The 55288-nt window shown below is 65.4% G+C and carries 55 protein-coding genes and 1 tRNA gene (2 of these 56 running past the window's edge); 12 read left to right on the forward strand and 44 right to left on the reverse strand.

The genetic code is table 11. From position 1 onward, the window contains the following. The 20 genes from gltB to LGT36_RS05545 all read right to left on the reverse strand — a co-directional run. Positions 1-1166, reverse strand: the 5' portion of a protein-coding gene (gltB, locus tag LGT36_RS05450) for a glutamate synthase large subunit (RefSeq protein WP_226095736.1). It extends 3367 nt beyond the left edge of the window; the window shows 1166 of its 4533 coding nt (coding positions 1-1166); the start codon lies at positions 1164-1166; its stop codon lies off the left edge, out of view. Positions 1167-1284: 118 nt separating this feature from the next. Then, positions 1285-2151 carry a prolipoprotein diacylglyceryl transferase gene (lgt, locus tag LGT36_RS05455; RefSeq protein WP_226095737.1) on the reverse strand — a complete coding sequence of 289 codons (867 nt, stop codon included), beginning with the start codon at positions 2149-2151 and terminating at the stop codon, positions 1285-1287. Beyond that, on the reverse strand, positions 2148-2948 hold the full coding sequence (gene trpA, locus LGT36_RS05460) for a tryptophan synthase subunit alpha (RefSeq protein ID WP_226095738.1): 801 nt from the start codon (positions 2946-2948) through the stop codon (positions 2148-2150). Before trpA ends, lgt begins: the two co-directional genes overlap by 4 nt. Beyond that, entirely contained in the window at positions 2945-4156 is a 1212-nt protein-coding gene (trpB, locus tag LGT36_RS05465) for a tryptophan synthase subunit beta (RefSeq protein WP_226095739.1), read from the reverse strand. The genes trpA and trpB overlap by 4 nt, the downstream gene beginning before the upstream one ends. Then, positions 4153-4962, reverse strand: a complete 810-nt coding sequence (trpC, locus tag LGT36_RS05470) for an indole-3-glycerol phosphate synthase TrpC (protein ID WP_226095740.1) — start codon at positions 4960-4962, stop codon at positions 4153-4155. The genes trpB and trpC overlap by 4 nt, the downstream gene beginning before the upstream one ends. A 78-nt stretch (positions 4963-5040) precedes the next feature. Next, positions 5041-5490 carry a DUF2752 domain-containing protein gene (locus LGT36_RS05475; RefSeq protein ID WP_248642178.1) on the reverse strand — a complete coding sequence of 150 codons (450 nt, stop codon included), beginning with the start codon at positions 5488-5490 and terminating at the stop codon, positions 5041-5043. 8 nt (positions 5491-5498) lie between these two features. Beyond that, on the reverse strand, positions 5499-5843 hold the full coding sequence (locus LGT36_RS05480) for a DUF4190 domain-containing protein (RefSeq protein WP_226094523.1): 345 nt from the start codon (positions 5841-5843) through the stop codon (positions 5499-5501). A 44-nt stretch (positions 5844-5887) separates the two neighbouring features. Next, the gene (locus LGT36_RS05485) at positions 5888-6121 is read right to left on the reverse strand and encodes an HGxxPAAW family protein (RefSeq protein ID WP_226094522.1); all 234 of its coding nucleotides are present in this window, start codon (positions 6119-6121) and stop codon (positions 5888-5890) included. 34 nt (positions 6122-6155) lie between these two features. Further along, positions 6156-7703 (reverse strand): anthranilate synthase component I, encoded by a 1548-nt coding sequence (locus LGT36_RS05490; protein WP_226264706.1) that lies wholly within the window; start codon positions 7701-7703, stop codon positions 6156-6158. Positions 7704-7711: 8 nt separating this feature from the next. Next, positions 7712-8071 carry a phosphoribosyl-AMP cyclohydrolase gene (hisI, locus tag LGT36_RS05495; RefSeq protein ID WP_226095392.1) on the reverse strand — a complete coding sequence of 120 codons (360 nt, stop codon included), beginning with the start codon at positions 8069-8071 and terminating at the stop codon, positions 7712-7714. Positions 8072-8107: 36 nt separating this feature from the next. Further along, complete coding sequence (locus tag LGT36_RS05500; protein WP_226095393.1) at positions 8108-9919, reverse strand: ABC transporter ATP-binding protein; 1812 nt, start codon at positions 9917-9919, stop codon at positions 8108-8110. Beyond that, positions 9916-11778, reverse strand: a complete 1863-nt coding sequence (locus LGT36_RS05505; protein ID WP_226095394.1) for an ABC transporter ATP-binding protein — start codon at positions 11776-11778, stop codon at positions 9916-9918. The genes LGT36_RS05500 and LGT36_RS05505 overlap by 4 nt, the downstream gene beginning before the upstream one ends. After that, positions 11775-12545 carry an imidazole glycerol phosphate synthase subunit HisF gene (gene hisF, locus LGT36_RS05510; RefSeq protein WP_226095395.1) on the reverse strand — a complete coding sequence of 257 codons (771 nt, stop codon included), beginning with the start codon at positions 12543-12545 and terminating at the stop codon, positions 11775-11777. Before hisF ends, LGT36_RS05505 begins: the two co-directional genes overlap by 4 nt. Further along, positions 12545-13459: an FKBP-type peptidyl-prolyl cis-trans isomerase gene (locus LGT36_RS05515; protein WP_226095396.1), complete on the reverse strand. Its 915-nt coding sequence runs from the start codon at positions 13457-13459 to the stop codon at positions 12545-12547. The genes hisF and LGT36_RS05515 overlap by 1 nt, the downstream gene beginning before the upstream one ends. Before the next feature lie 40 nt (positions 13460-13499). Beyond that, positions 13500-14906: a Pup--protein ligase gene (pafA, locus tag LGT36_RS05520; RefSeq protein ID WP_226095397.1), complete on the reverse strand. Its 1407-nt coding sequence runs from the start codon at positions 14904-14906 to the stop codon at positions 13500-13502. Between the two features lie 6 nt (positions 14907-14912). Further along, positions 14913-15098, reverse strand: a complete 186-nt coding sequence (locus LGT36_RS05525; RefSeq protein ID WP_226095398.1) for a ubiquitin-like protein Pup — start codon at positions 15096-15098, stop codon at positions 14913-14915. Between the two features lie 9 nt (positions 15099-15107). Continuing rightward, a complete protein-coding gene (gene dop / locus LGT36_RS05530) occupies positions 15108-16658 on the reverse strand; it encodes a depupylase/deamidase Dop (protein ID WP_226264704.1) in 1551 nt (516 codons plus the stop codon). Further along, complete coding sequence (gene arc, locus LGT36_RS05535) at positions 16658-18070, reverse strand: proteasome ATPase (RefSeq protein ID WP_226096555.1); 1413 nt, start codon at positions 18068-18070, stop codon at positions 16658-16660. The genes dop and arc overlap by 1 nt, the downstream gene beginning before the upstream one ends. Continuing rightward, positions 18067-19065 (reverse strand): tRNA (adenine-N1)-methyltransferase, encoded by a 999-nt coding sequence (locus LGT36_RS05540; protein WP_226096554.1) that lies wholly within the window; start codon positions 19063-19065, stop codon positions 18067-18069. Before LGT36_RS05540 ends, arc begins: the two co-directional genes overlap by 4 nt. Before the next feature lie 18 nt (positions 19066-19083). Further along, positions 19084-20187 carry a site-2 protease family protein gene (locus LGT36_RS05545; RefSeq protein WP_226096553.1) on the reverse strand — a complete coding sequence of 368 codons (1104 nt, stop codon included), beginning with the start codon at positions 20185-20187 and terminating at the stop codon, positions 19084-19086. Positions 20188-20241: 54 nt separating this feature from the next. Between LGT36_RS05545 and LGT36_RS05550 the strand changes: the two genes are divergently transcribed. Further along, positions 20242-21087: a PD-(D/E)XK nuclease family protein gene (locus LGT36_RS05550; RefSeq protein WP_226096552.1), complete on the forward strand. Its 846-nt coding sequence runs from the start codon at positions 20242-20244 to the stop codon at positions 21085-21087. Here LGT36_RS05550 and LGT36_RS05555 read toward each other — a convergent pair. Both LGT36_RS05555 and LGT36_RS05560 read right to left on the reverse strand, forming a co-directional pair. Further along, entirely contained in the window at positions 21084-22658 is a 1575-nt protein-coding gene (locus LGT36_RS05555) for a methyl-accepting chemotaxis protein (protein WP_226096551.1), read from the reverse strand. The genes LGT36_RS05550 and LGT36_RS05555 overlap by 4 nt on opposite strands. A gap of 79 nt (positions 22659-22737) precedes the next feature. Beyond that, complete coding sequence (locus tag LGT36_RS05560; protein ID WP_226096550.1) at positions 22738-23421, reverse strand: HAD family phosphatase; 684 nt, start codon at positions 23419-23421, stop codon at positions 22738-22740. Positions 23422-23445: 24 nt separating this feature from the next. Here LGT36_RS05560 and LGT36_RS05565 point away from each other — a divergent pair, with 24 nt between their 5' ends. Then, on the forward strand, positions 23446-24312 hold the full coding sequence (locus LGT36_RS05565; protein ID WP_226096549.1) for a PAC2 family protein: 867 nt from the start codon (positions 23446-23448) through the stop codon (positions 24310-24312). Positions 24313-24344: 32 nt separating this feature from the next. Here the strand turns inward: LGT36_RS05565 and LGT36_RS05570 are convergent, their stop codons facing one another. Beyond that, positions 24345-25205: an undecaprenyl-diphosphate phosphatase gene (locus LGT36_RS05570; protein WP_226096548.1), complete on the reverse strand. Its 861-nt coding sequence runs from the start codon at positions 25203-25205 to the stop codon at positions 24345-24347. A gap of 65 nt (positions 25206-25270) precedes the next feature. On the opposite strand from LGT36_RS05570, the gene LGT36_RS05575 reads away from it, so the two are divergent. Next, positions 25271-26233 (forward strand): aldo/keto reductase, encoded by a 963-nt coding sequence (locus LGT36_RS05575; RefSeq protein ID WP_226096547.1) that lies wholly within the window; start codon positions 25271-25273, stop codon positions 26231-26233. A gap of 32 nt (positions 26234-26265) precedes the next feature. Here LGT36_RS05575 and LGT36_RS05580 read toward each other — a convergent pair whose 3' ends face one another. Further along, positions 26266-26622 carry a primosomal protein gene (locus tag LGT36_RS05580; RefSeq protein ID WP_226096546.1) on the reverse strand — a complete coding sequence of 119 codons (357 nt, stop codon included), beginning with the start codon at positions 26620-26622 and terminating at the stop codon, positions 26266-26268. Positions 26623-26665: 43 nt separating this feature from the next. Between LGT36_RS05580 and LGT36_RS05585 the strand changes: the two genes are divergently transcribed. After that, positions 26666-26923, forward strand: coding sequence for a DUF5703 family protein (locus LGT36_RS05585; RefSeq protein ID WP_226096545.1), 258 nt, complete (start codon positions 26666-26668; stop codon positions 26921-26923). Between the two features lie 18 nt (positions 26924-26941). On the opposite strand, the gene LGT36_RS05590 is transcribed toward LGT36_RS05585, so the two are convergent. The 4 genes from LGT36_RS05590 to LGT36_RS05605 all read right to left on the reverse strand — a co-directional run bounded on the left by LGT36_RS05590 (position 26942) and on the right by LGT36_RS05605 (position 30116). Next, positions 26942-28240, reverse strand: a complete 1299-nt coding sequence (locus tag LGT36_RS05590) for a M20/M25/M40 family metallo-hydrolase (RefSeq protein ID WP_226096544.1) — start codon at positions 28238-28240, stop codon at positions 26942-26944. Positions 28241-28290: 50 nt separating this feature from the next. Beyond that, positions 28291-29700 (reverse strand): glycosyltransferase family 39 protein, encoded by a 1410-nt coding sequence (locus LGT36_RS05595; protein WP_226096543.1) that lies wholly within the window; start codon positions 29698-29700, stop codon positions 28291-28293. Between the two features lie 68 nt (positions 29701-29768). Further along, positions 29769-29855, reverse strand: a tRNA-Leu gene (locus LGT36_RS05600). A gap of 114 nt (positions 29856-29969) precedes the next feature. Continuing rightward, positions 29970-30116 carry a GPGG-motif small membrane protein gene (locus LGT36_RS05605; RefSeq protein ID WP_226096542.1) on the reverse strand — a complete coding sequence of 49 codons (147 nt, stop codon included), beginning with the start codon at positions 30114-30116 and terminating at the stop codon, positions 29970-29972. Between the two features lie 187 nt (positions 30117-30303). On the opposite strand from LGT36_RS05605, the gene LGT36_RS05610 reads away from it, so the two are divergent. Next, positions 30304-31083, forward strand: a complete 780-nt coding sequence (locus LGT36_RS05610) for a hypothetical protein (protein ID WP_226096541.1) — start codon at positions 30304-30306, stop codon at positions 31081-31083. Between the two features lie 28 nt (positions 31084-31111). Further along, positions 31112-33331: a sodium-translocating pyrophosphatase gene (locus LGT36_RS05615; protein ID WP_226096540.1), complete on the forward strand. Its 2220-nt coding sequence runs from the start codon at positions 31112-31114 to the stop codon at positions 33329-33331. A 40-nt stretch (positions 33332-33371) separates the two neighbouring features. On the opposite strand, the gene ligD is transcribed toward LGT36_RS05615, so the two are convergent. The 9 genes from ligD to glgA all read right to left on the reverse strand — a co-directional run bounded on the left by ligD (position 33372) and on the right by glgA (position 45163). Further along, positions 33372-34256 carry a non-homologous end-joining DNA ligase gene (ligD, locus tag LGT36_RS05620; RefSeq protein ID WP_226096539.1) on the reverse strand — a complete coding sequence of 295 codons (885 nt, stop codon included), beginning with the start codon at positions 34254-34256 and terminating at the stop codon, positions 33372-33374. A gap of 82 nt (positions 34257-34338) precedes the next feature. Continuing rightward, on the reverse strand, positions 34339-37836 hold the full coding sequence (locus LGT36_RS05625; protein ID WP_226264703.1) for an error-prone DNA polymerase: 3498 nt from the start codon (positions 37834-37836) through the stop codon (positions 34339-34341). Between the two features lie 26 nt (positions 37837-37862). After that, a complete protein-coding gene (locus LGT36_RS05630; RefSeq protein WP_226097012.1) occupies positions 37863-39566 on the reverse strand; it encodes a DNA polymerase Y family protein in 1704 nt (567 codons plus the stop codon). Continuing rightward, on the reverse strand, positions 39563-40294 hold the full coding sequence (locus LGT36_RS05635) for a hypothetical protein (protein WP_226097011.1): 732 nt from the start codon (positions 40292-40294) through the stop codon (positions 39563-39565). Before LGT36_RS05635 ends, LGT36_RS05630 begins: the two co-directional genes overlap by 4 nt. Before the next feature lie 137 nt (positions 40295-40431). Next, the gene (locus LGT36_RS05640) at positions 40432-41229 is read right to left on the reverse strand and encodes an RNA methyltransferase (RefSeq protein WP_226097010.1); all 798 of its coding nucleotides are present in this window, start codon (positions 41227-41229) and stop codon (positions 40432-40434) included. 282 nt (positions 41230-41511) lie between these two features. After that, on the reverse strand, positions 41512-42579 hold the full coding sequence (locus tag LGT36_RS05645; RefSeq protein WP_226097009.1) for an SPFH domain-containing protein: 1068 nt from the start codon (positions 42577-42579) through the stop codon (positions 41512-41514). After that, positions 42576-43022 (reverse strand): NfeD family protein, encoded by a 447-nt coding sequence (locus LGT36_RS05650; RefSeq protein WP_226097008.1) that lies wholly within the window; start codon positions 43020-43022, stop codon positions 42576-42578. Before LGT36_RS05650 ends, LGT36_RS05645 begins: the two co-directional genes overlap by 4 nt. Positions 43023-43163: 141 nt before the next feature. Further along, positions 43164-43949 (reverse strand): ABC transporter ATP-binding protein, encoded by a 786-nt coding sequence (locus LGT36_RS05655; RefSeq protein WP_226097007.1) that lies wholly within the window; start codon positions 43947-43949, stop codon positions 43164-43166. Between the two features lie 11 nt (positions 43950-43960). Further along, the gene (gene glgA, locus LGT36_RS05660) at positions 43961-45163 is read right to left on the reverse strand and encodes a glycogen synthase (protein WP_226097006.1); all 1203 of its coding nucleotides are present in this window, start codon (positions 45161-45163) and stop codon (positions 43961-43963) included. 70 nt (positions 45164-45233) lie between these two features. Here glgA and glgC point away from each other — a divergent pair, with 70 nt between their 5' ends. Together glgC and serB are read left to right on the forward strand one after the other, a co-directional pair. Continuing rightward, positions 45234-46475, forward strand: a complete 1242-nt coding sequence (glgC, locus tag LGT36_RS05665; protein WP_226097005.1) for a glucose-1-phosphate adenylyltransferase — start codon at positions 45234-45236, stop codon at positions 46473-46475. After that, entirely contained in the window at positions 46472-47107 is a 636-nt protein-coding gene (gene serB, locus LGT36_RS05670; protein WP_226097004.1) for a phosphoserine phosphatase SerB, read from the forward strand. The genes glgC and serB overlap by 4 nt, the downstream gene beginning before the upstream one ends. Positions 47108-47123: 16 nt before the next feature. Here the strand turns inward: serB and LGT36_RS05675 are convergent, their stop codons facing one another. The 4 genes from LGT36_RS05675 to fabG are packed head-to-tail and all read right to left on the reverse strand — an operon-like array spanning position 47124 to position 50110. Continuing rightward, positions 47124-48083, reverse strand: coding sequence for a glycoside hydrolase family 88 protein (locus LGT36_RS05675; RefSeq protein ID WP_226264702.1), 960 nt, complete (start codon positions 48081-48083; stop codon positions 47124-47126). Between the two features lie 9 nt (positions 48084-48092). Then, positions 48093-48599 carry a histidine phosphatase family protein gene (locus LGT36_RS05680; protein ID WP_226097002.1) on the reverse strand — a complete coding sequence of 169 codons (507 nt, stop codon included), beginning with the start codon at positions 48597-48599 and terminating at the stop codon, positions 48093-48095. Between the two features lie 2 nt (positions 48600-48601). After that, positions 48602-49369, reverse strand: coding sequence for an enoyl-ACP reductase FabI (fabI, locus tag LGT36_RS05685; protein ID WP_226097001.1), 768 nt, complete (start codon positions 49367-49369; stop codon positions 48602-48604). A 36-nt stretch (positions 49370-49405) separates the two neighbouring features. After that, on the reverse strand, positions 49406-50110 hold the full coding sequence (gene fabG / locus LGT36_RS05690; protein WP_226097000.1) for a 3-oxoacyl-ACP reductase FabG: 705 nt from the start codon (positions 50108-50110) through the stop codon (positions 49406-49408). A 64-nt stretch (positions 50111-50174) separates the two neighbouring features. Between fabG and LGT36_RS05695 the strand changes: the two genes are divergently transcribed. Continuing rightward, complete coding sequence (locus tag LGT36_RS05695; protein ID WP_226096999.1) at positions 50175-50993, forward strand: SURF1 family protein; 819 nt, start codon at positions 50175-50177, stop codon at positions 50991-50993. Between the two features lie 16 nt (positions 50994-51009). On the opposite strand, the gene LGT36_RS05700 is transcribed toward LGT36_RS05695, so the two are convergent. Next, positions 51010-52608, reverse strand: a complete 1599-nt coding sequence (locus LGT36_RS05700) for an ABC-F family ATP-binding cassette domain-containing protein (RefSeq protein WP_226096998.1) — start codon at positions 52606-52608, stop codon at positions 51010-51012. Between the two features lie 112 nt (positions 52609-52720). Between LGT36_RS05700 and LGT36_RS05705 the strand changes: the two genes are divergently transcribed. From LGT36_RS05705 to LGT36_RS05715, 3 genes are read left to right on the forward strand one after another with little or no spacing between them, the layout of a single operon-like run. Next, positions 52721-53365 carry a biotin transporter BioY gene (locus tag LGT36_RS05705; RefSeq protein ID WP_226096997.1) on the forward strand — a complete coding sequence of 215 codons (645 nt, stop codon included), beginning with the start codon at positions 52721-52723 and terminating at the stop codon, positions 53363-53365. A gap of 16 nt (positions 53366-53381) precedes the next feature. Next, entirely contained in the window at positions 53382-54086 is a 705-nt protein-coding gene (locus LGT36_RS05710; RefSeq protein ID WP_226096996.1) for an energy-coupling factor ABC transporter ATP-binding protein, read from the forward strand. Beyond that, the gene (locus tag LGT36_RS05715; protein ID WP_226096995.1) at positions 54083-54748 is read left to right on the forward strand and encodes a CbiQ family ECF transporter T component; all 666 of its coding nucleotides are present in this window, start codon (positions 54083-54085) and stop codon (positions 54746-54748) included. The genes LGT36_RS05710 and LGT36_RS05715 overlap by 4 nt, the downstream gene beginning before the upstream one ends. A gap of 66 nt (positions 54749-54814) precedes the next feature. Here LGT36_RS05715 and LGT36_RS05720 read toward each other — a convergent pair whose 3' ends face one another. After that, on the reverse strand, positions 54815-55141 hold the full coding sequence (locus LGT36_RS05720; RefSeq protein WP_226096994.1) for a metal-sulfur cluster assembly factor: 327 nt from the start codon (positions 55139-55141) through the stop codon (positions 54815-54817). Next, positions 55138-55288: the final stretch of a Fe-S cluster assembly sulfur transfer protein SufU gene (gene sufU, locus LGT36_RS05725; RefSeq protein ID WP_226096993.1), read on the reverse strand. Its footprint extends 323 nt past the window's final position; only the last 151 of its 474 coding nucleotides appear in the window; its start codon lies off the right edge, out of view — the gene reads right to left on this strand; its stop codon occupies positions 55138-55140. The genes LGT36_RS05720 and sufU overlap by 4 nt, the downstream gene beginning before the upstream one ends.

The raw sequence follows: 55288 nt of genomic DNA on the forward strand, positions 1-55288 counted from the left end.
ACGATCCGGGCGGGGTCGATATCGAGCAGGCCCGCCTCTGAGCCACACACCACCAAGCCATCGTCGGTCACCCAGAAACGCCCTGGACGCAGTCCGTTGCGGTCGAGAGTGGCGCCAATCAGGGTGCCGTCCGTGAAGTGGAGGGCTGCTGGGCCGTCCCACGGCTCAATCAGTGCCGAGTGATACTCGTAGAAGGCGCGGCGAGCGGGGTCCATCTCTGTGTTGTTCTGCCACGCCTCCGGCATCATCATCAGCACCGCGTGAGGAAGTGGGCGGCCAGCCAGATGGAGAAGTTCCAGAACCTCGTCGAAAGAGGCTGTGTCGGACGCCGACGGCGTGCACACCGGCATCAAGTCCTTCAGCTCACCCAAGAGGTCGGACTTCAAACGGCCCTCGCGGGCGGCGATCCAGTTGCGGTTTCCCCTCACCGTGTTGATCTCGCCGTTGTGCGCGATCAGGCGCAAAGGCTGCGCAAGCGGCCATGACGGGAAGGTGTTGGTGGAGAACCGAGAGTGAACGAGGGCAAGTTCGGAGGCATACAGCGGGTCGAGCAGGTCAGGGAACACCTGTTCCAGCTGATAGGTAGTGAGCATGCCCTTGTAGGTCAGCGTGCGTGCCGACAGCGAGGCGAAGAAAGGCCCTCCTGCGTTCTCCGCGCGCTTGCGTACCCGGTACAACTTGCGGTCAAGATCGACCCCTGACAGCTGCTCGGCCGCAACAAAGACCTGCCGGAAGGTGGGTGCTGCTGCTCGGGCCGACGGTCCCAGCGAGTCAAGCGCCACGGGCACGTCGCGCCAGCCCAGCACGGTCGCGTGCTCGTGGCGCGCCGCCGCCTCGAACGCTGCAATCTCTTCCGACTCCTTGCCGGGGGTCAGAAAGGCGAGGCCGACGCCATAGAAGCCGTTGTCTGGCACCTCAAAGTCCGTGTTTTCCACGAAGAATGCATGTGGGATCTGCGTGAGGATGCCTGCGCCGTCTCCCGTTTCCGTCTCTGCGCCAACGGCGCCGCGGTGTTCGAGATTCTTCAGAGCGGTCAGACCGAGATCGATAATGTCGCGCCCCGCGTGACCTCGCAGCGTCGCCACAAAGGCCACTCCGCACGCGTCGTGCTCGTAAGCCGGGTCGTACAGTCCCGACGTGGGCTCGTCACCACCAAGCGTGGCCATCACACCGTCCTTTGCCGTCCCGGCCTGTGGCCGTGAACTTCGTCGTCTCGGGGCGCCATCGACCCGGTGTTTGCACGGGTAGTCACCCTACCGCGTTCACCGGAGGCCACCAGAACCGTTAGTCCGTCTCCTGAGTGTCTTCACGAGCGGCAGCCAGGCGCTCTCGCGGCAATTGCGGAGTCCCTGATTGTCGCCGTCCCCACATCACGAACATCGCGATGGCCAGCAGTAGTACACCGATGGACACCCAGACGTTGACGCGCAGACCCCCCACCTGAACGGCAGTGTCGATCCGCACCAACTCGATCCACAAGCGGCCGGACACGTACACCATGACGTAGAGCCAGAACACCCTGCCACCCCGCAAGTTCAGCCGTCGATCAAGGTAGATGATCAACGCCGCGCCGGCGAGATTCCACAACATCTCGTAGAGGAACGTCGGGTGGAAGGTGGCGAACTGCTCAAAACCATCGGGGCGGAATGCGGGATCAATCCGCACGGCCCACGGCAGGTCTGTCGGCCTGCCGAACAACTCTTGGTTGAAGTAGTTGCCCATTCGGCCGATTGCTTGTGCCACGAGGATACCGGGCGCAGCGGCGTCCATGAACGCGGTGAACGTGACGCCGTGGCGTCGGCAACCGATGTAGGCACCAAGCGCGCCCAGCGCGACTGCGCCCCAAATACCGAGGCCGCCTTCCCAGATCTTGAAGGCATCGATGGGATCGCCCCCGTCGCCAAAATAGGGTCCAGGGGTGGAGATGACGTGGTAGATCCTGCCGCCGATGATGCCGAAGGGAATCGCCCAGAAGCCGACATCGCCGACGACCTCGGCTTTGCCCCCACGCTCGACCCAGCGTCGGGTGGTGAGCCACAGCGCAAAGAAGATTCCCGCCAGAATCCACAACGAGTAGGCCCGCACGGTGAGTGGTCCAAGGTGATACACGGCCCACTCAGGCGGCGGGCTGGGAAAGGACAGGTGGATCACGCCTCGCCCCTGACTCCGCGAGCAAGCTCGACGGTCTTGGCGCGCAGCGCATCAAGGGCTGCGCGTTCGTCTTCGTGGTCAAGGAGGCAACGCACCAAAGCGGAGCCAACGATCACGCCGTCGGCGAATCTGGCCACGTCGGCTGCCTGGGCACCTGTGGACACGCCGAGCCCGACGCACACACGCTCGGCACCTGCGGCGCGCGTCGCCGCGACAAGGCTCTCCGCACCCGACCCCACCGATGCGCGCTCCCCCGTGACGCCCATGAGCGAAGCGGCGTACACAAAGCCTGTGGTCTCGGCGACGGTCATGTGCAAGCGCTCGTTGGTGGAACTCGGCGCCACCAGGAAGATCGTGTCGAGATTGCGCTCCCGCGCGGCCCCGAGCCACATGCCCGCGGCGTCAGGAGTGAGGTCGGGCGTGATCGCACCGCTTCCGCCCGCCGCCACGAGGTCGTCAGCAAAGCGCTCCAAGCCGTATTGCAGCATCGGGTTGTAGTACGACATCACCACGGCAGGAGCGCCCGCTGCCGTAACCGCCCGCACCGCCGTGAAGGCGTCGGCGATGTGCGTGCCACCCTGGAGGGCGCGCTCTGCAGCCACCTGGATGGTCGGGCCGTCCATGACGGGGTCTGAATATGGCAGCCCCACTTCGACGATGTCGACACCTGCGTCAATCATGGTCTCCATGGCGCGCACCGACCGTTCAACCGTAGGGAACCCGACCGGCAGGTAGCCGATCAGCGCGGAACGGCCCTCTGCGCGGATGTCGTCAAGCTTCTCCGTCAGGGCGCTCACCGCTGAGACTCCTCATCGAGCAAGTTGAAGTAGGTCGCGGCCGTCTCAACGTCCTTGTCGCCGCGACCAGAGAGGTTGACGAGCAATGTAGCGTCAGCACCAAGTTCGCGACCCAGCCTGATGGCTCCCGCGAGTGCGTGGGCCGATTCGATCGCAGGCAGTATCCCCTCTGTGCGGGACAACAACCGGAACGCCTCCATCGCCTCCGCGTCGGTGACCGGCCAGTACTCCGCCCGCCCCATATCGGCGAGCCACGCGTGCTGGGGGCCAACGCCTGGGTAGTCGAGTCCTGCAGAAATGGAGTGCGACGGTTGCGTCTGGCCGTCGCCGTCCTGCAGCACGTACGACATTGCGCCGTGCAGGACGCCTGGCCTTCCCCCAGTAATGGAAGACGCGTGCTTGCCAGTGTCGACACCGTCGCCCGCTGCCTCGCAGCCAATAAGACGCACGCCGTCGTCGTCAAGGAAGGCGTCAAACATGCCGATGGCGTTCGAGCCGCCGCCGACGCAAGCGAGCACGGCGTCCGGCAAGCCGCCGAGCGCCGCCATCTGCTCGCGCGCCTCACGCCCGATCACGCGTTGGAAATCGCGCACCATCTCGGGGAACGGATGCGGGCCAGCGGCTGTGCCGAAGATGTAGTTGGTTGTTTCGACGTTGGCCACCCAGTCGCGGTATGCCTCGTTAATGGCGTCGCGTAGAGTGCGCGAGCCAGTCGTCACGGGCACCACCGTGGCGCCAAGCAGCCGCATGCGTGCCACGTTGAGGGCCTGCCTCTCGGTGTCCTCCTCGCCCATGTACACAGTGCACTCAAGATCCATCAGCGCCGCGGCCGTGGCGGTAGCGACGCCGTGTTGCCCAGCGCCCGTCTCGGCGATCACGCGGGTCTTGCCGATGCGCTTGGTGAGGAGCGCCTGTCCAAGCACGTTGTTGATCTTGTGCGAGCCGGTGTGGTTCAGGTCCTCTCGCTTGAGGAACACGCGTGCCCCGCCGCAATGGGCGGCGAAACGCGGCACCTCGGTGACGATCGAGGGGCGCCCCGTGTAATCCCTTGCAAGCCGCTCTAGTTCTTCACCAAAGGCGGGATCATGCTTAGCCTTGTCGTAGGCGTCGGTGAGTTCGTCAAGCGCAGCCACGAGCGCCTCGGGGACGAACCTTCCTCCGAACACGCCAAAGAAGGGTCCGGTCGCCCCGGAAAGCGCAGAAGTCACGGACGCACCGATCTCAAAGCGGGATGCGCACCTGCGGCAACCATCTCTGCCACGGCAGTGCGCGGGTCCTTGTCCTTGACGAGCGCCTCGCCCACCAGCACGGCATCTGCGCCCATACGCGCGTACTCCACCACGTCGTGGCTTCCTCTGATCCCCGACTCGGCCACCTTGACGATTCCATCAGGAATCGTGGGCGCGACGCGGGAGAAGGTGCCCCTGTCGACTTCGAGGGTCTTGAGGTTGCGGGCGTTCACACCGACGACGCGAGCACCAGCGTCGACGGCGCGCTTCACTTCTTCTTGGTCGTGCACCTCAACGAGCGCGCACATGCCGAGCGAGTGAACGCGCTCGACAAGGCTCTCAAGTGCGATCTGCTCGAGTGCGGCCACAATCAGGAGCACCATGTCGGCGCCGTGAGCTCTCGCCTCCCACACCTGGTACGGGGTCACGATGAAGTCTTTGCGCAGAATGGGCACGTCGACCTTGGAACGCACGTTATCGAGGTCCTCAAGGGATCCGCCGAATCGCCGCCGTTCCGTCAACACGGAGATGACGCTCGCGCCGCCGGCCTCATACTCGGTGGCGAGCGCCGCCGGGTCCGTGATCTGCGCGATCTCGCCCTTCGAAGGGCTCGAGCGCTTGACCTCGGCAATCACCGAGACCTCTGCCGTCTTCAGCTTTTGGAGCGCGTCAACAGCGCTCGGGCGCCTTGCGGCGCGGGCCTTCAACTCGTCCATGGACGTGGCGAGTTCGCGCACTTCCAAATCGCTGCGGACACCTGCGACGATGCCGTCGAGAACGCTCATGCGTTGCCACCTCCCCGGGTGCAATGGTACCGCCGTCTACGGTCCGTCAGGACCGTCGGGGCGCTCAGCGGAGGGGGCCTAAGGGGATAGCAGCGACGCGAAAGGGCCCACATTGCGCAAGACGAGGAACGCGAGGATGACGGCCGGAAGGGCGATCCCCGCCCACGTGGGGAAGGGCCATTCGCGCAACACGAAGCCTCTCAAACGCATCACCCAACGCACCCAAAGCACGCCAAGTAGCGGAACTGCCAGGGTGAACAGCGGATTCATGGCGAGGGCGCCTGCAACGTTCCCATGAGCGAGGTCATACACGGCGCGCGTGCCCCCGCAACCGGGGCAGTACAGCCCAGTCGTGGCGAAGAGGGGGCACACGAAGGTGCCTCCAGAAACATGGGGATTATGGGTCACGATGTATGCCGTCCCGCCTGCGGCAACAAGCGCGACGAGCGCTGGCCAGGCCAACTGGCCCTTCGGTGGCGAGGTTCGTGTCGCCCGCTCCACTGGAGCGGGCGACACGTCGGTGGTCACGACCACTGTTAGGCCTGCTGTTCGCAATACGGGTTGTCGGGGTTGTCATCGCAGAAGTCATCGAGGAATCCGCCGCCCGCGAAGGCGAGGATCGCCAAGATGAGGCCGAGCACGGCGCCGATGGCACCCGTGATGATTCCGGCGAGCGCCATGCCGGCGCCGACTCCGCGCTTGCGGGCCATCACGCCAAGCACGATGGCCACGATGCCAGCGGGGATAGCGATGAACCAGTAGAGGCACAACGCCAACGACACGATTCCGAGAACCAGCGCGGCGATTGCCATTCCCTTGCCCTGCGGCTGGGGCGCACCCATTGGCGTTCCCATCGGCGGGGGCGGAGGAACTTGCGTCATGTCATATCTCCTTTGGTAAGACGGCGCTGCACATCATGTAGCACCTACTTGAGCGGTTGCCCGTGTCCGAGCGCCCGTAGCACCGCACCCACTGCCAGTGCGGCGACAACTATGCCCGCGCCAACCCACGCGAGAGCCACCATGGGGATCATGAGCCCGACCGCAGCAACGAGGGCTCCCAACACAATGAGACCGTTGGTCGCCCATGCCGCCAGTGTTCTGCCGTGATTATTCGGTGCCGCGGCAGGCAGGTGTTCCGGGTCGATCTGGTGGGACATCGTGATCACTCCTTCTGGGGACTTGCGCAAGAGTCTAGCCAGAACAGGACGCAACGAGCCTGTTAGCGCGCGCCACCGCCCGCAACATCGCTGCCGCCTTGTCTCTTGTCTCTTGTGCCTCGGTAGCAGGGACGGAATCCGCAACGACGCCAGCGCCCGCCTGCACGTGCGCCACGCCCGACTGAATCACCGCGGTGCGGATGGCGATAGCGAGGTCCATATTGCCGGCGAAGTCGAAGTATCCGACTGCACCCCCGTAGAAGCCTCGTCTGACCGGTTCCAGTTCGTCAATCAGCGCGATCGCGCGCGGCTTTGGCGCCCCTGACAACGTGCCTGCGGGAAATGTGGCGACAAAGGCGTCCAGTGCGCTCGCGTGCTCCTCAAGCACCCCCACCACCGTGGAACAGATGTGCATGATGTGGCTGTACCGGTTGACCGCCATGAACTCGACGACCTCAACCGACGTCGGCACGCACACCTTCACGAGGTCATTGCGCGAGAGGTCGACGAGCATCACGTGCTCGGCAACCTCCTTGGGATCGGCCAGGAGTTCGGCCTCAAGGGCTTTGTCCGCCTCTGGGGTGGCGCCACGAGGGCGCGATCCGGCAATCGGGTAGGTCAGTACCGAGCGATCCTTGACCGTCACGAGCGATTCGGGGCTCGCGCCGACGATGGCGAAGGACCTTCCGTCAGCGTCCTCGCACTCCACGTAGTACATGTAGGGACTGGGGTTGAGCGTGCGTAGCACGCGATAGACATCCAGCGCCGACGCCCCACACTCGGCGTCGAAGCGCTGCGACGGCACCACCTGAAAAACCTCGCCGTCACGGATCGCTTCCTTGGCGTACTTCACCATCTTCTCGTACTCGCCGACCTGTGACCTGGGGCTCACGGCGCCCTCTGGCGTCTCGGCGTCGATCGCCATGGCAGGCAGCCTTGGCGCTACAGCAAGAGCACGTTCCATCGTGTCTACCCTCGCCACAGCCGCCGCATAGGCGGCGTCGATGCCGGTGGGCTGAGCGTCGGTGTTGACGGCATTGGCTACGAGCCACACGGAGCCGTCGACGTGATCGAGTACGGCGAGGTCGGTGGCAAGGAGCAGATGCGCATCTGGCAGGTCGAGCTCGCGGGTCGCGTCGGCGGGAAGGGTTGGCTCCCACTGGCGAACCAAGTCCCAACCCAGTGCGCCGACGAGCCCTCCAGTGAGTGGCGGAAGGCCGGCGATGTGTTCGGAGGCGAGCACCTCGAGCGCTTGAGCGATCGCCTCCAAGGGCGCTCCATCCTCGAGCCCGTCAGGCACTTCCCCTGCCCAGCGCGCCGTGTCGCCAACGACGGTCAAAGCCGCTTGTGAGCGCACGCCAACGAACGAGTAACGCGAACGCGTGCCGTCTGGCTGAGCCGACTCGAGAATGAAGGTGCCCGGCCGCGACTGGGCCAGTGCCGCGTACACCGCCACAGGCGTCCAGCCGTCGCCAAGGAGTTTGCGGGCGACGGGTACGACCCGGTGCGTTCGGCCGAGTTCCACAAACTCAGCGTTCGTCGGCCATGTGTCGCCCCAATCGAGCGTCAGGGCGGATGCCATGGGCGTCGTCACGAGGCAGCCACCGCTCCGAGCGAGAGGGACCCACCCTCGTCAAAACACGAGTCCTTGCCTGTGTGACACGCTCCCCCTACCTGGGCGACCCTCAGCAGGATGGCATCGCCATCGCAGTCAAGTTCCGCACTGATGACGTGTTGGACGTTCCCGGATGTCTCGCCTTTGCGCCAGATTTCGTTGCGACTGCGGCTGAAGTACACACCTCGCCTCGTCCGCAAGGTCTCTTCCAGTGCGTCGTCGTTCATCCACGCCACCATCAGCACCCGACCGGTAGTCGCGTCCTGTACGACGGCGCACACGAGGCCAGCCTCGTTGCGCTTGAGTCGTTCGGCAATCCCCAGGTCCAAAGGCATGTCGCCTATCCTTCCACGCCACGCACGACGCGCGGGTCAGTCGCGCGTCTGGGCCACCCAGGCACGGTGCAGGCTCGCGTAGGGCCCGCCTGCGACGACGAGGTCGTCGTGGGATCCGTATTCGACGAGTTCGCCCCTGTCCATGACCGCGACGATGTCGGCTCGCTCGGCCGTCGACAAGCGATGGGCAATCACGACGCTGGTACGGCCCGTCATGAGCCGCTCGAGCGCGCGCGAGATACGAAGCTCTGTGGCTGGGTCGACGGCGGAGGTTGCCTCGTCGAGGATGAGTACGTCGGGGTCCCGAAGGTACGCCCTGGCAATGCTCACCAGTTGACGCTCTCCCGCACTCAAGAGCTCCCCACGTGCGCCCACTTGCGTATCGAGCCCGTGCGCCGTTGAGGCGAGCCACAACTCGAGACCAAGGTCAGCAAACGCCGCCTCAGCCGAGCCGCGAAGCGTCTCCACGTCGGTGTCAGGCCTTGCGTAGAGCAGATTGTCGAGCACCGTGCCCTCAAAGAGGAACCCTTCTTGAGGAACAACCGCCAGGCGCGACCGCAAGTGAGCGAAGCTGACGTCACGTACGTCGACGCCACCGAGCCTGATATGGCCAGAGGTCGGATCGAAGAACCGTGCCATCAGTCGAGCAAGAGAGGTCTTTCCCGAGCCGGTCTGGCCCACGACCGCGAGCCGCTTGCCTGCAGGAACTGTCAACGAGATGCCCTTGAGCACTTCCTCGTCATCGTCGTAGGTCAGGCGCACGGAGTCGACACTCAGATCGACCTCCCCTGGCGGAATGTCCACGGGAGACTCGGGCTCATGGACCGTCGTCGGCGCGTCCACCAGTTCGATGACACGCTGCCAGCCGACCATCGCCCTTTGCATCTCGGCCAACATCTCGATGATCCACATCAACGGACCAGAGAACATGTAGACGAGCAGCGCGAAGGCAGCGACCGTCCCCACCGATAGATCGCCCCTGACGCCGAGCGCAGTGCCCACCACGAGCGCCGCGCCTGTCGCGAACGACTGGCCGAAGGCCGTCATGGAGAAGCTCGCCGACGAGATCCACGAGGCACGACGCTCCCGTCGCGCAATGCCGTCGATCTCGGTGCGCAAGTGAGTACGCATCCGTTCTTGAACGCCATAGGACCGAATGGTCGCGACGCCCACCAACTGCTCAGACGTGCGACCAAGCAAATCGGCCATGCGCGCCCTGATGTCAGAGAACGCGCGCCGAATGACCGGCTGGATCCGCATCGTCACGACCAGCAATGGGACGTAGCAGACAAGGACCACCAGGGCGAGTTGCCATGAGTAGAGCAACATGACGACGAAGACGACGGTGGACTCGAGCGCGGAGACGATCATGCCTGCTCCCGTCCACTGCATCAGGTCTCGCATCGTGTCAACGTCGCCTGTCACTCTCGACACGTAGCGCCCGCGCTGCTCAGAGTTCTGGGTCAGCACCGAGAGCCTGTGAACGTTGTGGAACGCGCGCTTGCGCAACGTTGCAAGGCCCGCCTCTGCGGCAATCATCATGCGCCGTCGGACGCGCCACTCCACAAGCATCGAGATGAGGACGACGACAGCGCCGCCTGCCACCAGCCAGTGCACGAGGTTCACGTTGACCCCTGCCTCGGCAAGCAGGCCTTCATCGGTGACGCGTTGAGTGAGGTAGGGAATCGTCGCGCGGGCCGATGCCGCGACGAGGGCGAGCAGCAGCGTGACACCCAGGCCCTTGCGGATCTCGGGAGAGATGGCGAAGCCTCGCGAGAACGTCTGGCGAACGCCCATGCGCGACTCGTCATCGCTGCGACCAGCAGCGTCAGGAATCGTCGTGCTCACGCGCCATCACCTGCCTCGTCTTGCCGTCGCTTCGAATCGACCTCGTATGCAGTCACCAGGTCTCGGTAGCCGGAATCGCGCGAGAGCAATTCGTGGTGAGAGCCCGCGTCAACAACCGTCCCGTCGTCCACGTGGATCACACGATCTGCCAGCATGATTGATGCGAGCCGGTACGCGATCAAGAGCACTGTGGGGCCCTGTCCGTCGGCGCGCAGCGCGGCCAGAATCTGCTGCTCTACTCCTGGATCAACAGCGGAGGTGGCGTCGTCAAGCACCATCACTCGAGGCTCGCGCACGAGGGCCCTCGCGATCGCGATGCGTTGACGCTGACCACCTGACAGGTTCATGCCGCGCTCCTCGAGGGTCGCGTCGAGTCCCTTGCCGCGGTGGTTGAGGCCCCTGACAAGATCGTCGATAGCGGCCCGTCGTAGCGCGGTCCACACTTGCTCGTCGGAATAGTCCTCACCAAGCGTGATGTTCTCGCGCACCGTTCCCGCAAAGACGAAAGCCGTCTGGGGTACGAGAGCGACGTGGCTGCCAAGTGCCTGAACCACCTGGATGTCAGTGTGGTCGATGAGCACTTCGCCCTCGACGGCGCGAGACAGCCGTGCGGCCGCAAGCGCCACCGTCGTCTTGCCAGCGCCCGTCGAGCCGACGAGCGCCGTGACCGTCCCTGGATGCAATTCAAGAGAGACATCACGGACGATGATCACGGGTTCACCATCACCGTCGTCAGCGGCAACATGGGCTGACTTGAAGGCGATATGCCCTGCACCTTCGCGCGACACCGTCACGTGACCGGGCTCGTCGACCTCGGTAGCAGCCGCCGAAATGCGCGCGATGCGCTGAAAGGAGACGAGGGCAGAGGGCATCTGGCCCAACACCCAGCCCACTCCGCGGATCGGCACAGCCATCAATGCCAAGAGGTAGATGGCCGTCACGACATCGCCTACCGAGACGGCGCCTGCGGCCGCCCGATGCGCTCCGACCACCATGATGGCGAGCGAGCTGAGAGGGACCATCGCGTCCATGAGCGGCTCGAACCAACTCGAGACGGCGCCCACGCGCGTGTCGGCGTCGCGCAAGCCGTCCACCTTGGTGGAGAAACGGGCCGACTCGCGAGCCTCTGCGCCGAGAGCCTTCACCACCGTTCCGCCCTCAAACGACTCGTGAGCGATGCTCGAGACTTCAGCGCGCAGGCTCTGGCCTGCGTCCCACAGAGGGCTAATCACCTTCTCGTAGAAGTAGTTGACGATCAAGATTGCGGGGATCACCATCATGGCGGTGACCGCCACCCACTTGTCCATGATGATGAGCCGGTATCCGGCGGCGATCATCATGGTGAAAGAACCGACAGTGAACGCCAGCGGGTGCAGGGGATTTGTCGCGGTCTCCGAGTCGGAGGACATCGCGGACAGCATCCTGCCGGCAGGGTTCGCGCGATGCCAGCCAAGTGGTAGCGACGCGATCGCATCGGCCACGACCGTGCGGTGCCTCGCACCGACGGTGGCCACCGCCCCTCCTTGCACTCCGCGCCTGATCACGATGAGCCCCGCATTGAGCAAGCCGATGCCGACGAATACGGCGCCAGCGATGAGCACCGCTGTTCCCGCATCCTGGGTGCGCTCGCCCCACCAACCCTGAATGGGGGTGCCGTCGATGGCGGGGATCACCACCTGGTCAACGATGAGACCCAGCATCGACCCGAAGACGACCGTGAGCACGCCAAAGATGCCAGCGGCGCCGATGGACACGCCGAAGCGCCCGGGAGAGGTTCGCAGGGCGTGGCCGAGAAGTTGCAGGGTCTTACGACCGTAAGACCCGCTCAGTTCGTACTCGGCCCGCCCGGCTGCCCTCACCTGACCGCGATGCCGGCGGAGCGCATCGCTTGTTTCACGTCGCCAATCGACAGCGTCCCAAAGTGGAACACGCTCGCGGCGAGCACGGCGTCGGCGCCCGCATGTGCGGCCGCGACAAAGTCTTCCTCGCGGCCTGCGCCGCCTGAGGCAATCAGTGGTACCGAAACCACGTCACGCACTTCCTTCATCATCGCAATGTCGAATCCGCCTGTGGTCCCGTCGGCGTCCATCGAGTTGAGCAGGATTTCTCCCGCGCCCAACTCGGCGCCTCGTCGTGCCCACTCGATCGCATCGATGCCAGTGCCTCGGCGTCCACCATGTGTAGTGACCTCATACCCTGAGGCCGTCACGGTGTCGCCTTGACATCGACGCGCGTCGACGGAGAGAACCAAAACTTGGTTACCAAACCTGCGCGCGATCTCGGAGATCAACTCCGGCCGCGCGATAGCCGCTGTGTTAATGCCTACCTTGTCCGCGCCCGCACGCAACAGATTATCAACGTCGTCAGTGGTCCTGACACCACCGCCGACGGTGAGGGGCACGAAAACTTGCTCCGCAGTTCTTTTCACCACGTCGTACATCGTCTCGCGACCCCCTGACGAGGCGGTCACGTCGAGAAACGTCAGCTCATCGGCGCCCTCGCGCCCGTAGCGGGCGGCGAGTTCGACGGGGTCTCCTGCATCGCGCAGGTCGGCGAAATTCACGCCTTTGACCACGCGCCCGGCGTCTACGTCGAGACACGGGATGACTCGGACCGCGACCCCCATTAGGGTTCCTGGTTCCACACGTCAAGGATGTCGATCACGATGACGAGCGGCCCTTCGCCTGGGTACGCCCACTCCTCCGGCGCGACGAGCAACACTTGCGAGCCGGCAGTCTGATCGATCAGTCCCTCGTCGAGGGCCCTCAAGAGCTTTCCGACGCCCACTTGGCCCTCGAAGGGGGCTTGCTCCGGGAGCCATGACGTCTGGCGTACGTCGCCTGCCTTCCAGGACTTCGTGTCCTTTTCGCCGTCAGTCCCGTAGACGACCTTGATCTGGGCAACGATGAACGAGCCAGGGACGACCTGGGGGCCGTCGCCCTGGACGAGGGTGGCGATCTCAAGATCGGGCGAGTAGACCTGCTCAGGGTCGATCACGACCTCCGGTTCGCCCGTTGGCAACACACTGACCTTGGGCAGCGTCTCGTCCACCGGCAGCCGCTCGCCCACCGCGTGGTCGGAAAGCACGTCGATCACGATGACAATCGCTGGCTCGTCCTCGAACTCGCCGACGGGAGGCGCAACCGAGAGGACTCTCGTGCCGACGCTCGCGCCCAGCAAGACCGTGTAGAGGTCGTCACCCAGGAGCTCGGGTGCAAGCAGGAAGGACCGGGGCAAACCGTCGTAGGTGTTCTCGATGACTTGACCGGTGGCAAGAGACTGGACGTACATGTCGAGAAGGAGCGGCTGCCCGTCCACCAACATCTCGCCTTCGCCTTGCCACATGACTTTGGATTGGGTCGACGTGAAGTCGACGCCAGCCGGCCAGGCAAGCGAAGGAGCCAAAGTCTCGGACTGCTCGACGGTGATCATCGAGATGTCGCCAACGGTTGGCGAAGCGGAGGCGTCCGAGTCGCTGCTGCCAGAACAGGCGGTCAGCGCGAGCGCGGCGGCAGCGGCCACCGCTAGTAGACGACTCATGAATCCTCCCGACACAGAACCCTCAGCATAGTGACGGGTCTTATCCGTTCAACGACGCCAAAAGAACGTCGACGCGTTCGTCGAGGTTCCTGAAAGGGTCCTTCAGCAGCACTGTTCGCGGTTCAGGTCCTGACAACTTGAGGTGGACCCAGTCGACGGTGTAATCGCTGCCCGCGGCCAGCGCCTCCCGCACAAAGCGCCCGCGCAGCGCTGCCCTGGTGGTGGCGGGCGGCTGCGTCGTGGCGTGCACGATGTCTGCCTCGTCTACGATTCGCGACACCAGGCCATCGGCCTGAAGACGATTAAAGAGCCCGCGCGTAGGTGACACGTCGTGAAAAGCCATCTCGAGCCGGGCGAGGCGGGGATCGTCGAGCGCGCAGCCAAGCCGCTCCCGATACCGCTCGAGCAACCTGAACTTCACCGCCCATTCCAGTTCGGTCTCGACTCCTGACGTGTCCCGCGAGCGCACCGCTGCGATTCCCCGCTCCCACAGATCAAGCACCTGCTCGGTCTCTTCCGTGCGTTCAATCACATCGTCGAGCCGCTCCCTCACGGCGACCAGGCACGCCTCTTGGAGGTCGGCCCCCGTCATGTGGCGACCGTCGGCAAGCTCGACGGTTGCGGCGCCAGTGACATCGTGGGCGATCGTGCGAATCGCCTGCATCTCGTTCGCCAGCGCGAGTTCCGGCAAGGCGAGCCGCGCCTCGAGGATGCGCAAGAGCAGGTCGGTCGATCCCATCTTGAGGCGCGTCGTCGGCTCAGCCATGGTGGAGTCGCCCACGATCACATGCATGCGCCGGTACAAGTCGGCGTGGGCATGCGGCTCGTCGCGAGTGTTGATCATGGGGCGGGAGCGCGTCGTCGCAGAACTCATGCCCTCCCACATGTGATCCGCCCTGGGAGAGAAGCTGTAGTGGGCTCCTTGCGGCGTCCTGGTGATACAGCCGGAGCCCGTCACGATCTGCCGTGACACAAAGAAGGGCAAGAGCACAGAGGCGAAGGCCTTGAAATCCGCGCGCCTTCTGACCAAGTAGTTCTCGTGGCAGCCGTAGCTGTTGCCTGCCGAGTCGGTGTTGTTCTTGTAGAGATAGATCGAGCCCTCGAGACCTGCCGCAGCGAGCCTGGACTCGCCCTTTGCCACCAGATCGTGGACGATCCGCTCCCCCGCCTTGTCGTAAGCCACGATGTCGCGCAGCGAGTCGCACTCGGCCGTCGCGTACTCGGGATGGGCTCCCACATCGATGTAGAGCCGCGAACCGTTCGTGAGAAACACGTTGGACGACCTGCCCCACTCGACCACCGAGTGAAACAGGTGCCCTGCCACCTCTTCTGGCGTCACCGAACGCGACTGCGGTGCATCAAAATGCAGGCCAAACTCGGTCTCAAGCCCCATGATTCTGCGTGCCGAGTCGACCTCTTGGGCCGGCGGCACCTCACCCAACATCATGTGCTGTTACTGCCCACCCTTTTGCACGAACGACCTCACGAACTGCGAAGCGTTCGTCTGGATCGTGTCGTCGATCTCATCCAACAGGGAGTCGAGGGCGTCAGTGCTCGCCTGGGCAGCAGGGGCTGCGGGGGCGTCTGGTTCTGGTGCGTCGTCCTCAAAAGGAGACGACGATGAGGTGGTCTGAGGCATGCGTCTAGCCTAGCCGCGAGTATCCGTCGCTGGTGGCGGTTCCTCGGCGAGCAAGGCATCCACCAGTTCGTGTCTGGTCACCAGCGGGTCAGGAAGCGTCAGCACCTCAAGGTGTCCGTGCTCTGCTTCCCTGTCGAGCACGATCGTCGACCAGCTCGCTGCGTCGACAAGGTCACTTCTGCGGCTCACCATTCTTCCCCTGAGCCAGGCTCTCGTGGTGGAGGGCGGGGTCGTCATGGCGTGATCGACGTCGGAGTCGCTCACCACGCGCTCGACCGCCCCTGCGGCGCTCAAGCGCGCCGCAAGCCCTGTGCCCAATTCGCTCCATTGGACGTCGGCGGCACGCAGGCGGTCGTCGTCCCAAGCAGGCATGACGCGGTCGCCAGCCCCGTCAGTCGTGGCATAGCGCTCACGCATGCGCCCGAACAGGTGCAACTTCGCCACCCACTCGACCTCGCGCTGCGCCGAAAGCGGGTCACGGCCGAGAGCATCGAGCACGTTTTCCCACCGTTCGATCACGCGCGCGTCCTCGACATCTGTGACGTAATCTCGTGCGACCGTGATGAGCGCCCTTTGGACCTCGAGGGCTGTCGCCTCCTCGCCGGAAGCGAGGCGAAGCTTGTGGCGCAGCGTGAGATCCCTCGACACCGCGCTGACCTCGGCCACGGGGTCGGCCAGCGTGAGGAGCTCGAGCCTCTCATCGCGCGCCTCGATTGCCGACAGCACGAGCGACGTCGCTCCCACCTTCAGGTAGGTCGGCAGCTCCATCGAGTTCGCGTCGCCGATGATGATGTGCAGCCGCCGCCACTTGCGGCGGTCGGCGTGTGGCTCGTCCCTGGTATTCACGATGGGACGGCGCAGCGTCGTCTCCAGACCGGCTTCCGCCTCGATGTAGTCGGCACGCTGAGACATCTGGAAGCCGGGGATCTCGCCATACACGCCAAGCCCCACCCTGCCTGCTCCGACGACGATCTGCCTGCTCACGAGGTGGGGCATGAGCAGCCTTGCCAAGTCATCGAAGGCAAGGTCCCTGGTGACAAGATAGTTCTCATGGGTGCCATACGAGGCGCCCTTGCCGTCGACGTTGTTCTTGTACAAAGCGACGTCGTCACCTTCGGAGCGCATCTGGGCAGCTGCCGCCGCGGCGATGCGGTCTCCTGCGACGTCCCACACCACGGCTTCGCGGGCGTTCGTGACTTCTGGACCCGAGTACTCAGGATGAGCGTGATCGACGTAGAAGCGCGCGCCATTGGCGAGCACGGCGTTCAGGTGAGCGGGGTCTTCCCATGAGCCCCGCCTTCTGCGCAAGGTCACTCCCCTATTCGCCTCGGAGTATTCCGGGCTATCCGTGAGCAGATCGGCCGTCGCATAACGCCGGTCCCTGCGCATTCCGCGCAAGTCCATGAGCGGATCCTCGCCGCCGTAGTCCCAGCGCGTCGAAGAGTTCCCCGACCATACGCGGCAGGCCTGGACCAGTTGCGACGACAGCAGAATGGGATTGGCCGTGGCGTTGCGTGGGTCGGTGATGCCGTATTCAGTCTCGATCCCGACAACTCGCATTAGTACTCGCCGAAGTCCCGTGCCGCGACCGCGCGGGCCTCGCGCAGCTCCTGATCGGAAGCACCAAGCAGATGTTCTGTCGCCAAGCCTTTGCCGCCACCCCCGATGTGGTGCTTGATGGCGCGCGTCTTGGCCCTGTCGACCACGTTGCGCAGGAGGGCGCCCGACATGTACTTGGCAGCGTCCGGCTCCTGGAACAGCCTGTCGACAGCCGCGGCAATCATCGCCGCTGCGGCCGCGTCACGGTCGCCTCCGTGCGCCGCGACCTCGGCAGCCTCGAGTGGCAGGGCGGACGTGAGGTATTTGCTGAGGATGTCGATGGAAGCTGCGGCGTCCGGCCGCGAGATCTCGATCTTGACGTCCAGCCTGCCCGGCCGCAGGATCGCCGGATCGATCATGTCTTCCCTGTTCGAGGCGCCAATCACGATGACGTTGCCCAGATCCTCGACCCCGTCGAGCTCTGTGAGCAATTGCGGCACGATCGTGGTCTCCATGTCAGAACTGACTCCTGAACCGCGAGCCCGGAACAGCGCGTCCATCTCGTCAAAGAACACCACGACGGGCGCTCCCGAGTGTGCCTTGGCACGCGCCCTTTCGAAGATGGTGCGGATGTAGCGCTCCGTCTCGCCCACGTACTTGTTGAGCAACTCGGGGCCCTTGACGGACAGGAAGTAGCTTCTGTCGGCACCTGTCGCCTCGCCGAGCGAGTGCGCGACGGCCTTCGCGATGAGAGTCTTGCCGCAGCCAGGAGGGCCGTACAGGAGCATTCCCTTCGGCGGCTGTAGCGAGTGTTCGCGGTAGAGCTCAGGGTGGCGCAGCGGCAACTCGATCGCATCGCGGATGCGTTCGATCTGCCCGCCGAGACCGCCGATGACGGAGTAATCGACGTCGGGGACCTCTTCGAGCAGCAGCGCCTCGACGCCCGTCCGCTCGACCTTTTCTGAAGCGAATCCCGTACGAGGATCAATGATGACGGTGTCGCCTTCGTGAACGCGCACGGCCGCATCGCCGCCAATGAGCACGACGACGCGCTCGTCTTCGCCACGGGAGACCACGAGCACCCTGTCGTCGTCGATAACTTCGCGCACGATCGCGGCCTGTCCAGCCCGCTCAGGCTCGGCAGCGCCCACCACTACGCTCATCGCGTTGAGGAGCACCTCGTCGCCAGGCTTGAGACCGTCGGCGGCGGCGGGAAGCACTGCCACCCGCATCCGCCTACCGTTCGCGACGATGTCGGCGTGCTTGTCCGCCCATTGGACGAAGGTGGCGAAGGTCTGCGGCGGCGCCGACGCTTCGGCCAGCTTGGTGCGCATCTCGCCCAATTGGTCGCGCGCCACTTCCAGGAGCCGCTGCAATTCGCCATTGCGCTTCTCCAGCGCGGCGATCGTGTCCTGTGCGTCAACCACCGTCATCCCTCTCCCTGTCCGTCTGCGCGTTGATCCTCGAGGTGCTTGGTCACGTCGCGCCTCACCTTGCGCACCTTCTTGTCCGACACGGGACGTTCGCCCAAGTCTTCCGGCGACCAGTCGTCGGTTGGCGCTGGGGTGCCCTGCGGTCGGCGATGCCTGATCGGAGCCTCCACGCCAGGCGCCATGCGTCGCGACGTGAGCAGGAACCCCGTGTGTCCCACCATCCTGTGGTCAGGCCGCACGGCCAGACCCTCCAGATGCCACGTCCTCGCCATCGTCTCCCAAGCGCGCGGCTCGGTGAAATCGCCCGTGCGCTTCAGATCCTCCGCGAGTCGGGACAGTTGGGTGGTGGTCGCGACGTACGCGAGGAACACTCCTCCTGGCGCGAGCGCGTGGGCCGCAGCCTCGAGATTCTCCCAAGGAGCCAGCATGTCCAGTACGACGCGGTCAACGCTGCCTTGCTCAAGGGCGCGCGCGTGCTCGTCAAAGTCGCCGATGCGCACCTGCCACGCGGGGTGCTCTGATCCAAAAAAGGACTCGACGTTGGCCTTGGCAATTGCCGCGAAGTCCTCGCGGCGCTCGATCGAAATGAGCGACCCCTGATCGCCAACGGCACGCAACAGCGACATGCTGAGCGCTCCTGAACCGACTCCGGCCTCAAGAACCCTCGCACCCGGGTACACGTCGGCGTACTGCACGATCTGCGCCGCATCCTTCGGGTACACGACGGCGGCGCCCCTGGGCATGGACATCACAAAGTCGCTCAGCAGGGGGCGCAACACCACGTAGTCGATTCCTGCGGTGTTGCGGACCACGGTTCCTTCCGCGCAGCCCAGGATGTCGTCGTGCTTGAAATAGCCCCTGTGTGTGTGAAAGGTTGCCCCTTCTGCCAGCACGATCGTGTGGTGCCTGCCCTTGGGGTCGGTCAGTTGGACGCGGTCGCCGACGCGCAGGGCGCCACGGCGCTCGGCAGCGCCCACGGGGGCAGGAGGGGTCATGCTCGCCAGTCTACGGGCCTACTTCAGGGCCGCGAGGACGTCAACTAGCCTCACAATTCCGACGACGTCTTGACCGTCGCGCACGACCCACACGTCTGTCTTTCCCCACCATTCCCGCAAGGCCGGAATCATGACCTCGGCCGCCGCGCCGGCAGGAATCTCTGCCCCACGGGGCACAGGCGTCGTCACGGACTCCAGCGACGCTGTCGCTCGCGCGGGGGCGGGGACCGCTTCAGCCTGCTCGAGAGGGAACCTGGCGGCAGGGGCGTCATCCGCGCCAAGCACGACGACCTCAACCGCGCCCGCTGCGCTCGCAGCATCGAGCGCCTCTTGGACGGAGACGGTGTAGGGAACAGCGACGGCGTCCCGCATGAGACTCTTCGCGTTGACGCCGTCCCTGCGAAGCATCGTCGCGGAGAACGCCAGGGCGGCCGACGCCGCCGGCCACAGGATCGAGAAGATCAGAACGGCGATCACGACGCTCGTGAGCGAGGGCCTCTCTCCGCTGAGCAAAGGGCCTGCGATCGAGTACACCACGACACCAACGGCGACAACACGGCCGCCCCATGCGGCCACGACCGTGCCGCGGTGGCGATTGCGTGTGATGGCCCAGACGACGGATTCGAGCACTCGCCCGCCATCCATTGGAATCCCCGGAAGCAGGTTGAATACGGCAAGCAGAAGGTTCGCCCACACGATGTACGACACCAGCGAGCCTGCGACGCCACCCAGCTCCGTGGCTGCCATGGTCGCGCCTGCCACTCCGGCGATAACCAGGTTCATCGCCGGCCCTGCTGCCGCGGTGACTCCGTTCACCGTTGGTGTCATCTCGCTCGACTCGAAACTGGTGTGTCCGCCCCACAAGGTGAGCACGATCTCATTCACTGAACGCCCAAAGAGTCGTGCAGCGATGGCGTGGGCAATCTCGTGCAAGAGCACCGAGCCCATGAGCGCTACCGCAAGCATGGCCCCTACCGACAAGGTGCGCGCCGTGGTCTCGCCTGACGCCGAGGCGAAGACGTACGCGAGGAGGGCAAGCATGAGCAAGGTGCTGGGCTGCACGATGACTTGCGCCCCGAGAATGCGACCCACAAGGATCCCTCTTGTGCGGCGCTCTTCCATGTGAACACGCTAGTCGCTCGCAGCCGTGTCGGACTCCCGGCCTAGGGTGGAGCCATGTCGAGCGCCCCAGGACTTTCCCCGTCGCGAGCCAACGATTACGCGCAGTGCGCCTACCTCTATCGCCTCAGAGTGATCGACAGGATCCCCGAAGCGCCGCAGCGCGCCACCACGCTGGGAACACTGGTGCACTTGGTCCTAGAGCGCTTGTTCGACCTTCCCGCTTCAGAGCGAGACGCCGCGGCCGCGCGCACACTCCTCGCACCCGCCTGGGAGGACCTCGTCGCCGAGCGCCCTGAACTCGAAGAACTCCTCGCTGATTCAGCCGAGCGCGCGCAGTTCTTTGATGACGCACGTGCGCGCATCGGCACCTACTTCGTCGTCGAGAATCCGACACGTCTCGAGCCGCACGGCCGTGAAGTCCGGCTGGAGTCCTCGCTCGAGAATGGCCCGTCGATTCGCGGGGTCATCGACCGCATCGACAGGGCCCCGGATGGTGCGCTCCGCATCATCGACTACAAGTCAGGCAAGACACCCCGGCCGGGCTACGGGGATCAGGCTGACTTCCAGATGAAGTTCTATGCGCTGCTCGTTGAGCGGGTGGAGGGCACCAGACCGGCGCTGATGAGGCTGCTTTATCTGCGCGACGGCGGTGTCAAGGAGCTGACGCCAAGTGAGGCCGATGTCGCCGCTGCGGAGTCGCGCGTGAGATCGACGTGGAACTCCATCCAGTCGAACGCCGCCGCCGGTCACTTCCCCACGTCACCGTCGAAGTTGTGCGCCTGGTGCTCGTTCCAGAGCCTGTGCCCGGAATTCGGAGGGACCGTCCCCTCGCTAGACCCCGAGGCCGTCGCTCGCGCCACGGGAATCACGCCCGACCACAAGCCGGGCACGCCTGTCTAGCGGACTCCCACCGCAGCGCGCAGGCGAGACGACGTCTCGGCGAGTTCAGCCGCGGCCGCGCGGATGTCGGCTAACTCCTCCGACGTCCTCCTGGTGGACTCCCCTACCTCGTCAAGAGCGGCCGCAATGCTGCGACCGCCGCCAGCGATCCGCTCGGTATTGGCTGCCATCTCGGCGGTAGTGGCCGTCTGCTCCTCAACGGCGCCAGCGATCGTGCCCTGGTACTCGCTGATGTTCTGAATGATGTCGCCGATGTGGGAGATGTCCTGTGCCGCTTGAGCAACGGTCGCCTGAATGAGTTCGACCCTCGCGGAGATGCCGCCGGTAGCCTTCGCGGTCTCTTGAGCGAGGTCCTTGACCTCTCCCGCCACCACGGCGAAGCCGGAACCTGCCTCCCCTGCGCGCGCAGCCTCGATGGTCGCGTTGAGCGCAAGGAGGTTGGTCTGGCTCGCGATCTGAGTGATGACCTTGACGACTTCGCTGATCTCGGCAGAAGACTCACCGAGGGCCACGACGGTGCGGTTGGTCGACTCGGCGGCCACGACGGCCTCTGCAGCCATGCGAGCGACCTTCTGGGCGTTCTCGGCGATCTCCTTGATCGAGGCGCCCATCTGATGCGTTCCTGCTGCGACCGTGTCGATTCCGGTGGAGACCTCTTGCGCAGCCCCCGTGACCTCAAGCGTGCGGTCGGTCGTGTGTTGAGCGTCGCTCGCCATCGTGTCTGATGACCGCACGAGTTGTGTGGCGGCCGCATCGAGATCGCCGATCGCACTCGTAACCTTCTGTGCCACCTCCGCGGATTGGTCGAGTGTGGCGTTGAGCGCCACCGCGAGCCGCTCGAGTTCCGTCTTGCCGCGCCCTGCGGGCAACCGCGTCGACAAGTCGCCGCTCGCAAGGGCCGCCGTCGCCGAGTTCACCCTCACCACGATGCTGCGGCCGATCACGAACGCCGAGGCGCCGCCGAACGCGAGGACGATCAGGCCATACAAGACCAGCCGCATCGCTTCCTTGATAGCCACAGCCTGGACGTCGTCGACGTAGACACCCGAACCGATGACCCAACCCCACGGTTCGAACCCGGAAACATAGGACACCTTGGGTTGCGGTTCTTCGACACCTGGCTTCGGCCATTGATACTCCACAAAGCCTTCGCCTTCGGCCGCCACGACGTCGACGAAGTCGACGAAGATGGTGTTGCCGTCTGGGTCGGTGATCCCGCTCACATCGGTGCCGTCGAGCTCCGGCTTGAACGGGTGCATGATCATCATGGGCGTCATGTCGTTGATCCAGAAATACTCCTCGCCGGAGTAGCGGAGCTGCTTGAGAGTGGCGGCCGCCTGCTCCTGAGCCTCCGTCGTGGAGATCTCGCCTGCGTCGGCGCGTGCGGCGAAGGCGGCGACCACCCCGACGGCCTCCTCGACCACCTGGCGGGTGGCGGCCTGGCGTTCCGTCATGATGCGAGCCTGGATCTGGCTCGAAGCGAGCCAGATGAGGACCCCAAGCCCGACCCCGAGCACGCCCACAATGACCAAGACTCGGCCCTGGATCGACATTGCATTGAGTCGAGTCATCTCACGTGTCCTCAGCTTAGGTCTGCGTCGCCCCTCGCTTGAGAATCGTCACCGGCCCCGTTCATGTGAGGCAACCGGTTCAGTTCGCGTGAAGCTCGTCTCTCACCTGGCCTGCGAAAAACTGTGAGATTCCGTCCAGTCCCACACCGTGCAAGTCCTTCAGCCGCGACAGTCCGGGTAGAGCAGGCAAGTCCGCGTGCCTGCGCACTCCGATGGTGACCGCCCCAGATGCGTGGGCACTCGCCACGCCGGCAGGCGAGTCCTCGATCGCGATGCATTGGCTTGCGGTCACGCCAAGTCGCTCCGCTGCAAGAAGGTAGGCCTCTGGATCTGGCTTGCCCCTGCGCACCTGATCTCCTGTCACCACGACGGAGAATGCTCCACCAACGGCGCCGATGAACTCGTCGACGAGGGCGCCAATCGACATCGTGACCAGGGCGCAGGGAACTCCTGCTGCTGCCACCTCCGCGAGTAGTGCACGCGCGTCCGTCTGCCACGGCATGTGTTCTCGCGCTCTCGCGCTGACGTGCGCGACCATCGTCGAGATGATCTCCTCCTGGCCGAGGGGAACCCCTCGGTCGATGAAGACTTGTGCCGAGGTGTCGAGGGCGTTGCCAACAAGGCTCAGCCCGTCTTCCTGCGTCCACTCGACTCCGAAGCGGGCGGCGAGAGCCGCCTCCGCCTCCATCCAGTAGGGCTCGGTGTCGATCAAGGTTCCGTCCATGTCCCACAGGACGGCGGCGGGGAGTGCGAGAGAGGTCACGGAGTAGCAGTTTAGGCTGGGGAGATGAGTGAACAGCCCCCCGTGTCCCCAGGGCCGCCCCGCGAGTCAATCATGGTGGCGGCATTCGAGGGTTGGAACGACGCAGGCAGCGCCGCATCCCACGCCATCGACCACGTGGCCGAGATGTGGGATGCGCAAGAGTATGGCGCCATGGACCCCGAGGATTACCACGACTTTCAGGTCAGTAGGCCGACGCTGTCGCGCTTGCCCGATGGCGAGAAGGTCATCTCGTGGCCAGGGACAGTCGTGTCGACGTGCGCAGGCGTCTCGACGCCTGACAGGCGCGTCTCGCTCGTGAGAGGCATTGAGCCGTCGATGCGCTGGCGGCAATTCTGCGGGGAACTGCTCGATTACGCGGAGGACCTCGAGGTGACCACCCTCATCACGTGCGGAGCGTTGCTGGTGGATGTCCCACACACCCGTCCGTTCCCCACGTTTGTGTCGTCTGAAAGCGACCATGCGAGACGGCTGTGGGGTCTTGAGCGCTCCGACTACGAAGGGCCTACCGGGATCGTCGGCGTGCTGGCCCACGAAGCCCAGGCGCGCGGGATCACGGTGCTGTCCATGTGGGTGGGCGTCCCCCACTATGTGGCACATCCGCCGAACCCCAAGGCAACCCTCGCTCTCCTCGGCCAAATCGAGAGGCTCGTTGGGGTGCCCATCAACCTTGGCGAGCTGCCGGACGAGGCCGACGCGTGGACTCGCGGCGCAGACGAGCTTGCCGAGGACGACGAGGAGATCGGCGAGCACGTACGCCAACTCGAGTCCGTGATGGACGAGGCGAGCCTTCCCGAGGCTTCAGGCGAGGCGATCGCCGCTGAGTTCGAGCAGTTCTTGCGCAGGCGCGACGGCGGTCTAGGCAAGCAATAGGCAGGAGCCCTCTCAGCCGGAAACCGCGAAGGTTAGATCGCCGCGACGGCGCCAACGCCAAGCAGGACAAAGATCACGGCGGCAAACGCGACCCGATAGACCACGAACGGCATGAACGAGCGGGTGGTGATCATGCGCAGGAACCACACGATGACCGCGTAGCCGACGCCGAAGGCCACCATGGTTGCGATGATGGTCGCAGCAATCCCAGGACCACCAGGCGCGGTCAGATCCTCAAAACTGGTTGCGAGTTCAAAGAACGCAGACCCCACCACCGCGGGGATCGCGAGCAGAAATGAGTAGCGGGCGGCCGATTGGCGGGTCAGCCCGAGCCAGCGCGCCATCGTGATGGTGCCGCCTGAACGCGAGACGCCAGGAATGAGCGCCGCCGCTTGCGCCAGCCCGAGCATCACCGCATCTTTGGCGCGAAGCGTGTCGAGTTCGCGCTCGGCGGGACGCAGGCGATCGACCGCGCCCAGGATGACTCCGAAGACCGCCAAGACGGTCGCTGTGATGTACAGGTTGCGCACGCTGGTCTCAATCGCATCCTTGAACAACACGCCTACTATCACGATCGGTACGGAACCGAGGATGACCCACCAACCCATCCTGGCGTCGGCGTTCTTGGCTCCTAGGCGAGAAGCCCTGTCCGCCCCGTCCTGGCCACGCAATGCCCTGACCCATGCGGCGATGATCCGCGCGATGTCGTGGCGAAAGTACAAGAGCACGGCGGCCTCGGTACCCAGCTGGATGATGGCGGTGAACGCTGCGCCTGGATCGCCGCCGTGGGGAAGCAACGGGCCAATCACCCTGATGTGCGCCGATGAGGAAATCGGCAAAAACTCAGTAAGGCCCTGGACCAGGCCAAGGACGACGGCTTCCCACCAACTCATGTCGGACAGGCTACTTCCCGCGCGTCGCGCCTCCGACCACGACGCGCGCGGGTAGGTTCGCTCGCATGCAGCGCAGACGTCTCGGGAACAGAGGGGCTGAGGTCTCTCGCCTCGCGCTCGGAACCATGACCTGGTCGCGTGACACGTCGAGGGAAGAGGCCGGCAGGCTGCTCGGCGCGTTTGCGGACGCTGGCGGCTCCCTGATCGACACTGCTGCGACGTACGCCGATGGTGGATCAGAGTCAGTGATCGGGTCCCTCTTGGCAGGCGGATTTGCGCGTTCTGAGTTCCAGATTTGCACGAAGGCCGGCGTGAGGCGGACGCCTGAGGGCGGCGTCATCGACGCTTCACGAGGTGCTCTGCTCGACACCCTTGACGCGTCGCTCAAGCGGCTCGAAACGGATCACGTCGATCTGTGGCTGGTGCATACCTTTGATCCCGTGACGCCGCTGGAAGAGACGATGCACGCGCTCGAGGTAGCGCTCACCACAGGCAGGGCCCGCCAGGTCGGAGTTTCCAACTTCCCGGGTTGGGCATTGGCGCGCGCCGCGTCGGTAGCAAGAGACGCCGCAGCCCCTGCGGCGGCTCAAATGGAGTACTCACTGCTCGAGAGAGGAATCGAGCGCGAGGTGGTCCCCGCGGCTCAATCGCTTGGCATGGGAATCCTGGCCTGGTCGCCGCTCGGGCGAGGGGTGCTGACCGGCAAGTACGCCCACGCTATCCCCGCGGACTCGCGAGCAGCCTCCGACCATCTCGCCGGGTTCGTCGAGCCCTATCTCACCCCGCGCGCAGCATCGGTTGTCACGGCATTGATGACGGCGGCCGACGGCCTTGGCAGGTCCGCTCACGAAGTCGCGCTTGCGTGGGTCAGGGACGCTCCGGGGGTCGCGTCGGCGATCGTGGGTGCGCGCACCGCCGAACAACTTGCGCCGAGCCTCGCCGCAGAAGACCTCGTGTTGCCAGAGCCCATTCGCACTGCGCTCGACGACGTCACCTCGCCGACCTTCGGATACCCGGAAAGGCGCTAAGCCATGACCGCGCGGCGAGAGGGCTCCGTGACTTACCTGAGGTCGAACTCCTCGATCTCGTCGTCCATGTCGTCCTCGTTCTCGACGGCGTGCCCGTCTATCGGCTCGAGGTCCTCGTCATCGTCGTCGTCGTCATCGTCGGCTTCGCCGTCATCGCCAGCCTCTGCGTCTTCGTCTTCTCCATCATCGAACTCGTCGAGGACGACCGGCAACGACTCTCCGAACGCGGAATCAAGAGCGTCCTCGTACCGTTCGAATGCTTCAGCCACCGCGTCGAAGGCATCGTCAACCGCCGCGTCCTCCGTGCTACGGCGCGCGATGACTGCCTCAAGGTGGGCCTCGAGCGCCCCCGTCAACTGTCGCAATGCCTCGCGGGCGTTGGTGCTCATGGAGATGACGTTACCCCCCATACGGGGTTAGATGGGAGACAAGATGACGGACGCGACTCACTTGGCCTCAGGACACGTCATCAATCCGCGCCTCGAGAGGCGTCAGTCAAACTCGCACACGCAATGGCGGGTGGTAGACATCCCGCGAGACATCAGTCGCGGGGAGACCACTCAGCTGCTGTCTGAGCAAGCGGAGTATGGCCGTTGGGAGCTCGCGCGCAGCATCGTGTTTGTTGGAGGAGCCAGGCGCGTCTGGCTACGGCGCAGGACGATGCACGTGGAACGCACTGACGCCGCGTAACGGTTCACGAGGACGTCGCTAGCAGTCGAGCAGGAACTGCTCGACGACGTCGGCGCCCACCTCGAGGCTGTCGATCGGTACCCGCTCGTCAATGCCATGGAAGAGCGAAGAGAAGTCCAAGTCTGCTGGAAGCTTGAGCGGCGCAAAGCCATACCCAGAGATCCCCAGTTTGGCCAGGTGCTTGTTATCCGTACCGCCCATGAGGGAGTACGGCAACACCACGGCGCCAGGGTCGGCCGTATGAAGCGCCGCGATCATCTTGTCGACCAGCGGGGAGTCAAAAGGAAACTCCATCGCTCCCTCATTGATGTACGGCTCCACCTTGACGTGCGTACCGGCAAGTTCCTCGATGGTGCGCAGCACCTCTTCTTGCTGCCCTGGCAAGAAGCGGGTGTCCACCAGACCCTTCGCCACGTCGGGGATCACATTGACCTTGTATCCCGCGTCCAGCATCGTCGGATTGGAGGTGTTGCGCACCGAAGCCTCAATCATGCGACTGACTGGCCCCATCGCCGCAATAATCTGCGCGACTCGCTCCTCCGATGGCTCGTAGTCAATCTCAAGGAGTTCAGCTGCGCCCCTCAACAAGTGTTCCACTGTGGGGGTGATGTCGAGCGGCCAGCGGTGCTCTCCGATGCGCGACATCGCGCCAGCAAGATGTGCCACCGCATTGTCGTGGTGCACCAGGCTCCCATGACCCTGAACGCCTGACGCAGCGAGCTTGAGCCACTGGATGCCCTTTTCGGCCGTCTGGATCAGGTAGGTCCGTCTGCCTGCGATCTGAATCGAGAATCCGCCGACCTCACTGATCGCCTCTGTCGCGCCCCTGAAGTCATCAGGATGGTTCTCCACCATCCAGCCTGCGCCCCGTCGTCCGCCGTGCTCCTCATCGGCGAAGAACGCGATCACGATGTCGCGAGCAGGCTTGCGACCGGTCGAGACGATCCTGCGCACAGCCTCGAGGTACATCGCGTCGACGCCCTTCATGTCGACGGCTCCCCTGCCCCAGATCATCCCCTCCTTCACCTCTGCCGCGAAGGGGTCGACCGACCAGTCCTCGGCGAAGGCAGGAACGACATCGAGATGGCCGTGTAGCACGAGCGGCGGCCGCGTCCTATCAGCGCCTTCCCAGAGTGCAGTCAAGCTCGCGCGCGTCGGCTCGGACTCCCGAATCACTGCATCGAGCCCCAGGTCCGACAGGAAGCCTGCGACATACTCCGCCGCGACCCTCTCGCCCGGCCCCGGTTCGTCCCCAAAGTTCGACGTGTCGATGCGCATCAGATCTTGGGCGAGGGACGTCACTGACACTGGCGGCATGCGGCCAGGCTACCGCGCATGTGACGGCGGGCGGTGTGAGCGTCGGCAGATTAAGACGGCATGCGTTGAAGGCCGACTGACACGACGACGACCACCACCACAAGCCCCGCGACTGCGAGCACGTACGTGGCACGCCGGTAGCCGGCCTTGGTCGCGGCCATCACCAGGCAGGCAATCGCTCCCGGTATCAGAGCCAAGCCATACCTTCCCGTCGGGTTCGGGAAGTACTGAGGGATCGCGGTATTGCCATACGCCTGAATCTGGACGGCGAGGGGGTAGAGCACCGCGCCGATACCGAGGAGCCAGCCAAGTGAGCGACGTTCAGGCTCCTTGGCAAACGCGACGACCGTCGCGAGCATGGCTCCGATGACGAGCATGTTGAGGAGCCTGGTCCACGTGATGAGCAGCGCGATGTCGAGAGGAGGCTGGATGTAATAGTCAGAGGCCAGATTGAATCCGACGAACAGGGTCTCGATCCACTCGGAGCCCGGCAAGCCCATGACGTCCCTGGTGTTGATACCCACCAGCGGGTTCGTCCACGAACTATCGCCCCTTCCTGCTTGGATCGTCTCCCACACCACGTACGGAACAAGGATCGCGCTGGCCATCGCTCCGGGCATGAAGGCGTCGCGAGACCTCAGGCCGCGGAATCCCTTGTCGCGAATGGCTCGCACCACAACCAGAACCGCGAGTGCGATAAAGGGAATCGTGGTGATGAACTTGGTCAGTCCCACCAAACCGATGAAGAGGGTAGGAAGCACCCAATCCCTTGACTGCTCCAGGAAGATCCGCGCCGCCAACCACAATGCGAGCGCTCCAGCGAGGGGGGCAACGGCGTCGGGGTTCACTGTTGTCGATGCGTGAAGGACGCGCGGAAATGACACGAGCAGGAGCGGCGCCACGATCGCGACGGCAGGGTCAACTTTCCAACGCCGCAACGCGACAAAGAGCATGAACATGCCCCCGGCGAGCCACAGGATGCCGCTGAGGCGCGCGGCCTCGACAAAGTTGAGCTCCGTCACATCGTCCACGACGCGGGCGGGAAATCCCACCAACGCGTAGTAGAGCGGCGGGTGCGAGAAGTTGTAGTTCTCGCCGTCGTAGGGGAAGCGCCACGCAGGAGCAGAAGACCCGCAGTCAGGCAACTCGTAGCGCTCTTGGCCCATGCACGCCCAGATGTCCCGGATCTCCGGCGCGATCTCCGATCCCTTGGCAGGGATACGGAAGTGCGAGATCTCATACGCAAGATCCGCGTGGGTGGGCTCGTCGATCCTCGACATCGCCTGTCCGCCACCAAAGATCACGGGAATCACGACAGCGAGCGACACGAAGACGTAGACCAACCCGACGATCACGCGGCTACGGATCGAGTCGTCGAAACGGGCGGCGCGATGCTCGAGGGAGTCGATCAGGCGGCCAGGCCACTTGTGATCAGGGTGCATGGTGACGTCGGGCGCCATTGTCCTCCCCCGGCGTCATGTTGCTGCGTGCACGGTATGACCGATCACGCCGGTCCTCTATTTCCAGATGGTGTCCGAGGGGGGACTTGAACCCCCACGCCCGTTAGGGCACTAGCACCTCAAGCTAGCGCGTCTGCCAATTCCGCCACCCGGACGAGTGGACTTGCGCGCCCCTAAGGGCGCTCAAGCGCGACGGCAATGCTAGCACGACGGAGACCGTCATTTGGCATGCAGCAGGCGACGCGCGGCGGCAGACGCGCTAGCTCGCATCAGGTGAAGAGGCTCACGCCTCCCGGCCCGATGAGCAGAGCGGCGATGATCAGCACGATGCCCCACAGAATCTGACGCTGGAAGAGCCTCACGATGCCGATGATTCCAACGATGACGGCAATGATCCACAGAATCGTGTCCCACATGGCGTGTCCTTTCGTTGTATTTGTCCTGCTTTGTCAGCAACCCGCGCGAAGTGGCTTCCATTCCCAGCCAGGTGTTGCCCCTGCTGCTCGTGGGAAATGTCCGATGCGCAGGGACCAATGGCCCCGCGCGCGACCGCGCACCATCGCTACCGTCAAGTAAGTCGTCACCGTCGACGGGAGCAACGCCATGACCACCTACTTGTACTTGTCGCTCATTCCTGAGGCACTCATCGCATCGATGTTGCCGCCTGATGACTTCGGGCTCTATTACTCGATCGGATCCGCCAAGCGCTCACACGGCCAGGCCATCTTCTTCTCCGTCGACCGCGAAAAGCTTGGCGACGCCGGGTTGCCTTGGGAAGACGTGGAAGCCCGCTGCGTCGCTCACGAAGACGGCAGCCCTAAGAGGTCGCTCTATCTGACGATCTATCGCGCGCTCGAACGGGTACCACGCAACGCGTTGACGGCGCTTCACCTCGCCACAGATGACGGCAGGGTGCTCACGGTCACGCCTCAGGATTTCGTCCCGGATGGCGAGGACCGCACACATCTGTACCAGGAACTGTGCCCCGTCACGCCCCGCATCGTGTCCCACCTCAACCCCGCGGAGTTCGCGACCTTCATCACCGGCAGCCGCCGCAACGTGCACGTGCCGCGCATCGTCTTTGCGGAACTCACCCTTGGCAACCTCAAGAACAACCCCGATCACCCCGACATCGACAATTTGCCTTATCCGAACATCGGCCACTTGCGTGACTGCCTGCGTGAACTCGCCGCGGCGCCAGACAAGGCCACCAAGACCGTGTTGCGGCAGATGACCCAAGAGGTGCTTTTCCGCACGATCCGAAACGGCGTCTTCGTTGGAGACTCCAGCGGCATCTCGGCGTTCCCCTTGCCCAGTAGGGATGCCCTCGAGCGCGAACACCGCGCTTGGTGGCGCTCCGCCCAGTCCACCTTCGGCCAGTAGGCCTCCACCACCATAGAAAGGCCTCGACATGCCCGCCTGGTTCTGGCTCGTGCCTGCCGCGTCGATCGTCGCCCTCGGCGCCGCCTACGGCTTCTTCAAGCAAATGATGAAGGAGTCGGAAGGCACGGAGACGATGGCCAAGATCGCTGCACACGTCCGCGCAGGTGCCATCGCGTACCTCAAGCAGCAGTACAAGGTCGTCGGCATCGTGCTGGTGTCGCTGACCTTGGTGTTCTGTCTGCTCGCGTACGTGTTCCACATGCAGAATCCTTGGGTGCCGTTTGCCTTCCTGACAGGAGGCCTCTTCTCGGGACTCGCCGGATTCATCGGAATGCGCACCGCGACGTACGCATCCGCGCGCACTGCAAACGCCGCGCGCGAGTCACTCAACCACGGCCTGCGCGTCGCGTTCCGGTCAGGGGCTGTCATGGGGTTGACCGTCGTCGGCCTTGGGCTGCTCGACATCGCCGTGTGGTTCCTGGTACTCACGCAGTTCTACGGCACTGACGACGCCCAGCAAGTGATCGTGATCACCACCACGATGCTGACGTTCGGCATGGGCGCCGCGGTGCAATCGCTCTTCGCACGCGTCGGCGGCGGTATCTTCACCAAGGCGGCCGACGTTGGCGCTGACTTGGTAGGCAAAATTGAGGCGGGAATCCCTGAGGACGACCCGCGCAACCCCGCCACGATCGCCGACAACGTGGGCGACAACGTCGGCGACGTTGCGGGCATGGGTGCCGACCTCTACGAGTCCTATGTGGGCGTCATCCTCGCCTCCGCCGCACTTGGCGCGGCGGCGTACATGACCTCTGGCTCGGAAGTCCAGCTCAAGGCCGTCATCGCGCCCATGGTGATCGGCGCGCTCGGCACGCTGCTGTCGGTACTCGGAGTGTTCTTGGTCAGTACCAAGGAAGGCGCCACCCCCAAGCAGTTGCTCGCCTCGCTCGGGCGCGGCGTGAACGGTTCGGCCGTGATGATCGCCGTGAGCTCCCTCGCTGTGCTCGCTGGCATGGGAATGCCGAACCTCTGGGGACTGTGGCTTGCGCTCATCGTCGGCCTCCTCACCGGCATCACGATCGGCCGTGCCGCAGAGTACTTCACCTCCCAGGGCTACAAGCCGACAATGCGGATTGCGGCGGCCTCCAAGACGGGCCCTGCGACCGTCATCATCGGCGGCGTCGGCGAGGGCATGATGTCCGTCGCCATCCCTGTGCTCGCGGTGGTGTCGGGAACCGGGCTCGCCTACTTCTTCGGTTCTGGGTATGCGTTCGGCACTGACACCATGAGCCTCGGGCTCTATGGAATCGGCATGGCGGCCGTCGGAATGCTCTCAACGCTGGGCATCACGCTTGCGACCGACGCTTACGGCCCGATCGCCGACAACGCTGGCGGCAACGCCGAGATGAGCGGGCTTCCTCCCGAGGTGCGCGAGCGCACCGACGCACTCGACTCACTGGGCAACACGACCGCCGCGACGGGCAAGGGATTCGCGATCGGTTCCGCAGCCCTCACCGGTATCGCTTTGCTTGCCTCGTATATCGAAGAGGTCAAGATCGGCATCTCGCACGTGCTCGAACGCGGCAAGGACTACGCCTTCCCCGACGGCTCGATCCTGCCGTCGACCGCCGTCGAAGAGCTCCAATCTCTCGACCTCATGGAGATGATGACGCGCTACGAGGTGGTGCTGGTCAACCCCAAGGTCATCATCGGAATGTTCACCGGCGCCATGCTCGCCTTCGTCTTCTCCGGCATCACCATGAAGGCCGTCGGCCGGGCCGCTGGCCTCATGGTCGATGAGGTGCGCAGGCAGTTCCGTGACATCCCCGGCATCATGAGCGGCGACGCTGAGCCCGACTATGCGCGGTGCGTCTCCATCTCGACCAAGGCTGCTCAACACGAAATGATGATGCCGTCGATCCTCGCGATCTCGGCCCCTGTCGTCATCGGCCTCATCTTCGGAGTGCCAGGCGTGCTCGGCCTGTTGGCGGGTGCGGGCGCGGCAGGGTTCTCCCTGTCGATGTTCATGGCGAACGCCGGCGGCGCGTGGGACAACGCCAAGAAGTACATCGAGGAGGGTCACCACGGCGGCAAGGGCTCGGAGGCTCACAAGGCTGCCGTCATCGGCGATACCGTGGGCGACCCCTTCAAGGACACCTCGGGACCTGGGCTCAACATCCTGGTCAAGCTGATGTCCATGGAGGCCATCGTGGTCGCTGGCTTCACCGTCGCGGTGAGCCTGGTCTAGTGGCGCGGCTGCGGGGACACTGTCCCTGCAGCGTCACAGACTACGAGACAAGGACAGAGAGCGGGTCTCCGCGGCGAGCCACGAGTTCGCTGGCCTCATGATGCTCGACCTGAGCGAGGTCTGAGGCTTCCAGTTCGTCCCAAGTACGCGGGCACGCCACCCATGGGCGGAGCCGTCCTCGCAAGGAGTACGGAGCGACCGTGCTCTTGGAGGCCCGGTTCTGGCTCCAATCGAGAAAGACCTTGCCTGCCCGCTCGCTCTTCGACATGGTCGCCGTGACCATGTCTGAGTGAGTGCCCTCGATCTCGTAGGCGAGTTCGCGCACCAGTTCCGTTGCGGCGTCCGAGGTGAGCGAGCCGTCAAGACTCCCGTAGACATGGATGCCCTTGGAACCGCTCGTGACCGGCACACTCTCGATTCCGCGTTGGGCCAAGGCGGCGCGGACCGCCACGGCAACCTCCGCACACGCGGCGAGCTCGACTCCTGGCCCCGGGTCAAGGTCGAGCACGACGCGGTCTGGATTCAGATGCTTGCCGTGAGCGCCAAAGCGCCACTGCGGCACGTGGAACTCAAGAGTGCCGTGCTGGGCGTACCACGCAAGAACAGCGGCAGAGTCGAGTAGCGGATAACGATTCGAGTGGTCGGCGTGCTTGAGGGTACGCGCGTGGATCCACGACGGCGCGCCGTCGTCGAGGTTCTTGTGAAAGAAGCCATCTTCCTGGTGATCCTCAGTGCCAACCCCGTTGACCCAGCGCTTGCGGGTAGCGGCGCGTGCGCTGGCATGCCTCAGCAGGTGGGGAGCGATCGCTTCAAGGTAAGTGACCACATCTAGCTTGGTCATGCCAGTGGACGGGTACATCACCTTGTCAGGGTGGGTGATGGTAATCCGGTGTCCATCGAGTACGCGAACGTTGGCGGCGGTCATCTCTCCATCGTGAGCCGACTCGGGGCACCTCGCAACGCGAACAAGACGAGGGGCAGGGCGACGACGCCGAGCTCTGCGCCGCCTACTGGAAATCGCGGCTCTTGGCAGGCACCTTCAGGCTGAGGGGAGCCATGTGCTCCGCCACCAGATTGGTCGCGCCGTCGGCCCGCTCGATGCGACCCCTGATCACGAGCGCGGGTGCGCGTCTGGCGACCGCCTGAAAGCGTCTCCAGACACCCTGAGAGCAGATCACGTTGAGGAAGCCAGTCTCATCCTCGAGCGAGATGAACGTCACCCCCTTGGCGGTTCCAGGTCGCTGCCGGTGCGTCACCACACCCGCGACACTCACGCGCCGCTCTGGTTCGTGAGTCAGGACGTTGGCGACGGTCAGCACGCCGTTCTTATCAAGCCCCTCCCGCACAAACACAGTGGGGTACGTATCGACAGACACTCCATGTGCCCAGACGTCGGCGACCGCCTCTTCTACAGGAGTCATGCCTGGCAAAGCGGGTGCCTGCACTCCTGGCACGACGCCGGGCAGGGTATCGGGACCTTCGAGCGCGAGGACCCCGGCAGCCCACAATCCTTCTCGACGGGTCACCCCGAGGGTCTCGAGCGCGCCCGAGGTGGCGAGGGCCTCCCACTGAGCCTTGCTGAGCGGCTTGGCACCCACGTCGGCGAGGGACGGGCTCGGCGATGCCGTGTCGCGACCACCGTTTCCTTGACCGGCCTGAGCTCCTGACCCACCTGCCATAGCGTCGGCCGCTTGCGTATGCGTGCGCAACACCGCGCCTCGAAAGCCCCCTGGACGCACCCGCACCCGCCTGGCCATATCGGACAGCGAGGTGAATGGCCCTTGCGCCCGGGCGTCGACGATGGCCTGGGCGGCGTCATCGCCCAACCCACGCACTGCTGCCAGGCCCATGCGCACGGCGAGATGCCTGTCGACGTTGATGAGCGCGGTCATGTCGGCGCGCGCCTCTGCCGGAGTCTCGAAGGGGTCGTCGAGCCTCTCCACTTGCGCCAGCACCTCCGAGCGCGCCACGCACGGCCTCAGCACCACCTGCCCGTGACGCCTCGCGTCGGCGGTGAGCGACTGCGGGCTATAGAACCCCATCGGTTGCGCGGCCAGTAGTCCCGCATAGAAGGCGGCTGGCTTGTGGACCTTGAGCCAACTCGAGGCGTACACGAGGTACGCGAAGGAAAAGGAGTGAGACTCGGGGAAGCCGAAGTCGGCAAAAGCCTTGAGCTTGTCGAAAATCCGGTGCGCCACGTCGGCCGTGATGCCACGCTCGTTCGCTCCCACCATGAAGCGGGCGCGGAGGGCCTCCATGCGCTCGGGGGAACGCTTGGAGCCCATCGCCCTGCGCAACTGATCGGCCAAGGCGCCGTCAAAGCCACCGCAGTCCATCGCCATCTGCATGAGTTGCTCTTGGAACAACGGCACGCCGAGCGTCTTGCCAAGCGACTTCTCCAGCAGCGGGTGCAGGTACGTAATCTCCTCACGCCCCCTCACCCTGTTGATGTAGGGGTGCACCGAGCCGCCCTGGATGGGCCCAGGCCTGATGAGGGCAACTTCCACCACGATGTCGTAGAACCGGCGTGGTCGCAGGCGCGGCAGCGTGGCCATTTGCGCACGAGACTCGACCTGGAACACCCCCACCGTGTCGGCCGCGCACAGTAGGTCGTACACAGCAGGGTCCTCTTGAGGCAACGAGTGCAAGCCAAGGTCTTGGCGCTCGGTGTCGCAGACAAAGCGGAACGCGTACTTCAGCGCCGACAGCATGCCAAGGCCCAGCAGGTCGAACTTCACGAGCCCAGCGTCGGCGCAATCGTCCTTATCCCACTGCAGCACGGTGCGGCCAGGCATGCGCGCCCACTCGACAGGACAGACGTCAACGACCGGCCGGTCGCACAACACCATGCCGCCGGGGTGGATGCCCAAGTGCCTAGGCAATCGCAAGAGCCGTTCTGCGAGGTCGAGGACCGGTTCTGGGATGTGATCCAGCGGCTGCACTGGCTGCGGTTCCGGCCACATGGCGTCGCGCTGCCTGGCTGCCCATGCCGCCTCTGCCTCCTGATCGGTGCGTAGCGTCGACCACCTGTCGATCGACTTTGACCAGGCATCTTGCTGGCCGACGTCGAAGCCGAGGGCCTTGGCGGCGTCCCTCACAGCCGACCGCGGCCGGTACTGGATCACGTTGGCCACCATGGCGGCGTTGATACGTCCAAAGCGCTGGAAGACGTACTGGATGACCTCTTCACGCCTGTCGGACTCGATGTCCACGTCAATGTCTGGCGGTCCATCCCGTTCCGGCGCGAGGAACCGCTCGAACAGCAGTCCGTGGGTCACCGCGTCCACCGCCGTGACGCCCAGCGCAAAGCACACCGCTGAGTTCGCGGCGGATCCACGGCCCTGGCACAGGATGTCGGCGCGCCTGCAGAAGCTCACAATGTCATGCACGATCAGGAAGTAGCCGGGGAAGTCGAGCGCCTCGATCACCGCGAGTTCATGCTCGATTTGCTTCCAGGCACCCTTGACTCGCTCCGCATCAGGAGTGCCGTACCGCTCCCGCGCGCCCCTGTACGTGAGCTCACGCAGCCACGACGCCTCCGTATGGCCGTCAGGCACGGGATACGGCGGGAGCTGTGGCGCCACCAGGTGCAGGTCGAAGGCGGCCTCTGAGCCCAGCCTGGAGGCGGTCGTGACTGCCTGAGGGTGGCGCCGATGCCTCCACCGCATCTCACCAGCGCTGCGCAGATGAGAGCCAGGGCTCCCCGGCAGCCAGCCGTCCATGTCATCGAGGGAGGAGCGCGCCCGCACGGCGGCGAGCGCTGCGGCCAAGTCCGCGTCCCGTGGGGTCGCGTAGTGCGCATTGGTGGTCGCTACGAGCGGCAACCCTGCGTCGAAAGCGAGATCGGCGAGGGCGTCGTTGATCTCTGAATCGTGCGGCTGGCCGGTGTCGGTGATCTCCACGGCCACGCCCTCGCGACCAAAGAGCGCAGCCAGCCGGTCCAGTTCGGCCTTGGCCGCCGCAAAGCCCTCCCTCGTTACTCCCCTGGCATGAGCGTCGGGCCCCACCCCAGGTACCCCGATCCCTGCGAGCGCCCGCCGCACCACACCCTTGCGGCAACCGGTGAGCACCAGAAATTGCCCTGCCCCCGCGTCGGCGATCCCTTCGAGCGTGTAGTGAGCCATGCCCTTCTCCCCTGCGGCGAGGTGTGCCATGCCGATGGTGCGAGATAGCCGCGCGTAGCCGTCGGTGCCCCGCGCGAGCACCACCAGGTGGGTGCCGCGCGGGTCGGGAGTGCCGGTGGGCGCGTCCAGGACGGGCGCGCCTGCCTTGCCGTCAGGCGCGGGCAGGTGAAGTTCCGCGCCGACGATGGTGGGCAGGCCTACCGCTCTGGCGGCATTGGCGAAGCGCACCACGCCATACAGTCCGTCGTGATCGGTGAGCGCCATCGCCGACAATCCCAGGCGCCCAGCCTCTGCCGCCATCTCTTCCGGTTGGCTGGCGCCGTCGAGAAAGCTGAAGGCCGAGTGGGCGTGCAACTCCGCGTAGTCGACGCATTCGGTCATGGGAGGCACTCCGTCATCGCACACACTCAGTCATAGACGGCCTCGAGCATCCAGCGCCCCTCGTGGAGAGCGATCAGAAGTGCCGCCCCCGTCTGGGCATCCTCGCCGCGCAGCGCCACCTGCAGGAAAGCGCGCCGTGATGCCTCGCCCGACCACCATCGCTCCGCAATCGGCCACGGACCCGCCCACGCCTCGATCGGCAGGGGTGGTGCCCACACAGGGCCGTCGTCGCCGCCCACATGACCAGACGACGGATGCCGGTGCGCCGCGCGCGCCACCTTGTCGCGCGGGTCTGCCTGCAGGCGCACCCAGGTGGGAGGGGCGCTCACCGCGAGGCGCCGGTCGACCCGCACGGGGCTTCCGCCAGCGTCGAGCACGTGAATCTCGAGCGGCACTGGAAGCACCGTCGCCGGGGCGGGATCGGGGATGCGGCCTGGCCACGGGTGGCTGACCCGCCGGGCAGGCTCCCCCTCTTGTCCCCATGCGAGCGAGTGCACGCGGTCGCGCGGAGTGCGGCCGCCCTGCTCTGCCACCGCCAACACACCTTCGGCCCCCAACAGCCCCTGGACGCGTTCAAGTGCTCGGTGTGCCCTGGCATCGGCCCCCGACGTGCCGCCCCACAAGAACGATTGCTCTGATCCGAGCGGCACCACGTCCTCAGCGGTGAGCGTGAGCGCCGTGAGCGGCGCTGGTTGCGGCCCCGTCGCGGTGCCGGACAGCCACCCCTCGAGTTGCCAGCGCACCCTGTCGGCCATGTGCTTAGAAAAGGCTCCCGAACGGCTTCCCACGTCGGTGCGCCACACCCTCACCAGCTCGTCCCCCGTCACGGTGCGGGCGCCGATGCGCACGCGGGAGCATCGCGAGGCGGCAGCCAGGAGGGCGGCATCGAGCTCGTCTGCCACGTGGGCGGCCACCAGCGCGAGTTGCTCAACCCTCTCGGCGGGGTCCTCGAACTCGTACCCGACGGCGATGTCGCCTTCCGCGCGCCTCACGACGGGAGGGGCGACATCCTCCCCTTTTGCCATACGCTGCGCCCACGCGCCCACGTGACCAAAGCGGGCGACGACGTCGGCGGCGGGAAGCGCGGCGAAGTCGCCAAGGGCGGTCAGCCCCAGCCGCGTGAGCACACTGACGAGGTCTTCCACCTCGGTGCGTTGAGTACGTTCCATGGCGGCGTGCACCAAGGCATTCACCGGCAGGGGGGCGAGGAATCCCTGGGACTGGCCGCGCTCGATCAAGGCATGTGCCCTGGCTGCCATCACGGCGGCAAGCAGGCCGTCGGCGATGCCCACCGCCGACTCGCAGCCTGCATCTTCCGCCACCTGGGTCACGAGCGCCTCCGCGAGCGCCTCTTCCGAGCCGTGAAAGCGAGCGGCCCCCTCCGAGGGGATCATGAGCAGGCCCGGGCGCGAGATCTCCACGCCAGCCACGACCTGCTCCGCGGCGGCGGCGACGGCTTCGAACTCGCGGGCGTCCCTGCCCTCGTCATGATGGAGGATCTCGAGCTCTGGACAGGCCCTCTGGGCCAGGCGCTTGCGCATCCCCCTGCGCACTCCCGCGGCGCGTGCCGCCGCAGAGACGGCCAGCATTCCCCTGCCGTGAAGTACTGCCGCCGGGGTATCGGCGCTGAGGCCTGCTTGAGCCATGGCAGCCACTACCGGCCAATCGGGCACCCACAGGACCACGCGGCGCACCGTCGCCACGGTGGCGTCACGCAAGGGGGCGCTCATGCCGCACCCGTGCCAAGGGTTCCGTTATTGACGACGCCGCCCCCAACCATGCTGTCCCCTACCGCCTTGCGCCTGCTCGTGCGGTCGGAGGCCACCGGGGCGTCGTCCGCATCGAGGGCGACAATCACCCGTCGTGTAGCACCCACCGAGCGTCCGGAAATCGCTATCGTCACATCGCGCTCGCGCAGGCGACCCTCCCCTGCGCCGAGCCCCCTCCACCGAGACTTCTCGACCGTCAGCTGGATCTGGGCGCCCGCCCATGAACCGGCAACGACCATGGCGCAACCGCGCTCCCTGACGCGCCCGGCAAGTCGCCTGCGGTCGGCGTCCGACAGGGCAATTCCCTGCCCGACCATCACGATGTCCATGCCGTCGATGCACGCGCCCAAGGCAGCGGGTGCTTGCGCCCCAGGGTGCGGGATCAGAGCCAGTCGGTCCAGGTCGATGCCGCGCCGCGCCGCCGCGAGCACGCCCACGTTCGGCATGCCCACCATGGCGGCCCAGGCGCCCTCCTTGGAGGCCCGCGCCACAAGCGCGAGCAACAGAGACGTCGAGCCCTCGACCGCGACCACCTGCCCCCTGCGCAAGCCATGCGGGAGCACCGAGGTGAGCGCCTCGTCGAGCGCGAAGGCTTGCCCCTCAGCCGCCTTGCGGTCGGCTCCCATGCGCGATTCGACGGCGCTCAATGCGGCCCTGGCGGCAGCGAGGCGAGTCCCCTGAGTCTCCATGGTCACCTCCCGAGCGGTCGCCTACGGAACGGCGGACCCACCCGCACGCCATTCGAACATGTGTTCGATTCTGCCACGAATGGCAGACATGCGCGAGCGCGGGTGACGGCGGCCACACCCGCGCCTGAGAGGCTCCCTTAGTGACGCAATGCCCACACAGCAACGGCCGACGCCGCGGCCACGTTGAGCGAGTCCACTCCCCCTGCCATCGGGATGGTGACGACGTAGTCGGCGGCCGCAAGCGCGTCGGGCGCGAGCCCGTCCCCCTCAGCGCCCATGACCAAGGCGACCCGCTCGTGACCGGCGTCGGCGAAGTCTTCCAATGCCACGGCGTCGTCCGCGAGCGCCAAGGCCGCGACGGTAAACCCCGCCTGGCGCAACTCGTCGAGACCGGCAGGCCACTGCTCGATGCGGGTCCACGGCACCTGAAATACCGTTCCCATCGAGACCTTGACCGCACGCCGGTAGAGCGGGTCGGCACACGTGGGCGAGACGAGCACGGCGTCGGCGCCGAGGCCCGCCGCAGACCGGAACGCCGCGCCCACGTTGGTGTGGTCAACGATGCCGTCAAGCACCACCACCAGGCGGGCGTCCCTCGCGATGTCGGCCACCGTAGGGAGCGCGGGACGGCGCATGGAGGCGAGGGCGCCGCGGTGGACGTCGTAACCGGTGACCGACTCGAGCACGGCGGCGGGCGCGACGTAGATGGGGATCTCCGCTGGCGCGAGGTGCTCCACGGACGGGAGCCAGCGCTCGCTCACCAGGAGGGACCGCGGAAGATGGCCTGCCGCGAGCGCTCGGGCGATCACCTTGGCGCCTTCCGCCATGTACAGGCCCCGCTCGGGCTCGATGCGGCGGCGCAGTGCGACATCGGTGAGGTTGCGGTAGTCCGCCAGTCGTTCGTCGGAGGCGTCGGTGATGGGCAGGACTGGCATGGCTCCATTGTCCCAGTCCCATGAAGTGGCTTGATTCGTACCGGATATGGGGTCATCCAGCCACTAATGGCTTGATTCGTACTGGAGACTGGGCTCGTCGGCGCCCGTGGTTGGCAAAGCGTTGGGTTGCGATGACATGGGACAGCGGGGCTCGCGGCGGTACGAATTGAGCCATTTGCGGGGTGGCGGGGCTCGCGGCGGTACGAATCAAGCCACTTGCGGGGTGGCGGGTGCGACAAAGCCCCGGCACCGTGTGGCACCGGGGCTTCTCGCGTGCGAGCCTTACTGACCCTTGGCGGCGTCGGGGTCGAACGGCCTGCCGGACAGAGTGCCCGAGCTGTTGGCGTCCGACGTCGCGTCCTCCACATCACGCTTGGCTGCGGCCAGCGCCTCGCGCGGGTCCGTCAATGCAGACGTGATGTTGGTGCGCTTCTTGCGGTTCGGGTTGGCCTTGAGCGGCTCGGGGTCCTCTTCCGCACCAAACGCGGCGCTGATCGACTTGAGCGCGCCCGTGAACTCGGTGGGCACGAACCACACCTTGTTGGACTCGTTCTTGGCGATCTCTGGCAGCATCTGGAGGTACTGGTACGCCAGCAGCTTGCTGTCGGCGTCGCCCTCGTGGATGGCTTCGAACACCTGCAAAATGGCCCGCGACTCACCCTCTGCACGGAGAATGCGCGACTGCGCCTCGCCCTCCGCGGTCAGGATCGCCGACTGCTTCTCGCCCTCCGCCGTGAGGATCTTGGACTGCTTCACGCCCTCTGCCGTGAGGATCGCGGCGCGGCGGTCGCGCTCGGCACGCATCTGCTTCTCCATCGAGTCCTTGATGGACATGGGCGGCTCGATCGCCTTCAACTCAACCCTGTTGACGCGAATGCCCCACTTGCCGGTGGCCTCGTCAAGCACTCCACGCAGTTGACCGTTGATCTGGTCGCGCGAGGTGAGCGTCTGCTCGAGGTCCATGGTGCCGACGATGTTACGCAGCGTGGTGGTGGTCAGCTGCTCCACACCGGTGATGTAGTTCGCGATCTCGTAGATGGCCGACCTTGGCTCGGTGACCTGGAAGTAGATCACCGAGTCGATGTCAACCACCAGGTTGTCCGAGGTGATGACCGACTGAGGCGGGAACGAGTAGACGAGCTCCCGCAGGTCGACCTTCGCGCGCACCCTGTCGATGAAGGGCACCAGGAAGTGGAGCCCCGCGTCGAGAGTGCGGCTGTAGCGGCCAAGGCGCTCGACCAAGTAGGCCTGCGTCTGGCGGACGACGATGATGGCGCGGGCAATCGCCGAGATGACAAAGATGGCGACGAAGGCGATAAACGCCAGCCCTACAAGTTGTCCTGGTGTCATGCTGTGTACTCCTCTTCTGGGACGACGATGGCCGTCGCTCCGACGATCTTGGTGACGATGACTTCTGCGCCCTCGGGGATGACAGCGGCATCATCGACGATGCGAGCAGTCCATACCTCTCCGCGCAGCTTGATGCGGCCGCTGGTCTCGGTGATGACATCAATCGTGCGCGCCTTGGTGCCGGCGACCGCGTTGATGTTGGTCTCGATCAGGTCGACACCACGCTTGCGCAAAGAGCGCAAGAGCCACGGCCTGAGCGCCATCATCAAGAGCGCAGCAACGACGAGCGCGACAACAGCGGCGAGCACTACTGGCCCCCCTGCAAGAATGACGACACCTCCCGCGAGCGCGCCTCCTGCGAGCATGAGGAAGGTCAAGTCGAGGGTGAAGATTTCGATCGCGCCGAGCACGGCCGCGCCGACGAACCACCACAGTGAATCCATGGCAACTCCTTTCAGATGGGACGCTACCAGGCGCGACGTTTGGCCGAATCGGCCGCGGGATGGACGCCTGAGATCATCCCTGCGAAGGACGCCAACCGGCTATGGAATCCCTCTTTGCTCATCCCCCCTGCCCACCATGTGTTAGCCCGACCGCCTTGCGGTCCAGCGACCGTCCTGTGCAAAGAGTTGAATGGGAATCCCGTAGGTCTCAGACAAGTTGGCGCTCGTGAGCGTGTCCGCCAGTCGGCCTTGAGCCACGACCTTGCCGTCTCGCAAGAGCAGCGCGTGCGTGAAGCCCTCCGGCACTTCCTCCACGTGATGGGTCACCATGACCATTGCGGGAGAGCGCTTGTCTCCGGCGAGCTCCGTCAGCGCAGACAAGAGCTCCTCGCGACCGCCAAGGTCGAGTCCTGCAGCCGGCTCGTCGAGCAGCAGCAGTTCGGGGTCCGTCATGAGCGCCCGAGCGATCTGGACTCGCTTGCGCTCGCCCTCACTTAGCGTCTCAAAGGTGCGGTGAGCGAAAGCATGCATGCCGAAAGCGGCCAGCAGGTCTTCCGCGCGCACCTCGTCGACGTGTTCGTACTCTTCACGCCACCGCCCCGTGACCCCGTGTGCGGCCGTCATGACGATGTCGTGCACCGTCTCGTCGGGCGGGATCCGATCGGCGAGCGCGGCCGAAGCAAGGCCGACCCTGATCCGGAGCTCGTGCGTGTCCGTCTCACCCAGTTGCTGACCGAGAATGTGGGCGGTCCCTGTGGTGGGATGCGCCCGCGCAGAGCACACCGTCATCAGGGACGTCTTGCCCGCTCCGTTGGGGCCAAGGATCACCCACCGGTCAGCCGGCTCCACTGACCAACTGATGCCGTCAAGCACCTGATTGTCTCCACGACGCAACGTGACGTCATCAAGCCGCAGGACCTCGCTCATATCGGTCGAGCCTAGCCCAGAACGTGGCGGTAGACCTCGAGGGTGCGCTCCGCGATCGCGTCCCATGAGAAGTGGTCGGTGGCGCGCTGGCGGCCAGCCTTGCCCATCGCCTTCGCGGCATCGAGGTCCGACACCATCTCGGTCAACGCTGCGGCCAAGTCGGCCGCGTACTTCTCGGGATCAGTCGGCGTTCCAGTGCCGTCTTGAACCTGGTCGATCGGCACGAGCGTTCCCGTCACGCCGTGATCGACCACCTCTGGGATCCCGCCGGTGGCGGTCGCAACGACTGGCAGGCCGACAGCCATCGCCTCGAGATTGACGATGCCAAGCGGTTCGTACACAGAGGGGCACACGAATGCCGTACAAGCGTCGAGTACAGCAACCAGTTCGGGCCGAGGCAGCATCTCTTCGATCCAGATGACGCCACCGCGCTCCTTTTGAAGCTTGGTCACCGCTCCCGAGACTTCCTGAGCGATCTGAGCGGTGTCGGGCGCTCCAGCGCACAACACGACCTGGATTTCGGGTGGCAATTGTTCGACCGCCTTGAGGAAGTAGGGCAAGCCTTTCTGGCGGGTGATCCGGCCGACGAATACGATTGCCGGTTGCGAAGGATCAATGCCATACCGGGCGACGACGGCGTCGGCCGCCGTGCGCTCGTCTTCAGTCGCTGGCGCCGCCCACGCGTCGACGTCGATGCCGTTGTGCACCACGTGGACCCTGGCAGGGTCGACGTCGGGGTAGCACCTCAATACGTCGCGCTTCATTCCCTCCGACACGGCGATGATGGCGTCGGCCGCCTCGTACGCCGTCTTCTCGATCCAGCTGGACACGCGGTAGCCGCCTCCCAGCTGCTCGGCCTTCCACGGCCGCAAAGGCTCAAGCGAGTGCGCACTCACCACGTGAGGAATGCCGTGCAGCGTCTTGGCGAGGTGACCAGCCATGTTGGCGTACCACGTGTGCGAGTGCACCAGGTCGGCGCCTTCGCAGTCGCGCGCCATCGGCAGGTTGTGGGCAATGACGTCGAGCGACGAGTCGCCGACGCCGCCGCCCAGGGCCGTGTACCCGGTGACGCCTTCTTCTTCGCGAGGGCCATCAAAAGCCCGAACTCTCACCTCGAGGTGTTCTCGAAGGACCTTCGCGAGTTCGTTGACGTGGACGCCAGCGCCTCCATAGACGTGCGGCGGGTACTCGCGGCTGAGGATGTCGATGCGCATGGTCCCACCGTAATCGCTCCGCCGAGTGTTGGGCCTGTGCCACGCGGCCCCTGACACCTATGCTGGGGCTATGCCAGCGCCGAAAGTACTCGCCATTGTCCTCGCGGGAGGTGAGGGCAAGCGCCTGATGCCCCTCACCGCGGCCCGCGCCAAGCCGTCGGTCCCGTTCGGAGGGACCTACCGACTCGTCGACTTCGCCTTGTCGAACCTGGTGAACTCGCGATACCTGCACATCGTCGTGCTTACGCAGTACAAATCGCACTCGCTCGACCGCCACATCGCCCGCACGTGGCGGATGTCGCCGTTGTTGGGCAACTACGTTGCACCAGTGCCCGCCCAGCAGCGGCGCGGCAAGCACTGGTACCTCGGCAGCGCCGACGCCATCTACCAGTGCGTCAACATCATCGAGGACGAGCGTCCGGACATCGTCGTGATCGTGGGTGCCGACCACGTGTACCGCATGGACTTCTCGCAAATGGTCGACGCGCACATCGAGTCGGGGGCCGATTTCACCGTTGCGGGTATTCGCCAGCCCATCGAGATGTCCGACCAGTTCGGCGTGATCGACGTGGACCCGTCGAGCAAGCATTTGGTGCGAGCCTTCCTCGAGAAGCCAGACAACCCCGACGGTCTTCCGGACAGCCCCCACGAGATTCTCGCGTCGATGGGCAACTATGTCGCCTCCGTCGGCCCCCTGCTTCAGGCGCTCAAGGACGACGCCGAGAACGAGTCCTCCAAGCACGATATGGGTGGGGACATCGTCCCCTACTTCGTGGACAAAGGGACGTGCGGCTTCTACGACTTTGTCGACAATGACGTGCCGGGTTCGACGGCGCGCGACAAGGACTACTGGCGCGACGTGGGAACGATCGACTCGTACTACGACGCCCACATGGACCTCATCGCGGTCATGCCCATCTTCAACGTCTACAACGACAGCTGGCCACTTCACCAAGGGCTCATCACGCAGCCTCCTGCGAAGTTCATCCACTCGGAGGAGGGCCGCATGGGCCACGCCGCCGATTCGGTGGTCTCGCCAGGAGTGATCGTGTCTGGTGCGACGGTTACCGGATCCATCCTGTCACCCGGCGTGCGCTTGCATTCGTGGTCAACGGTGTCGGATTCGGTGCTCCTGGACGATGTGCATGTGGGCAGGCACGCCCAGGTGCACCGCGCCATCCTCGACAAGAATGTGGTGGTCGAAGAGGGTGCACGCGTCGGCATCGATCGTGAGGCAGATATCGCGCGTGGTTTCACCGTGACCGAGTCCGGCCTGACCGTCGTGGCGAAGGGCACCGTGATCGCTAGATGACGGCTAGGCGCCTGATAGTCCTCGACGTCGACTCGACTCTCATCCGCCAAGAAGTCATCGAACTGCTTGCCGACCGGGCCGGATCAGGCGAGCAGGTGGCGCAGATCACCGATCGCGCCATGCGTGGCGAGATCGACTTTGCCGAGTCACTCGCGCAACGGGTGGCGACGCTCAGGGGCCTGCCCACCACCGTGTTTCATGAGGTGGCGGAACAGGTCGAACTCACGCAGGGCGCTCTCGAGCTTCTCGACGACGCGCGCGCGGCCGGATGGGCCGTTGCCTTGGTCTCTGGCGGCTTCGAGGAGATCGTCACCTCGATTGCACACTCCGTCTCGGTCGAGCTCTTCGTGGCCAACCGTCTCGAGGTGGCCGAGGGCCACCTCACGGGGCGTACCAAGGGCCCTGTGATCGATCGCAATGCCAAGGCCGTCGCCCTTGCCGCATTCGCGCGCGCTACTGGCGTCGCTCTTCAGGACACCGTCGCGGTAGGCGATGGCGCGAACGACTTGGGAATGATGGCTGCGGCGGGGACGTCTGTCGCGTTTGCGGCGAAGCCGATTGTGCGTGAGGCGGCGGACATCCAGATCGACGGCCCGACGCTGAGCGCGTTGTGGCCCCTCATCCGCTCCTAGCCTCGGTGGGGGCCTGTCACGCGAGCGCGTTCGCGCGAGCAGATGCCGTGAGCGCCAAGATCGCGAAGGCCTGAGCCTCTGCGGAGGTTCCTGGCGCCGCGAAGTGCGGCGCACCGCAGACTCCGTGGACCACACCGTCCGCGTCCACCTCTGCGAGTGCCGCATCCAACCACCGCTTCGCCGCCGGGCGATACCCCACCGGAAGCCAACCATCGGCGACTCCCGTAAAGGCCGCGTATGCCAACATCAGCCCGGCAGCGCCATCGGTGAACGTCGACGGGTCGTCGAGCACGTCGTGAAAGCGGCCGTCCGCCGTCTCCCAAACGGTTGCGGCGTCAAGCAGGTCCCGCGTCTGCCGCTGCCAGCGACCCCGCATTTCGTCCGGAACGCGCTCCGCGCCCAGGTGAAGGGCTCGAGCCAGTCCCGCGGCCGCCCAGCCGTTTCCTGATGCCCACAGGGCGGAACGCACTGGCTCGCCGGTGAGCGTGTCCGCCTTGTGCCGGTACAGGCCGGTCGCGCTGTCCCACAAGTGTTCCCTGTGCATGCGGTATTGCATGTCAGCAGGAGCGAAGTCGCCCGTGAGCACCAGCAACGGCACCACCATGTGGATCGAGTCGACCCACACGTGGGACTGCCCGCTGAGGTGCCACACGACGCCCTCGTCGTCACGCGGCGAGAACCTGAGGAACCACCAGCGCTGGCGCTCGAGCGCGTCGGCCGCGTGATCGTCTCCTTGAGCGGCGAGGGCGGCGACGGCCTCCCCGAGACACCCGCCATTCACCAAGCCCGCGTCGCCCGTGGCGGCCAGCCTGCCGTCAGCGTCTTGATGCGCGACGGCGTCGCGAGCGATGGCGAGAGCAAGGTCCATGCGCCCGCTATCGAGGGCAGCCTGGGACGTGACTCCTTGTTCCCAGGAGAGCCTCTGCATCGCCAAGAGCGCGCGCCACAGGCGCTCCATCACGTCGTCATGCGCCACGAACGGCCCTTATTCTGGCTTGCCCTCGACCACGTCGACGAGGCGCGCGCACTTGGGACCAATCTCGTGCCACGGCATGTCGAGTTCGAGAACGGCAGCGGCCGACGTTGGCATCCCCTGGGCGACTCGCTGCAACGGCCTCTTGAGCGAGCCGGGGCCCGACAGCCATGCGGCGACGTGTGACGTGGTGGGTTCGTGACCGACCACGATCACCGTCTGCACATCGCCAACGCGAGCGAGCACGGAGATGAAGCGCTCACGGGCGGATTCGTACAGGTCCTCGTCGATGCGGAGCTCGACATCGCCGAGCACCGACGCCATGCGCTTGAAGGTCTGCACGGTGCGGTTCGCAGAGGAGACGAGGGCGACGTTTGGGCGCAAGTCGGCGGCGAGCAGGCGTTCGGCGAGGCGTGCCGCCGCGTCCCTGCCTTCCATCGTGAGCGCGCGAGAGTGGTCGTCAAGCCCTGCCTGAGGCGCCTCGGCCTTGGCGTGCCTTGCGAGAATCAGCGTCGGCATGGCTACTGCCCCATCGCGTGCACGCCGCCGTCAACGTGCACCATCTCGCCGGTGGTCGACGGGAACCAGTCGCTCAGGAGCGCGATCACGGCCTTCGCGGCGGGCACGGTGTCTTCAGAGTCCCAGCCCAGCGGCGACCGCTCACTCCACTTGCCTTCCATCTGGTCAAAACCGGGAATGTGCTTGGCAGCTGTGGTCTTGAGAGGCCCGGCGGACACCACGTTGCAGCGGATACCGAGCGGCCCGAGGTCGCGGGCCAGGTAGCGGCTGACGGCCTCGAATGCCGCCTTCGACACACCCATCCAGTCATAGACGGGCCAGGCGAAGCGGCCGTCGAACGTCAGCCCAACGATCGCACCGCCGTTCGACATGAGCGGCACCGTCGCCTCTGCGAGCGCCTTGAGCGAGTAGGCGGAGATCTGCAGCGCGGTGGCCACGTCCTCCCACTGACCGCTCATGAAGTTGCCGCCCATCACTGTCTGCGGGGCGAAACCGATCGAGTGCACCACGCCGTCGACGTGTGGCACGTACTCGCGCACCGCGTCTGGAAGCGCGGCAAGGTGCTCGGGGTTGGTGACATCGAGCTCAACAACCTTGGCCTCGACAGGCAGTCTGCGCCCCATCGCCTCAGTGACTTTGAGGGTGCGCCCCACGCCGGTGAGCACCACGTGCGCGCCCTGCTCCTGGGCAAGGCGTGCCACGTCGAACGCGATGGAACCCTCCGTCAGCACGCCGGTGACGAGGATGTTCTTGCCTTCGAGAATGCCCATGGTTCCTCCTGTGGAAAAGACTACGTGGTTGGTGACTTAGTGACCCATGCCCAGGCCACCGTCTACCGGTAGCACCGCGCCAGAAACATACCCTGCCGCATCGGAGGCCAGGAACATCGCGGCCGCGGCCACATCTGCCGTGGAGCCGAATCGCTTGGCTGGGATGGAAGCCTCGTATTGCTTGACGGTGTCGGCATCGAGTTCGGCCGTCATGTCGGTCCCGATGAAGCCTGGGGCCACGACGTTGGCGGTGATGCCGCGGCTGCCCACCTCGCGCGTGATGGACCTGGCCATACCGACGAGCGCCGATTTTGATGCCGAGTAGTTCACCTGGCCTGGATTGCCGAGGAGGCCCACGACGGAGCCGATGAGCACGATGCGGCCGTAGCGTTCCCGCATCATCGAGTTCACTGCGCGGCGCACCGTGCGGAACGTGCCGGTGAGGTTGGTGTCGATCACGGCCGCGAAATCTTCGTCCGACATTCGCATGAGGAGCCCGTCGCGAGTGATGCCAGCGTTCGCCACGAGAACGCGCACCCGCCCGTGTTCGGCCTCTAGCGCGTCGAAGGCGGCGTTGACCGCGTCGGTGTCGGTGATGTCGGCAATAGCGCCCGTGACGCCTTCCGGTAGCTCCCCTCCTCTGTAGATACTCGAGACGGTGTCACCGTTCGCTACAAAGGCTTCCGCGATCGCACGGCCGATGCCGCGGTTCGCGCCAGTCACCACCACGTGTCGCGTCATGGCCCCCAAACTAGCCGATGCATCGCGAACCTCGTGCACGCGCCTCGCACGTACGATCGACAGCGTGAGCAAGACCGCCGTGAATCAGCGCCCAGCTGCGTATGCACCGGGCCGAATCGTGCTCACCAGCCTGGCGGTCATCGCGGCGATGGCGCTCGGCCTCGTTGCCGGAGCGTGGCAGTGGGGCAGGTACGACGCGAGGGCCGATGCCGCGGCGGCTCAAGAGGCCGCGGAAGGCAAGCCAGTAGCAGAACTCGAGGAACTGGTGTCTGTCGACACCGGCGGACCCGAGGATGCCCAATGGCGGACGGCGACCGTGACGGGGCTGCTGGACCCCGACTCGGTGGTCGAGTTGCGCGGCCGCACGGTCAACCGCACGGCCTCTTTGCAATACCTCGCGTGGATGCGCACGGAGGCTGGTCGCGCCGTGCTCGTCAACCTCGGCTGGCAGCCCCGTACAGCCGCCGCGACAGATCCCTCCCTTCCCGCTGGAGAAGTCACGGTCACAGGTGTGGTGCGCTCCTTCGAGGCCGACAACGGCAAGCCAGGCACGCGCATCAACCCTGCCCAGATGCCCTCCGTCGACCAGCCGGTTGTCCCCGCCTACGTGATGGCCACCTCTGTGTGTACGGCCAGCGATTGCGTTGAGGAACTCGAGCCCGTCCCGATCCCGAGCCTTTCCTTGGGCCCCCACCTCAGTTATGCGCTGCAGTGGTGGCTGCTCACGGCCGTCGCGGCGCCCTTAGGGGTGTGGCTCACCCGCAGAGATGCCTTGCATGAGCGCGAGCGTGCGCAGGAGGGGGGCGACGACGCCGCGACCCCTCGTCGCAAACGGTCCCCGAAGCGTCGGCCTACCGACGAAGAGATCGAGGACGCTCTCTAGGCCGAGTCCGCGGCTCCTAGGCGAGCGAGATCAGGTCCCTGTACGAGGCGTTCCACAGATCCTCGTCCGCGTCGGGTAGCAGCAGCACCCGCTCCGGCTCGAGGGCGTCCACCGCACCCTCGTCGTGGGTCACCATCACGACAGCGCCCTCGTACGTCTTGAGCGCGCCAAGGATCTCGGCCCTCGACGCGGGGTCGAGGTTGTTGGTCGGTTCGTCCAGAAGCAAGACATTCGCTTGGCTCACCACAAGCGTCGCGAGCGCAAGCCTGGTCTTCTCTCCGCCGGAGAGCACCCGCGCTGGCTTGTCGACGTCGTCTCCCTGGAACAGGAAGGATCCAAGAACACTACGCACTTCGGTGTCGTTCAGATCGGGCGCGCTGTGTCGCATGTTCTCAAGGACGGTCGCCTCCATGTCGAGGGTGTCGTGCTCTTGAGCGTAGTAACCGAGCTTCAGTCCGTGACCGGGTTCGATCTGCCCTGTGTCTGGCTTCTCGACCCCCGCCAACAGTTTCAGCAGCGTCGTCTTGCCAGCGCCGTTGAGGCCGAGCACCACCACTCGTGAGCCGCGGTCGATCGCGAGCTCCACGTCGGTGAAGACCTCGAGCGTTCCGTAGTTCTTGGACAGTTCGGAGGCGCGCAGCGGCGTCTTTCCGCACGGCGCTGGCTTGGGGAAGCGCAACGCGGCCACCTTGTCCGACTGGCGCGCGGTCTCCGTCTCGGCGAGCAGGCGTTGGGCGCGCTTCGCCATGTTCTGTGCTGCGACAGCCTTGGTAGCGCTTGCGCGCATCTTGTTGGCCTGAGCCATGAGGACTGACGCCTTCTGCTCCGCGTTCTTGCGCTCGCGGTGGCGCCGGTGCTCGTCGTCCTCGCGCTGCTTGAGGTAGAGGTCCCAGCCCATGGCGTATTGGTCCATGACGCCACGGTTGGCGTCGAGGTAGAAGACCTTGGTCACCACGGACCGCACCAGCTCCACATCGTGCGAGATGACGACAAGGCCGCCTGGGTACTGCGCGAGGAAACCGCGCAGCCATTGGATCGAGTCGGCGTCGAGGTGGTTGGTCGGCTCATCAAGCAGCAGCGTCTCCGCATCGGAGAACAGAATGCGAGCCAATTCAACGCGCCGACGCTGACCGCCAGACAGAGTGCCCAGTTCTTGAGAGAGCACGCGTTCGTCGAGGCCAAGATTCGCAGCGATGCGCGCCGCGTCAGACTCCGCCGCGTAGCCGCCAGCTGCACGGAATCGCTCCTCGATGGCCGGGTACCTCTCCATGGCCTTCTCGGCAACGGCGGCGTCCTCGCTTGCCATGCCCAGTTCCGCCTCTCGCAGCTTGCCCAGGATCGTCTCAAGGTCGCGTGCAGCCAAAATGCGATCCAGTGCACGCACCGTGACGTCGCCCTCCCTGGGGTCCTGTGGGAGGTAGCCGACGGAGCCCTTGTGCGTGACCTTCCCTCCGGAAGCCTGGCCTTCCCCTGCGAGGATGCGGGTGAGCGTGGTCTTACCAGCGCCGTTGCGCCCCACGAGGCCGACGCGGTCGCCCTTGCCGATGCGGAAGGACGCCGGGTGCAGTAGCACTCTGGCGCCGATGCGCATCTCGAGATCTTGGGCGACAATCACAGTGAATCCTTCCGAGCGCCCGCGAGCGGGCGTGGTGGTGGTGAGCGCTGATGAGCGCAAAGAGGGGGCCGCCCGGTATGGTTGCGGCCAATTCATTATCTCAGGGAGTCCCATGAACCTGCGTCACGCTCTGTCCCCCACCAACCTCGCCCTCATCGCCGTCTTCGCTGGCCTCATCGCTGCGTCGACCATCTGGCCGGGAGCCGAACTGGTCTCTGGGGTGCCCATCACGCTTCAGACGCTCGCCGTGCTGCTTGCCGGTGCAGCCCTTGGACCGTGGCGCGGCGCGAGCGCCGTCGCCCTGTACCTCGTCGTCGGCACTGCCGGCGCGCCCATCTTTGCTGGCCGCTCTGCGGGGCCCGCCGTCTGGACGGGACCGACAGCGGGGTTCCTCGCCGGCTTCGTGGTGGCGGCCTTCGTCGCCGGCTGGCTCGTGCGCAGCATGCGCCGCCGCGGCCAGTTGACGGTCTCTGGCGTCATCGGCGCTTGCGCGGTCGCCTCGCTACTGGTGCTCAACGTCATCGGTTGGGGCTTCTTCATGATCAGGCTCGGCACCACGGCGGCCGACACCGTCGCTTTCGCAACGCCCTTCCTTGTGGGCGACATCATCAAGGTGTTCGTCGCTGGCATCACCGGCGCCGCAGTGCATCGTGCGTACCCCGGCCTGCTCGGCGCCACCCGTAACGGAGGCGAGGCCCCTCAGCACGAGACGCTCGCCGCTCCACCGGTCGCCGTCGGCGCGCAGGACGCCTCATAGCGCATACCCTGTCCCCATGATCGAATTCAAGGACGCGACCGTCGTCGCGCCCGATTCTGACGTCGTCATTCTGAAGCCAACAACGTTGACCCTGACCGAGAGCCGCATCACGGTGATTGGGGCCAACGGTTCTGGAAAGTCGACGTTGGCGAGGCTCATCAACGGTTTGGCCATTCCCGTGTCAGGAAGCGTCAGCGTCGATGGGGTCGACACCCGCAAGCACGGCGCCTTGGTGCGTCGCAAGGTGGGCTTCCTGTTCACTGACCCGACGTCGCAACTCATCATGCCCACCGCCATCGAAGACGTCATGTTGTCCTTGCGGCGCGTGGTCCGGTCGAAGAACGAGCGCGTCAAGGCAGCACTCGCCGCGCTTGAGGACATTGGGCTTGGCGACAAGGCTGACGTGTCGGTCAACTCGCTGTCCGGAGGCCAGCGCCAACTTCTCGCCCTTGCAGGCGTTCTCACGGCCACGCCAAAGGTGGTCGTTGCCGACGAGCCGACGACGCTTCTTGACCTGCGCTGGAAGGCTCACGTCGGTGCGCTCCTGCATTCCCTGCCGATCCAGCTGATCGAGGTCACTCACGACCTTGAAGCGGCGACCAAGGCTGAACGCACTCTGGTGGTCGACGACGGCGGAGTCGTGTTCGACGGCAATCCGATGGACGCGGTCGCCCATTACCGGGACCTCATGTACCGCAAGTCGGTGGGAGCTCCAGCGTGACTCACGTGCTCGGTGCCTACCGACCTGGAGCCTCGCCGCTGCACAGGCTCCCTGCATGGTCCAAGGTGCTCGGCCTCGTCGTGTGGTCCGCGGTCACGCTCCTCATCAGGGATCCCATCACGTCAGGGGGTATGGCCGCGGCAGCGCTCCTGCTGCTCATCAGCGTCCTGCCGGCGCCAGGGCCGACGCTGAGAGGGCTCGGCATGATCGTGATCGTGGCCGCGATGGCGAGTGCGTACCAATTGTGGCGCGGTGACTATGTGGCAGGCATCGACATCGGTGTCGACCTCATCGGTCTCTTTGCCTTGTCGCTCGCCATCACGGGGTCGACCCCTATGTCAGACATGCTCGACCTTGCCACGGCCGCTGCGCGGCCATTGAGGCGCGTGCTTCCGCCCGCCGTCACCGGGCTCATGTTCGCGATCATGTTGCGAGCCATCCCCGAGATCGCCGGCATCATGCGGCAGTCCCGAGACGCGGCGCGCGCACGCGGCATCAGGCGCGGCCCTGTCTCCTTCATGATTCCCACCGCAACCCGCACGGTCGGCTTCGCTCTCGATCTCGGAGCGGCGCTCCACGCGCGCGGAATCGGCGATGACGCCAAAGCCGACACCACGCGATCGCGCGCTTTGCGCGTCCCGCCTGGGACCGCGCGTCAATAGAACCGCCGGAACGAGCACCGTCCGCGGCGTCGTGCCCGACCCCTCAGCCCGTCGAGGACGAGCGAACTAGACGTTGAAGCCGAGCGCCCTCAGCTGCTCGCGGCCGTCGTCGGTGATCTTGTCAGGGCCCCACGGCGGCATCCATACCCAGTTGATGCGGAAGCCGTTGACGAGCCCCTCAAGCGCCTGGGCCGTCTGATCCTCGAGCACGTCCGTCAGCGGGCACGCGGCCGAGGTGAGCGTCATGTCGATGATGGCGTGCTGGTTCTCGTCGAGGTGAACGCCATACACGAGGCCAAGGTCAACCACGTTGATCCCGAGTTCTGGGTCGATGACGTCGCGCAGCGCCTCTTCGACGTCGGCCACGTTGGAGGGGGTTGCAGTGTCGGTCATGGTGTTGATCCTTCCGTGCCAACCGTGGCGCGCGCAATCGCGTCGCGCAACGCTATCCAGCTGATGAGGGCGCACTTGATGCGCGCCGGGTACTTTCCCACGCCCACAAAAGCGGTGGCATCTTCCAGGAGGTCTTCTCGTTCGTCT

Source organism: Demequina sp. TMPB413, assembly GCF_020447105.2.
Classification (GTDB): Bacteria; Actinomycetota; Actinomycetes; order Actinomycetales; family Demequinaceae; genus Demequina.

What these genes read in the sequence shown, in the direction of transcription:
- LGT36_RS05635 (WP_226097011.1), bottom strand. Translation starts at nt 40,294, where the DNA reads ATGGAGACTCAGGGGACTCGCCTCGCTGCCGCCAGGGCCGCATTGAGC.
- LGT36_RS05645 (WP_226097009.1), bottom strand. Translation starts at nt 42,579, where the DNA reads ATGACACCAGGACAACTTGTAGGGCTGGCGTTTATCGCCTTCGTCGCC.
- LGT36_RS05625 (WP_226264703.1), bottom strand. Translation starts at nt 37,836, where the DNA reads ATGACCGAATGCGTCGACTACGCGGAGTTGCACGCCCACTCGGCCTTC.
- LGT36_RS05655 (WP_226097007.1), bottom strand. Translation starts at nt 43,949, where the DNA reads ATGAGCGAGGTCCTGCGGCTTGATGACGTCACGTTGCGTCGTGGAGAC.
- arc (WP_226096555.1), bottom strand. Translation starts at nt 18,070, where the DNA reads ATGACGGTGGTTGACGCACAGGACACGATCGCCGCGCTGGAGAAGCGC.
- ligD (WP_226096539.1), bottom strand. Translation starts at nt 34,256, where the DNA reads ATGACCGCCGCCAACGTTCGCGTACTCGATGGACACCGGATTACCATC.
- LGT36_RS05680 (WP_226097002.1), bottom strand. Translation starts at nt 48,599, where the DNA reads ATGCCGACGCTGATTCTCGCAAGGCACGCCAAGGCCGAGGCGCCTCAG.
- fabI (WP_226097001.1), bottom strand. Translation starts at nt 49,369, where the DNA reads ATGGGCATTCTCGAAGGCAAGAACATCCTCGTCACCGGCGTGCTGACG.
- LGT36_RS05515 (WP_226095396.1), bottom strand. Translation starts at nt 13,459, where the DNA reads ATGAGTCGTCTACTAGCGGTGGCCGCTGCCGCCGCGCTCGCGCTGACC.
- LGT36_RS05575 (WP_226096547.1), top strand. Translation starts at nt 25,271, where the DNA reads ATGCAGCGCAGACGTCTCGGGAACAGAGGGGCTGAGGTCTCTCGCCTC.
- hisI (WP_226095392.1), bottom strand. Translation starts at nt 8,071, where the DNA reads ATGCCTTTGGACCTGGGGATTGCCGAACGACTCAAGCGCAACGAGGCT.
- LGT36_RS05585 (WP_226096545.1), top strand. Translation starts at nt 26,666, where the DNA reads ATGACGGACGCGACTCACTTGGCCTCAGGACACGTCATCAATCCGCGC.
- LGT36_RS05545 (WP_226096553.1), bottom strand. Translation starts at nt 20,187, where the DNA reads ATGGAAGAGCGCCGCACAAGAGGGATCCTTGTGGGTCGCATTCTCGGG.
- LGT36_RS05710 (WP_226096996.1), top strand. Translation starts at nt 53,382, where the DNA reads ATGATCGAATTCAAGGACGCGACCGTCGTCGCGCCCGATTCTGACGTC.
- LGT36_RS05590 (WP_226096544.1), bottom strand. Translation starts at nt 28,240, where the DNA reads ATGCCGCCAGTGTCAGTGACGTCCCTCGCCCAAGATCTGATGCGCATC.
- glgC (WP_226097005.1), top strand. Translation starts at nt 45,234, where the DNA reads ATGCCAGCGCCGAAAGTACTCGCCATTGTCCTCGCGGGAGGTGAGGGC.
- LGT36_RS05630 (WP_226097012.1), bottom strand. Translation starts at nt 39,566, where the DNA reads ATGAGCGCCCCCTTGCGTGACGCCACCGTGGCGACGGTGCGCCGCGTG.
- LGT36_RS05565 (WP_226096549.1), top strand. Translation starts at nt 23,446, where the DNA reads ATGAGTGAACAGCCCCCCGTGTCCCCAGGGCCGCCCCGCGAGTCAATC.
- LGT36_RS05485 (WP_226094522.1), bottom strand. Translation starts at nt 6,121, where the DNA reads ATGTCCCACCAGATCGACCCGGAACACCTGCCTGCCGCGGCACCGAAT.
- LGT36_RS05640 (WP_226097010.1), bottom strand. Translation starts at nt 41,229, where the DNA reads ATGCCAGTCCTGCCCATCACCGACGCCTCCGACGAACGACTGGCGGAC.
- LGT36_RS05480 (WP_226094523.1), bottom strand. Translation starts at nt 5,843, where the DNA reads ATGACGCAAGTTCCTCCGCCCCCGCCGATGGGAACGCCAATGGGTGCG.
- hisF (WP_226095395.1), bottom strand. Translation starts at nt 12,545, where the DNA reads ATGGGGGTCGCGGTCCGAGTCATCCCGTGTCTCGACGTAGACGCCGGG.
- serB (WP_226097004.1), top strand. Translation starts at nt 46,472, where the DNA reads ATGACGGCTAGGCGCCTGATAGTCCTCGACGTCGACTCGACTCTCATC.
- LGT36_RS05650 (WP_226097008.1), bottom strand. Translation starts at nt 43,022, where the DNA reads ATGGATTCACTGTGGTGGTTCGTCGGCGCGGCCGTGCTCGGCGCGATC.
- pafA (WP_226095397.1), bottom strand. Translation starts at nt 14,906, where the DNA reads ATGATGTTGGGTGAGGTGCCGCCGGCCCAAGAGGTCGACTCGGCACGC.
- LGT36_RS05615 (WP_226096540.1), top strand. Translation starts at nt 31,112, where the DNA reads ATGCCCGCCTGGTTCTGGCTCGTGCCTGCCGCGTCGATCGTCGCCCTC.
- glgA (WP_226097006.1), bottom strand. Translation starts at nt 45,163, where the DNA reads ATGCGCATCGACATCCTCAGCCGCGAGTACCCGCCGCACGTCTATGGA.
- LGT36_RS05705 (WP_226096997.1), top strand. Translation starts at nt 52,721, where the DNA reads ATGAACCTGCGTCACGCTCTGTCCCCCACCAACCTCGCCCTCATCGCC.
- trpC (WP_226095740.1), bottom strand. Translation starts at nt 4,962, where the DNA reads ATGAGCGTTCTCGACGGCATCGTCGCAGGTGTCCGCAGCGATTTGGAA.
- fabG (WP_226097000.1), bottom strand. Translation starts at nt 50,110, where the DNA reads ATGACGCGACACGTGGTGGTGACTGGCGCGAACCGCGGCATCGGCCGT.
- LGT36_RS05595 (WP_226096543.1), bottom strand. Translation starts at nt 29,700, where the DNA reads ATGGCGCCCGACGTCACCATGCACCCTGATCACAAGTGGCCTGGCCGC.
- LGT36_RS05610 (WP_226096541.1), top strand. Translation starts at nt 30,304, where the DNA reads ATGACCACCTACTTGTACTTGTCGCTCATTCCTGAGGCACTCATCGCA.
- LGT36_RS05605 (WP_226096542.1), bottom strand. Translation starts at nt 30,116, where the DNA reads ATGTGGGACACGATTCTGTGGATCATTGCCGTCATCGTTGGAATCATC.
- LGT36_RS05720 (WP_226096994.1), bottom strand. Translation starts at nt 55,141, where the DNA reads ATGACCGACACTGCAACCCCCTCCAACGTGGCCGACGTCGAAGAGGCG.
- dop (WP_226264704.1), bottom strand. Translation starts at nt 16,658, where the DNA reads ATGCGAGTTGTCGGGATCGAGACTGAATACGGCATCACCGACCCACGC.
- LGT36_RS05540 (WP_226096554.1), bottom strand. Translation starts at nt 19,065, where the DNA reads ATGACCCCTCCTGCCCCCGTGGGCGCTGCCGAGCGCCGTGGCGCCCTG.
- LGT36_RS05570 (WP_226096548.1), bottom strand. Translation starts at nt 25,205, where the DNA reads ATGAGTTGGTGGGAAGCCGTCGTCCTTGGCCTGGTCCAGGGCCTTACT.
- LGT36_RS05490 (WP_226264706.1), bottom strand. Translation starts at nt 7,703, where the DNA reads ATGGCATCCGCCCTGACGCTCGATTGGGGCGACACATGGCCGACGAAC.
- LGT36_RS05525 (WP_226095398.1), bottom strand. Translation starts at nt 15,098, where the DNA reads ATGCCTCAGACCACCTCATCGTCGTCTCCTTTTGAGGACGACGCACCA.
- LGT36_RS05555 (WP_226096551.1), bottom strand. Translation starts at nt 22,658, where the DNA reads ATGACTCGACTCAATGCAATGTCGATCCAGGGCCGAGTCTTGGTCATT.
- LGT36_RS05550 (WP_226096552.1), top strand. Translation starts at nt 20,242, where the DNA reads ATGTCGAGCGCCCCAGGACTTTCCCCGTCGCGAGCCAACGATTACGCG.
- LGT36_RS05580 (WP_226096546.1), bottom strand. Translation starts at nt 26,622, where the DNA reads ATGAGCACCAACGCCCGCGAGGCATTGCGACAGTTGACGGGGGCGCTC.